38 protein-coding genes are annotated in these 44,680 nt (G+C 33.7%); 34 read left to right on the top strand and 4 right to left on the bottom strand.

What is annotated here, in order from left to right; all coding sequences use genetic code 11:
• Positions 1-358: 358 nt before the first annotated feature.
• The 12 genes from Q0E86_RS06280 to Q0E86_RS06225 all read left to right on the top strand — a co-directional run bounded on the left by Q0E86_RS06280 (position 359) and on the right by Q0E86_RS06225 (position 12,621).
• A complete protein-coding gene (locus Q0E86_RS06280; protein ID WP_295755417.1) occupies positions 359-1,177 on the top strand; it encodes an Rpn family recombination-promoting nuclease/putative transposase in 819 nt (272 codons plus the stop codon).
• A gap of 270 nt (positions 1,178-1,447) precedes the next feature.
• Positions 1,448-2,410 (top strand): type I phosphomannose isomerase catalytic subunit, encoded by a 963-nt coding sequence (locus tag Q0E86_RS06275; protein ID WP_295755415.1) that lies wholly within the window; start codon positions 1,448-1,450, stop codon positions 2,408-2,410.
• Positions 2,389-3,417, top strand: coding sequence for an A/G-specific adenine glycosylase (locus Q0E86_RS06270; protein WP_295755413.1), 1,029 nt, complete (start codon positions 2,389-2,391; stop codon positions 3,415-3,417). The genes Q0E86_RS06275 and Q0E86_RS06270 overlap by 22 nt, the downstream gene beginning before the upstream one ends.
• A complete protein-coding gene (locus tag Q0E86_RS06265) occupies positions 3,405-3,881 on the top strand; it encodes an S-ribosylhomocysteine lyase (protein ID WP_295755411.1) in 477 nt (158 codons plus the stop codon). Before Q0E86_RS06270 ends, Q0E86_RS06265 begins: the two co-directional genes overlap by 13 nt.
• Positions 3,882-3,980: 99 nt before the next feature.
• Positions 3,981-6,377: a preprotein translocase subunit SecA gene (secA, locus tag Q0E86_RS06260; protein ID WP_295755409.1), complete on the top strand. Its 2,397-nt coding sequence runs from the start codon at positions 3,981-3,983 to the stop codon at positions 6,375-6,377.
• Positions 6,377-7,478, top strand: a protein-coding gene (prfB, locus tag Q0E86_RS06255) for a peptide chain release factor 2 (protein WP_295755407.1) whose coding sequence is annotated in 2 segments (ribosomal slippage) — positions 6,377-6,448 and positions 6,450-7,478 — 1,101 coding nt in all. Because the reading frame shifts where the segments join, the coding sequence is not laid out codon by codon here. Before secA ends, prfB begins: the two co-directional genes overlap by 1 nt.
• Before the next feature lie 107 nt (positions 7,479-7,585).
• The gene (locus tag Q0E86_RS06250) at positions 7,586-8,473 is read left to right on the top strand and encodes a hypothetical protein (protein WP_295755404.1); all 888 of its coding nucleotides are present in this window, start codon (positions 7,586-7,588) and stop codon (positions 8,471-8,473) included.
• A 9-nt stretch (positions 8,474-8,482) separates the two neighbouring features.
• Positions 8,483-9,133, top strand: coding sequence for a nitroreductase family protein (locus Q0E86_RS06245; protein ID WP_295755402.1), 651 nt, complete (start codon positions 8,483-8,485; stop codon positions 9,131-9,133).
• A 1-nt stretch (position 9,134) separates the two neighbouring features.
• The gene (locus Q0E86_RS06240) at positions 9,135-9,797 is read left to right on the top strand and encodes an MmcQ/YjbR family DNA-binding protein (RefSeq protein WP_295755399.1); all 663 of its coding nucleotides are present in this window, start codon (positions 9,135-9,137) and stop codon (positions 9,795-9,797) included.
• A 14-nt stretch (positions 9,798-9,811) separates the two neighbouring features.
• Positions 9,812-10,771 carry a N(4)-(beta-N-acetylglucosaminyl)-L-asparaginase gene (locus Q0E86_RS06235; protein WP_295755397.1) on the top strand — a complete coding sequence of 320 codons (960 nt, stop codon included), beginning with the start codon at positions 9,812-9,814 and terminating at the stop codon, positions 10,769-10,771.
• Between the two features lies 1 nt (position 10,772).
• A complete protein-coding gene (locus Q0E86_RS06230; protein WP_295755395.1) occupies positions 10,773-11,894 on the top strand; it encodes a Sapep family Mn(2+)-dependent dipeptidase in 1,122 nt (373 codons plus the stop codon).
• Complete coding sequence (locus tag Q0E86_RS06225; protein ID WP_367117385.1) at positions 11,887-12,621, top strand: copper homeostasis protein CutC; 735 nt, start codon at positions 11,887-11,889, stop codon at positions 12,619-12,621. Before Q0E86_RS06230 ends, Q0E86_RS06225 begins: the two co-directional genes overlap by 8 nt.
• 27 nt (positions 12,622-12,648) lie before the next feature.
• On the opposite strand, the gene Q0E86_RS06220 is transcribed toward Q0E86_RS06225, so the two are convergent.
• Positions 12,649-13,977 (bottom strand): MATE family efflux transporter, encoded by a 1,329-nt coding sequence (locus Q0E86_RS06220; RefSeq protein ID WP_295755391.1) that lies wholly within the window; start codon positions 13,975-13,977, stop codon positions 12,649-12,651.
• Between the two features lie 73 nt (positions 13,978-14,050).
• On the opposite strand from Q0E86_RS06220, the gene Q0E86_RS06215 reads away from it, so the two are divergent.
• From Q0E86_RS06215 to Q0E86_RS06195, 5 genes are all read left to right on the top strand, one after another.
• Positions 14,051-14,659, top strand: a complete 609-nt coding sequence (locus Q0E86_RS06215) for a Crp/Fnr family transcriptional regulator (RefSeq protein ID WP_295755388.1) — start codon at positions 14,051-14,053, stop codon at positions 14,657-14,659.
• A gap of 25 nt (positions 14,660-14,684) precedes the next feature.
• The gene (pepF, locus tag Q0E86_RS06210; protein WP_295755386.1) at positions 14,685-16,457 is read left to right on the top strand and encodes an oligoendopeptidase F; all 1,773 of its coding nucleotides are present in this window, start codon (positions 14,685-14,687) and stop codon (positions 16,455-16,457) included.
• 87 nt (positions 16,458-16,544) lie between these two features.
• On the top strand, positions 16,545-17,939 hold the full coding sequence (locus Q0E86_RS06205) for an ATP-binding protein (protein WP_295755384.1): 1,395 nt from the start codon (positions 16,545-16,547) through the stop codon (positions 17,937-17,939).
• A 33-nt stretch (positions 17,940-17,972) separates the two neighbouring features.
• Complete coding sequence (locus tag Q0E86_RS06200) at positions 17,973-19,046, top strand: chorismate mutase (RefSeq protein ID WP_295755382.1); 1,074 nt, start codon at positions 17,973-17,975, stop codon at positions 19,044-19,046.
• A gap of 2 nt (positions 19,047-19,048) precedes the next feature.
• The gene (locus Q0E86_RS06195) at positions 19,049-20,278 is read left to right on the top strand and encodes a pyridoxal phosphate-dependent aminotransferase (protein ID WP_295755381.1); all 1,230 of its coding nucleotides are present in this window, start codon (positions 19,049-19,051) and stop codon (positions 20,276-20,278) included.
• On the opposite strand, the gene Q0E86_RS06190 is transcribed toward Q0E86_RS06195, so the two are convergent.
• Complete coding sequence (locus tag Q0E86_RS06190; RefSeq protein WP_295755379.1) at positions 20,275-20,691, bottom strand: GNAT family N-acetyltransferase; 417 nt, start codon at positions 20,689-20,691, stop codon at positions 20,275-20,277. The two genes, Q0E86_RS06195 and Q0E86_RS06190, sit on opposite strands and share 4 nt — an antisense overlap.
• A gap of 92 nt (positions 20,692-20,783) precedes the next feature.
• Here Q0E86_RS06190 and Q0E86_RS06185 point away from each other — a divergent pair, with 92 nt between their 5' ends.
• From Q0E86_RS06185 to Q0E86_RS06115, 15 genes are all read left to right on the top strand, one after another.
• A complete protein-coding gene (locus tag Q0E86_RS06185; protein ID WP_295755377.1) occupies positions 20,784-23,948 on the top strand; it encodes a DEAD/DEAH box helicase in 3,165 nt (1,054 codons plus the stop codon).
• A 60-nt stretch (positions 23,949-24,008) separates the two neighbouring features.
• Positions 24,009-25,505 carry a 4-alpha-glucanotransferase gene (malQ, locus tag Q0E86_RS06180; RefSeq protein ID WP_295755375.1) on the top strand — a complete coding sequence of 499 codons (1,497 nt, stop codon included), beginning with the start codon at positions 24,009-24,011 and terminating at the stop codon, positions 25,503-25,505.
• Positions 25,506-25,793: 288 nt separating this feature from the next.
• Entirely contained in the window at positions 25,794-28,544 is a 2,751-nt protein-coding gene (locus tag Q0E86_RS06175) for a PRD domain-containing protein (protein WP_295755373.1), read from the top strand.
• On the top strand, positions 28,531-29,367 hold the full coding sequence (locus Q0E86_RS06170; protein WP_295755372.1) for a sugar phosphate isomerase/epimerase: 837 nt from the start codon (positions 28,531-28,533) through the stop codon (positions 29,365-29,367). The genes Q0E86_RS06175 and Q0E86_RS06170 overlap by 14 nt, the downstream gene beginning before the upstream one ends.
• Complete coding sequence (locus Q0E86_RS06165) at positions 29,367-29,777, top strand: PTS sugar transporter subunit IIA (RefSeq protein ID WP_295755370.1); 411 nt, start codon at positions 29,367-29,369, stop codon at positions 29,775-29,777. Before Q0E86_RS06170 ends, Q0E86_RS06165 begins: the two co-directional genes overlap by 1 nt.
• An 11-nt stretch (positions 29,778-29,788) precedes the next feature.
• Positions 29,789-30,259 (top strand): PTS sugar transporter subunit IIB, encoded by a 471-nt coding sequence (locus tag Q0E86_RS06160; protein WP_288000708.1) that lies wholly within the window; start codon positions 29,789-29,791, stop codon positions 30,257-30,259.
• Positions 30,260-30,288: 29 nt separating this feature from the next.
• Entirely contained in the window at positions 30,289-31,062 is a 774-nt protein-coding gene (locus Q0E86_RS06155; protein ID WP_295755421.1) for a PTS sugar transporter subunit IIC, read from the top strand.
• Positions 31,049-31,870, top strand: coding sequence for a PTS system mannose/fructose/sorbose family transporter subunit IID (locus Q0E86_RS06150; protein WP_295755367.1), 822 nt, complete (start codon positions 31,049-31,051; stop codon positions 31,868-31,870). Before Q0E86_RS06155 ends, Q0E86_RS06150 begins: the two co-directional genes overlap by 14 nt.
• A 26-nt stretch (positions 31,871-31,896) precedes the next feature.
• On the top strand, positions 31,897-32,895 hold the full coding sequence (locus tag Q0E86_RS06145; RefSeq protein ID WP_295755365.1) for an SIS domain-containing protein: 999 nt from the start codon (positions 31,897-31,899) through the stop codon (positions 32,893-32,895).
• A gap of 89 nt (positions 32,896-32,984) precedes the next feature.
• The gene (locus Q0E86_RS06140) at positions 32,985-33,563 is read left to right on the top strand and encodes a peptidylprolyl isomerase (RefSeq protein ID WP_367117383.1); all 579 of its coding nucleotides are present in this window, start codon (positions 32,985-32,987) and stop codon (positions 33,561-33,563) included.
• An 82-nt stretch (positions 33,564-33,645) separates the two neighbouring features.
• Positions 33,646-35,310 carry an ABC transporter ATP-binding protein/permease gene (locus Q0E86_RS06135; protein WP_295755363.1) on the top strand — a complete coding sequence of 555 codons (1,665 nt, stop codon included), beginning with the start codon at positions 33,646-33,648 and terminating at the stop codon, positions 35,308-35,310.
• A gap of 1 nt (position 35,311) precedes the next feature.
• Positions 35,312-36,937: an amino acid ABC transporter ATP-binding/permease protein gene (locus Q0E86_RS06130; RefSeq protein WP_295755361.1), complete on the top strand. Its 1,626-nt coding sequence runs from the start codon at positions 35,312-35,314 to the stop codon at positions 36,935-36,937.
• Entirely contained in the window at positions 36,937-37,242 is a 306-nt protein-coding gene (locus Q0E86_RS06125; protein ID WP_295755359.1) for a nitrous oxide-stimulated promoter family protein, read from the top strand. The genes Q0E86_RS06130 and Q0E86_RS06125 overlap by 1 nt, the downstream gene beginning before the upstream one ends.
• A gap of 106 nt (positions 37,243-37,348) precedes the next feature.
• Positions 37,349-38,644 (top strand): ATP-binding protein, encoded by a 1,296-nt coding sequence (locus Q0E86_RS06120; RefSeq protein WP_295755358.1) that lies wholly within the window; start codon positions 37,349-37,351, stop codon positions 38,642-38,644.
• A 13-nt stretch (positions 38,645-38,657) separates the two neighbouring features.
• Positions 38,658-39,515 carry a YitT family protein gene (locus Q0E86_RS06115; RefSeq protein WP_295755356.1) on the top strand — a complete coding sequence of 286 codons (858 nt, stop codon included), beginning with the start codon at positions 38,658-38,660 and terminating at the stop codon, positions 39,513-39,515.
• A gap of 360 nt (positions 39,516-39,875) precedes the next feature.
• Here Q0E86_RS06115 and Q0E86_RS06110 read toward each other — a convergent pair whose 3' ends face one another.
• Both Q0E86_RS06110 and Q0E86_RS06105 read right to left on the bottom strand, forming a co-directional pair.
• The gene (locus tag Q0E86_RS06110) at positions 39,876-40,784 is read right to left on the bottom strand and encodes an FAD-dependent oxidoreductase (RefSeq protein ID WP_295755354.1); all 909 of its coding nucleotides are present in this window, start codon (positions 40,782-40,784) and stop codon (positions 39,876-39,878) included.
• 39 nt (positions 40,785-40,823) lie between these two features.
• Complete coding sequence (locus Q0E86_RS06105; RefSeq protein ID WP_295755352.1) at positions 40,824-43,322, bottom strand: translation factor GTPase family protein; 2,499 nt, start codon at positions 43,320-43,322, stop codon at positions 40,824-40,826.
• Positions 43,323-43,388: 66 nt separating this feature from the next.
• Between Q0E86_RS06105 and Q0E86_RS06100 the strand changes: the two genes are divergently transcribed.
• Both Q0E86_RS06100 and Q0E86_RS06095 read left to right on the top strand, forming a co-directional pair.
• Complete coding sequence (locus Q0E86_RS06100; RefSeq protein ID WP_295755351.1) at positions 43,389-44,006, top strand: flavodoxin family protein; 618 nt, start codon at positions 43,389-43,391, stop codon at positions 44,004-44,006.
• An 11-nt stretch (positions 44,007-44,017) separates the two neighbouring features.
• The gene (locus Q0E86_RS06095) at positions 44,018-44,608 is read left to right on the top strand and encodes a hypothetical protein (RefSeq protein ID WP_295755349.1); all 591 of its coding nucleotides are present in this window, start codon (positions 44,018-44,020) and stop codon (positions 44,606-44,608) included.
• Positions 44,609-44,680 lie beyond the last annotated feature (72 nt).

The following is a 44,680-nucleotide window of genomic DNA, read 5'->3' as shown; positions in this document are numbered from 1 at the left end:
GTGCGGTATCGAGATGCAATGAGCTCTAAGCACAGTAAATAAGCGAATAATTACCATTCATTTGCAAAAGAGGAGCTATAAAAATAAAAGAAACCATTCTAGTGTTGGCGTCTAGAATGGCTTCTTTTTGTTTATTATTATTTTTTAGGAGAGAGATATGAATATTGGTTTATTTTCTATATTCATTGCCTTATCTTTAAGGCACTTATAGAATATCATTCCATGTTGTTATAATTTTCTTATAACTTTGGTAAATGTTGTGAAATCAGATTGGATTATGTGAAATTGTTAAAATATGCATCTTTTCTCGAAAAACCTTCAAAAAAAACGTTTAAGAATATAGAGGTGATGAAATAAAATGAACAAAATCAAAGATAAAACAATAAAGGAATTTCTAGAAAACAATGCCTATTTTGTCGATTTCTTTAATGCCTACTTCTTTGATGGTAAAAAAGTTCTTAAACCAGAGAATTGTGAAGAACTTGATTCAGAGATGAATGATGCGAATATGGATCTAGAAAAACATGTGGATGTGATTCGTAAGTATAATGATGGAAGTCTTTATAGTGCATTCATTATTGAAAATCAAAGTTATGTAGATGCTTCAATGGTTGCAAGAGCTGCAACATATGAGTATGTAGCATATGACAAAACGTTAAAGAAGTTAAAGAAAAACAGGAAAAATGAGAAACTACCAATGGTGCACATTCTTGTATTTTATACAGGAGAAAGGCCTTGGAATGCAGCTAGTAAGCTTTCTGAACTTGTAGAGGTGGATGAAAGATTTAAATCATATTTCCATGACTACCAAATGAATCTGATTGAAATCACAGGAAAGAGTAATAGCTTTGGGCTTGTAAAGAGTAGTGTGTTAAAAGTAGTCAAGACATTAACGGATGTAGAATGGTTGGATTTAAAGGAATTAGAGGAAAAGGAGGAGATTGAGATGTGTGAAGCAGAAAAGAGATGGCTTGAGGTAAAATCAAAGGAATGGAAAGCTGAAGGAATTGAGTTAGGAATCAAACAAGGAATCGAACAAGGAATTGAAAGAGGTAGTGAGAAAAAAGAACTTGAGATGTATCAAAAAATGATGGACAAGGGATTTGATATTAAAGTTATCGCATCCATCTTCTCAGTGAGTGAAGAGTCGATTAAGAAGATGTTGATGAAAGCTTAGGTAAAATGAAAAACCTCTTTTTTCTTGTACAGGCAAAAGGTCTTGGAATGCAGCTTGTAGAGGTGGATCAATGGTTCAAGGCATAAGATAAATTGTTTGAAATGTTAACTTTTCTTTTCGTGTATACAAAATATAGACATATAGTCTAAATGAACTATGTATTGTAAATGTAAAGGTGTGGACATAATTCAAACAAAGTTTGCACGGGTTTAGTGAGTGGACAATTGATAACCATCTGTTTATAATGAATTTAGAAAAGAGGTATATAGAATGTCAATTATTAAGTTAAATCCAGCATTTAAAGATTATCTTTGGGGTGGAACTAAATTAAAAGAAAACTATGGTAAAAAGACTGATATGGATCCTGTTGCGGAAAGTTGGGAATTATCTGTACATCCAGATGGACCAAGTATTGTTGCGAGTGGTGAATATGAAGGTTTATCATTTCCTGAATATTTAGAAAAAAAAGGAAAAGGCGTTTTGGGAACAAAGGGAAATACATTTGAATTCTTCCCAATCTTAATCAAATTTATTGATGCCAAACAACCGTTATCAATTCAGGTGCATCCAGATAATGAATATGCGCTTCGTGTAGAGCATGAATATGGAAAAACTGAAATGTGGTATATTTTAGATTGTGAACCAGATTCATTCTTATATTTTGGAGTAAATAAAGAAATCACTAAAGAAGAATTTGAACGTCGAATTCAAGATAATACTTTATTAGACGTATTAAAGGCAGTTCCAGTACATAAGGGCGATGTTTTCTTTATTAAGTCTGGTACAATTCATGCGATTGGGGCTGGTATTCAGATTTGTGAGATTCAACAAAACTCAAATACAACATATCGTGTTTATGATTTTGGCCGTGTTGGAAAAGATGGCAAACCTCGTGAATTGCATATTCAAAAGGCAATTGATGTTTCAAATTTAAGCCCAATTGAATCTGACTTTAAACCATGTGGACCAGAAGAAAAGAATGGGGATTGTGATACTGTTCGTTTGGCAAGCTGCGAATATTTTACAACATATGAATCTACATTGGATGGTACAACAACTCTTCATGTTGATGATGAAAGCTTTGGCTCTATCTTGTTGATTGAGGGTAGTGCGACAATTGAAAATAATGGTACAACTTTAGAAGTAAATAAAGGGGATTCTGTATTTGTTGATGCGAACAGTGGTGATGTAAAAATCCAAGGAAACTGCCAATGGATCTACAGCAGGGTATAATCCCCTGCTTCTTTTTAATTATGAAGAAATTTCAAATAGATTTGATTGAATGGTATATTCAAAATCATCGACCATTAGAATTTCGCTTAAAGAAAGATCCTTATGAAATATGGATCAGTGAGATCATGGCCCAACAAACTCGTATTGAAGCTATGCTTCCCTATTTCAAAAGATGGATACAACAGTTGCCGGATATTGAGAGTGTAGCTAAGTGCGATGATGAGAAACTAAATAAGTTGTGGCAAGGATTAGGCTATTATTCGCGCTGTAAAAATATAAAGAAGTGCGCTATTGAATGTGTTGAAAAGTATAATGGTAAACTACCTTGTACAAAAGAAGAGTTATTAAAATTACCTGGAATTGGTCCATATACTGCAGGAGCTATCGCATCGATTGCGTATGGACAAAGAGTGAGTGCGATTGATGGAAATGTGATTCGTGTATTTTCTAGGTTGTATAATATTTGTGAAGATGTTACTAAAACGAATGTAAAGAAGAAAATAGAAAATTTAGTAGATGAAAGTCTTCCTTCAAAAGAAGAGATTTCCTATTATAACCAAGCGTTGATGGAACTTGGAGCACTTATTTGTATTCCCAAAAGTCCAAGGTGTGATCATTGTCCAATCCAAAAATATTGTTCGGCTTTAGACCCTGCGTCTTTGCCTTATAAACCCAAGAAAAAGGCACGCAAAATAGAATATAAACATGTATATATTTGGATGTATCAAAATAAGGTTCATGTCGTAAAAAGAGCGGATACCGGTTTGTTGGCAGGACTTTATGGCTTTGATGAAGTGAAACCAGAACATATTATAGAAAGTATTGAATTAGAACCCTATATACATATTTTTTCGCATGTAGAGTGGCATATGGATGCGACGTTGTGTATAGTAGATAGGGAAGATTCAAATTATAAGACAGTAGAAGAAATAGAAGAGCGTGTCGCATTACCAAGTGCGTTTATGCCATTTATGAATCAAGTAAAGGAGTATTTATGGAAAAAGTAGAAATTGAAAGTTTTACTTTAGATCATACTAAAGTAAAAGCACCATACGTGCGTTTGATTAGTGAAGAACAAGGACCTAATGGAGATATTGTATCAAATTTTGATGTTCGTTTATGTCAGCCAAATCGACAAGAGATTCCAACTGGAGTTATGCATACATTAGAACATTTATTCGCATTATATCTTCGTCCAAGAATTTCTGGGTATTTAGATTGTTCACCATTCGGATGTCGTACAGGCTTCCACTTATTAGCATGGGGAAAACATTCAAGCAAAGATGTTGCGATTGCCGTAAAAGAAGCTTTAGAGCTAATCACAACTACAGAATGGGAAGATGTTCCGGGTACTGAAGAAAAAGAGTGTGGTAACTATAAAGATCATTCTTTATTTGGTGCTAAGGAATGGGCCAAGGAAATTCTGGAAAAAGGAATGAGTTGCGATCCGTTCGAAAGAAAAAATGTGTAAGAGAATGTAAAAATTCTCTTTTTTTATTGGAGTTGCCCTATTTATCGTGTCGTTTCTATGTTAAAATGTAGTATAGTCTTTAAAAGGAGAACTTATATTATGGCAGGAATTTTTGGAAAATTATTTTCAGAAGAACAACGTGAATTATCTGCATTAGAAAAGATTGCAGATCAAGTATTAAAATATGAACCAGAAATGCAGGCGCTATCTGATGATGAATTGCGTGCAAAAACAGATGAATATAGAAAAAGAATTGCGGATGGAGAAACAGTAGATGATCTTCTTCCAGAGGCATTCGCAACAGCTAGAGAGGCTGCATATCGTGTAATCAACGAAAAACCTTATAAAGTTCAGATTATGGGATCTGTTGCGATGCACAAAGGTGATATTTCGGAAATGAAGACTGGTGAAGGTAAAACTTTGACAGCTACAATGTGTGTATATTTAAATGCTCTTGCAGGTCAAGGTGTTCACGTAATCACAGTCAATGAATATTTGGCTAGTCGTGATGCGGCTTGGATGGGTGAAATCTATCGTTTCTTAGGTTTAACAGTTGGTGTAAATACACGTGATTTAAAACCAAGAGAAAAACGTGATGCGTACGCATGTGATATTACTTATACAACAAACTCAGAACTAGGATTCGATTACTTGCGTGACAATATGGTTACAGAAGTTGAAGATCGTGTAATGCGTGGACTTCACATGGCTGTAATCGATGAAGTTGACTCTGTATTAATTGATGAGAGTCGTACACCATTGATTATTTCTGGTGGTAAAAAACAAACCGCAAACTTATACATTCAGTCGGATCGTTTTGTGAAGACTTTAATTGCCCCAGAATATGAAACAGATAAGTTTACACATGAAAAAACTTTGATTTCTGGAGATTATGATATTGATGAAAAGACACGTCAAATCATGTTGAGTGAAGATGGTGTTCATAAGGCAGAAAAATTCTTTAAAATTAAAAACCTTTATGATATTGAACATACACAACTTGTTCACCACATTAACCAGGCTTTAAAGGCAAACTATATCATGATGCGTGAAGTTGAATATGTCGTTAGTGATGAAAAAGAAATTGTGATCGTCGATCAATTTACAGGGCGTATGATGCCTGGACGTGCATATTCAGATGGATTACATCAAGCAATTGAAGCTAAAGAAGGAGTTCCAATTAAAGAAGAAACTTCGACTTTGGCAACAATCACATATCAGAACTTCTTCCGTCTATATGAAAAATTAGCGGGTATGACGGGTACCGCAAAAACTGAAGAAGAAGAATTCTTATCTACTTACAACATGAAGGTTGTAGTAATTCCTACTAACCGTCCAGTAGCTCGTAAAGATTTACCAGATGAAATTTATGCACATAAAAAAGACAAATATGCTGCATTGGTACGCGAAGTAAAACGTTTATATGAAACAGGACAACCGGTATTAGTTGGTACGATTGCGGTAGAAACAAGTGAAGTCATTTCACAATTGTTAAATAAGGAACACATTCCTCATGAAGTATTAAATGCGAAGAACCATGCTCGTGAAGCCGAAATCATCGCAAAAGCAGGTCGTCCAAAATCAGTTACAATTGCGACAAACATGGCTGGTCGTGGTACCGACATCAAATTAACAGAAGAATCACGTAAATTAGGTGGTTTAGCTGTATTAGGTAGTGAAAGACACGAATCTCGTCGTATTGATAACCAGTTACGTGGACGTTCTGGTCGTCAAGGAGATCCTGGATTCTCACGTTTCTATGTATCTTTAGAAGATTCATTAATGGTTCGTTTTGGTGGAGATAAACTTCAAAAACTATTTGAAAAAATGGGTGATGAACAAATTGAGTCTAAGGCAGTTACAAAGTCAATCACAATGGCTCAAAAACGTGTTGAAGGATATAACTTCGATATGCGTAAACAATTGTTAGACTATGATGATGTGTTGCGTCGTCAACGTGAAATTATTTATGCACAACGTAATCGTATCTTAGAAGCAGATGAAGTACATGATATGGTTCATGTTGTATTTGAAAAGACAATTGAACAAACTTTACAAGCGAATCTATCGGATCAAAAGAAACAAACAATTGATGTTGCAGGTGTAGTTAAATCCATCGAAATGATGGGTATGGCTGAAGATAAGGCTATTCGTGCTAGTGAACTTGAAGGAAAGTCTTATGATGAAGCTAAAGAATATTGTGTAAATAAGATTTGGAATGAATATGAAGCTGAAATCAAAGATGTTAAGCGCCAATTCTTACCTTTTGAAAAGACAGTTGTATTACGTAACATTGATCGAAACTGGATCAATCATATTGATATGATGGACAAATTGCGTAGTGGTATCTATTTGCGTTCTTATGCACAAAATAACCCTCTACAACAATATGTACAAGAAGGATTCGACATGTTTGAAGAAATGAATCAAAGAATTGATCGTGAAATCACATTCTTCTTATTAAAGGTTCGTATTCGTAAGGAGCATGCTGCCTAATGGAATTATATGAATTAAAACAAGGAGTGAGTACTCACCTAGAGAAATTGCATTCTTTAGGTGAGTCACTTTGACTTATCTAGTAAAAATAAACAAATCGAAGACTATGATAAACAAACTCTAGAACCAGATTTCTGGCAAGATCAGAAAAAAGCTCAACAAGTGATTCGTACAAAAAATGCATTAAAAGACATTGTGGATCGTTATGAAGAATTGGATTTACAATTAACTTCTTTAAATGATACGGCCGATGAATTAAAGTCTGAATTTGATGAAGAATTAATGATGATTGCCGAAGAAGAATATGCGGATATGGATAAGAAATTCGAGGATTTTGAAATCCAAGTCTTATTAAGCCATGAATATGATCAAAATAATGCCATTCTAGAAATTCACCCTGGAGCTGGTGGAACGGAGTCTTGTGATTGGGCAAGTATGCTTTATCGTATGTATACAAGATATGCAGAAAAACATGGCTTTAAAGTGAGTGTTCTCGATTATTTACCAGGCGATGAAGCTGGTATTAAAAGTGTTACTTTCCTTGTCGAAGGAGATAAAGCTTATGGCTATCTGAAATCGGAAAAGGGTGTACATCGTTTAGTTCGTATTTCACCATTTGATTCAGGAGCAAGAAGACATACTTCTTTTGCGAGCCTAGATGTTATGCCTCAATTTAATGATGAAATTGAAATTGACATCAAACCAGAAGATTTGATTGTAGAAACAAAACGTGCTTCTGGTGCTGGAGGACAACATATAAATAAAACAGATAGTGCGGTTCGTATGGTGCATAAACCTACGGGTATTGTAGCTACATGTCAAAATGGTCGTAGTCAGCATGAAAATAGAGAAGAGTGTTTGCGTGTCTTAAAATCTCGTTTATATCAATTAGAAATTGAAGAACAAGAAAAGAAGATTGCCCAAATCAAAGGCGTACAATCCGCTAATGAATGGGGAAGCCAAATTCGAAGCTATGTCATGCATCCATATAGTTTAGTCAAAGATGTTCGTACAGGATATGAAACGAGTCAAGTACAATCTGTATTAGATGGAGATCTTGATGAATTTATCTTTGCGTATTTAAAATCACAAATTCAATAAAATCCAATCGAAAGGTTGGATTTTTCTATATTCCCTCATAAAAATGTAATTATTCTGAATTATTCCCTCATAAAAGTGTAAAATACTCTTATCAAGAGGTTAAAAATATGAATGTATATTATCATTTGCCGGGCTTATTTGAATTCTATGAATTCTATAAAAAGTTTTTGCCCCTGTTAAAAAATAAACCAGAATACTTCTATGACTGGTGTAAGATTGGCTCTATTTATGGCTCGCCATCCAATTGTACATGGTCTGGTGGACGCATCAGTTATGAAGATCATGATCCAGAAAAAGTGTTCGATTTAATGAAAGAATACAACATATCAGCTCGTCTTACATTTAGTAATTCTTTGATCGAAGAAAAACACTTGTCCGATATAAAGTGCAATGAATTATGTCGATTGTTGAATTTAGGTACAAATAATGGAATTATTATTCATTCAGATATATTGATGGAATATTTGAAATCTAAATATCCAAATCTTTATTATGTATCTTCTACCACAAAGGTATTAACAGATTTTAATGATTTTAAAAAGGAAGTCGAAAATCCAGACTTTACATATGTAGTCCCTGATTTTCGATTGAATAAACAGTTTGAGAAGTTAAATTCACTTTCTGAAGTATATAAACCAAAGGTAGAATTTTTATGCAACGAATGCTGCTGGTACGGTTGTAAAGACCGTAAGGACTGTTATGAAACTGTTTCGAAACAAAATCTAGGCATTGATTGTATGGATCATATATGTAAAGCACCTTATTCGAATGAAGGCTATCGCTTTTCTAGAGTGATGGAAAGTCCTGGATTTATTAGTTTAGATGATATTTTAAATGTATATGTTCCGATGGGATATTCAAATTTTAAAATTGAAGGAAGAGATTTAGGAAATGCTCTATTATTAGAATTTATTCTTTACTACATGGTAAAACCGCAATACCAAATCCATGTTCGTGAAGAAATGTATTTAGATGCGATGCTAGACTTATTTTAGGAGGTTTACATGATAGAAAAAAGACATACGGTACGTAAATATTTAGATAAACCATTAGATGTTGATTTAGTAAGTTTATTAAATGCACGTATTGAACGAAATAATAAATTGTATGATTTGACATTTAAACTTGTTACGAATGAATCAGATGGTATTTCTAGTTTGGCTAAAATTATGTCGAATAATACAGTACAAAATTATATTATTCTTGCAGGTAAAGATAGTTCAGATTTAGATGAAAACATAGGCTATTGTGGTGCTGACTTGATTTTGTATGCTCAAAGCCTAGGCTTAAATACATGGTGGTGTGGAGGCATGTTCAATGGTAAAAATGCCTTAAAACATCTTGATGATAAAAATGTTAGAGTGAATGGTGTGATTGCGATTGGATATGGAAAAACACAAGGTGTACCACATAAATCAAAGACGGCTGATCAAGTGAGCCATTATAAAGGAAAAGCCCCAGAATGGTTTAACGCAGGTATTCAAGCTTTACTTTTAGCACCAAGTGCTCTAAATAGACAGCCGTATATAGTAAATGGTGTAGGAAATAAAGTGAGTTTTAAAGTAAAAAGCGGACCTTTATCACAAGTCGATTTAGGCATAGGAAAATATTTCTTTGAGCTTGGTGCAGGTAAATCAAATTTTGAATGGAGTTAATATGATACATATTGAGGATGAAATCTTTTTAAAGAAGAAATTTGATTTTGAAAAATTGAAAGAATTTGGTTTTTCTTTTGAGAATAACACATATGTTTATACAGAAGATTTTATGGATTCAAATTTTAAAGCTATCATTGAAATATCGGATGTTTTAAAAGGCAAAGTCATTGATAATTTCAGTGATGAAGAATATATACCGCTACGCATCGAATCCTATGATGGAGAGTATGTCTGTAAAGTTCGTGAAGCATACAAATCCATATTAAAAAGAATTGCGGATTCATGTTGTACAGATGTGTTTTTTGCGAGTGATCAGGCCAATCGCATTGCGAATTTGATTTATGAAAGGTATGGTGTAAAACCGGATTTTCCATGGAATGATGATAATGGTGTATTTCGCCATTTAGATACTCGAAAATGGTTTTCACTTATTATGTTTGTTTCAATAGATTCCCTTTTAAAAAATGGGGATCGTCATATGTTGAATATTATGAATGTAAAGATCGATACTTCAAAAAGAGATGAACTATATGAGATAAAAGGAATTTATCCGGCCTTTCATATGAACCATAAGATGTGGGTATCTATCGTATTGGATGAAACAATTAGTGACGATAAAATAATGAAACTCATACAATGTAGTTTTGATTTAACAAAATAAGAGGAGAGAATGATATGTACGGAATTATCGCAACATGGAGAATGGCTTTAGAAGGTATTTCAAAAGCAGATTCTATGTTAAAAAATAACGAAAATGCAGCAGATTCGATTGAAGAAGCAATCAAAGTTGTAGAAGATTTTGAATATTATAAAAGCGTAGGCTATGGTGGACTTCCAAATGAGGAAATGGAAGTTGAATTGGATGCCGCTTTTATGGATGGAGATACATTAGAATTTGGATGCGTTGGAGGCATTAAAGATTTTGCGAACCCTGTCAGTATTGCACGTAGTCTAATGCACTATGATGCCAATAATTTCTTAGTAGGGCAAGGAGCTGAAAAATATGCTTCAAGACATGGTTTTGAAAGAAAAACAATGCTTACAGATCGTGCTAAGATTCATTATCACAATCGCATAAAAGAAATCACAAATACAGAATTAAAACCCTATTCAGGACATGACACAGTCGGTATGGTTTGTCTAGATCATGATGGACACATGACTTGTGCAACAAGTACTTCTGGATTGTTCATGAAACATCCAGGACGTCTAGGTGATTCCCCTGTATGTGGATCTGGATTCTATGTAGATTCTTTTGTCGGAGGAGCTAGTGCTACAGGTTTAGGTGAAGATGTTATGAAAGGCTGTATCTCTTATGAAATCGTTCGCCTAATGAAAGAAGGCATGCATCCTCAACAGGCATGTGAAAAAGCTGTACACGACTTTGATTTGGAATTGAAACGAAGAAGAGGAAAAGCAGGAGACATGTCTTTGATTGCGATGAACAACAAGGGTGAATGGGGTTGTGCTACAAATATTGAAGGCTTCAGTTTTGTGGTGGCAACTGAAACACAAGAACCTACGGTATATTTAGTCAATCATGATGAGAATGGAAAATGTACATTTGAAATCGCAAGTAAAGAATGGATGGACAATTATATGGCTTTACGTACGGCTCCATTAGTTAGGAAATAATATGGAAGAAGAATTATTAAAGAAGATCGATGAAATCAGCAATGAGATGATTTCAGGAATCAAAAGAATTGTCCAAATCGATAGTGTACGAAGTGAAGCAAAGCCTGGCATGCCTTTTGGTGAAGGGGTAAATAAAGCTTTAGAAGAAGCATTGAAATTAGCTCGTGAATTAGGTTTTGAAACAGAAAACGTCGATCATATGGTAGGTATTGCCAAATATGGCACAGGTGAAGATTATATTGGTATTATGGGACATTTAGATGTTGTTCCTGTAGGAGAAGGATGGAATCACCCACCATTTTCAGCATATGAAGATGAAAATGGTAGAATTTATTCAAGAGGAATCTTAGATAATAAAGGTCCTACTTTATCTTGTTTATACGCATTATATGCCATAAAAGAATTGGGAATCCAATTAAAGCATCCTGTTTATATTTTATTTGGGACAAATGAAGAAACAGGATTTGAAGATTTAAGACATTTCCTCAAAGTTAGAAGACCACCTATTATGGGCTGGACACCCGATTGTAAATATCCAGTTGTATATGCGGAAAGAGGAAGAAGTACCTATCGTGTGAGTACAGATATTGAAAATAAGACTATATTCAATCAATTTATTAACGAATATATTTTATCGGACAATGGATTTGGAAATAAATTGGGGCTAAATATTGAGGATCTTGAATTTGGTAAAATGCAGATGAATAATAAAAAACTAGTAGATCTAGAAGGAAAACTTGGTTTTGACTTCTCTTTTAGCTACCCTGCAAGTGTTAGTAATGATACAATAGAGAAGGTAATCAAATCTAAATTAAGTGAAGAACTACAAGTAAAATGTATTCATAATTATGATCCTGTTTATTTTGATAAAAATGGATTCTTATGTCAAACATTAAAGGCGACTTATGAAAAGGTAACAGGCATGGATGGTACGCCAGTTACAACTACGGGTGGAACGTATGCGAAAATCATGCCAAATATTGTTCCTTTTGGGCCTAGTTTTCCTGGACAGAAAGGTATAGGGCACAATCCGAATGAATGGATGGATCGTAGTGATTTGATTTTAAATGCGAAAATATACGCATTAAGTATAGTGAGGTTGGCAAATGGAGAGAATGATTGAAGTATGTGCAGGGAGTTATCAAGATTGTATAGCTGCATATCAAGGTAATGCGAAGAGAGTTGAATTGAATAGTGCGTTAAGTGTTGGTGGTTTGACGCCTAGTGTTGCAAGTCTTGTTCGTGTAAAAAAAGAAACAGACTTAACTGTAATTTGCATGGTACGTGTACGCGCTGCAGGTTTCTGTTATGAAAAAGAAGATGTAGAAATTATGTTTGAGGAAGCTAAGATTCTTTTAGATCATGGAGCTGATGGAATTGCGTTTGGTTTCTTAAATGAAGATGGCACAATTTGTGAAGAAGACACAAAAAGAATGATTGATTTGATTCATTCATACAATAAAGAAGCAGTATTCCATAGAGCTTTTGATGTTACGCCAGATGCGTTTGAAGCTATTGAAACATTAATCGATTTAGGTGCAGATCGTGTATTGACAAGTGGACAAAAATCAAAAGCCATGGAAGGAATTGATTTGATTAAAGTATTGAATAATCAATATGGAGAAAAGATTCAGATTCTTCCTGGTAGTGGAATGAATGCCGAAAACGCAAAAATGATGATGAATTATACAGGTGTATATCAGGTGCATTCGTCTTGTAAAAACTACAAAATAGATACAACCACAACAAAAAACGGTGTTTCATATAGTTACTTGGCTAGTCCACATGAAAATGATTATGATGTAGTGGATGTAGAGTTGGTAAAAAAATTAGTTGATAGTATAAAATAATGTGGAAAAGACTGTAACAAAGCAAATTTATCTTGTTACAGTCTTTTGTTTTGAATAAATTAGAATCGCAATTATAGCCGTTACTACATCGGCTGTAGCCTGAGAAATCAATATTCCATGGAAGGTAAATAATTTAGACAATATGACAATGCAGATTGCGTAAATAACACCTTGTCTAGAAATGGATAAAATTAAGGCAGGAAGTGCTTTTCCTTCCGATTGAAATAGAGTTGTAAAGACTAAAATTATACCTACACACGGACTAGATAGAACAAGTAGTCTTAACATAAGGCTTCCTGTTTGAATAATGTGTGCATCATTCATAAAGGATTGGATGATATACGGAGCAAAAGCACTTAGGATAATGGCAGTAATGAGCGCAAATGTGACTTCGACAAATATGTCAAACTTAATGAATGCACGTAGGCGTTCTGTGTTTTTGGCTCCATAATTAAATCCTAAAAGTGGTTGTGCTCCAAACGCAAATCCAACCATGATCAATAAAAGGATCATATTCACTTTTAGGGCGATTCCCATTGCGGCAACATTTTCATTGCCGAACACAACTAAATAACGATTTGTCAAAGCTACACCAATACTCGACATTAAATTTGTGATAGAAGCAGGAATTCCAATGGTGAAGATATCTAAAAACTCTTTTTTTTCTACATGACAATCTTTAAAGGAAACACTTAGACGATTTGCCTTTGCCCTTGTGAAATAGATCAAAAGAAAATCAGATAGGATATATCCAATTACAGATGCCAAGGCAGCACCTTGTGCGCCCATATGGAAGCTAAAGATAAAGATGGGATCTAAAATGATGTTTAGAATCGACCCCAAGACAGTTCCAACCATAGATAGGGTTGCCAATCCTTCCGTACGAATCAAGTTACTAGGAGTTAAAGAAAGAATGATAAAGGTGGAGCCTAGCGCAATTATATTGTAGTATTGATTTGCGTATAGCCATGTTTCTTTATTAACACCTAAAAAATTTAACATGGGATCTTTTAGAATAAACATAAAAATCGTGACAACAATGCCACAGAGAATGGATGCATAGAAACAGAATCCACTCACATTCTTAGCTTCTTTATTCATTTGTTGACCAAACAATCTAGAGATGACAGAACTGCCACCAATGCCAAAGATGTCACCTAATGCGATCATGAAAGTAAAGATGGGGGCACATAAAGAGACACCGGCCACAAGATTTGTGTTCATTGTTTTAGCTACAAAATATGTATCTGCCATGTTGTATACTAAAGAAATTACCATGCTGAAGACAACGGGTAAAGCCATTGTGAAATAGGCTTTAGGGATGCTTGTATTTTCAAATAATGCATTATTGTTCATATATTACCTTCTTTCTTTGCCTAGTATATCAAAGCTATTTGAAAATGATTGTGACATATGGCACAATAAAGCTATGAAACGAGTATATGATCCAAAAAATGTAGAGAAATATGTAAATCGATATCACATACAAGACTATTTTGATTCTTCTTATCCCTTTTATTTGATGGAATATGAAAAAGAAGAAACGATGATTCATCCATTGAAAGACACAAAAGAGATTCAGTTTGTAGTAGAAGGCGAAGTGTCTATTTATTTCATTGATTCAAATGGAAAGCAGCTTTTTGTGTCACAAATCAATGCACTTTGTGTACTAGGAGATGTGGAGTTTGTTCGTCATGAAAAGCCTGTTTATTTTGCTCAAACCAACACAAAAGTTGTTACAATCGCATTATCGATTGAAGAAAATCAATTGAGATTAAACCAGGATTTGAAATTTCTTCATTTTTTGTTGAATTCGTTGGTTGATAAACTGCATAATAAGTCCACAAATGAAATTATGAATCAAAGTGTTGAAGAGAAGGTCATGAATTATATGGAGTTACATCCCACGCTAGACAATGTCAGTGTGGCTTGTCGTAATCTGCATTGTAGTCGAAGACAACTACAAAGAGTGTTAAAGAAACTTTGTGAGGATAAAAGAATCGTAAGACTTGAAAAGGGAAAATATGTGCTACAATAGACGTATTAATGGAGGTTGTTTACTCATGAAACGTAACGAACAAAAAGTAGAGAATACTTGGGAAACAGATGATATTTTTGAAGATGAAGCTGCCTTTTTAGCTTGTCTTGATACTTGTAAAGAATTAGGAAATGAGCTTTGTGCATATGATGGAAAATTGGATGATGCATCCAACTTATTATCCTTTTTAAAGGGATATGAAAAACTAACATGTCTATTAGATGATTGTTTGGGCTATGCCTCATTATTATCTGATCAAGATACGGCAGATGCACATCATCAAGAATTAAGAGGAAAGGCCAATGCGTTAGTGGTTGAAATTTTTACTAAACTATCTTTTAGTGATGTACAAATCATGCACATTGAAAATTTAGAATCATTCTATGTTTCTGAACCTATCTTAGAAAGATATCGTGTATATTTAGAAGAAGTATGTCGCTTAAAAGAGCACGTATTATCTGAAACGGAAGAAAAATTAATGGCATCTAGTTCATTAATGCAAGATACGCCTTATTCAATTTTTGGAATGTTGAATAATGCGGATTTAAAATTTGAAGATGCGATTGATTCAAAAGGAAATAAACACACTTTAACTACAGGTACATTTATCCATATGTTAGAGCAGGAAGATGAAGTATTAAGAGAAAGTGCATATCGCAATTTCTATGCAGGCTATGGGTCTATGATCCATACTTTAGCTGCTTGTTTAAATGGACAGACAAATCAGTTGAAATTTAATAGTACAGCACGTAAATATGCATCTAGTTTAGAATGTGCTGTAGATTCAAATAATGTTTCACCAAAAGTATATGAACAATTGATTGAAACAGTACATAAAAATATTCATGTTTTACATAAATATATGCGAGTGCGTAAAGAAGTTATGAAAAAAGATAAACTTCATATGTATGATCTATATGTTCCTATGGTCAATGAATGTAACGTTCCTGTATCTTTTGAACAGGCCAAAGAAGATGTCTTACATTCCATTCAATTATATGGAACTGAATATGCCAAGGTTTATGAAAGAGGATTGAATTCGCGTTGGATCGATGTATATGAAAATGAAGGAAAGCGTTCAGGAGCCTATTCAAGTGGACAAAGAGTACACCCATTTGTGTTGATGAACTTTGCGAATTCGTTAGATACAGAATTTACTTTAGCCCACGAAATGGGTCATGCGATGCATTCGTATATGTCTACAAAATATCAAGCTCCATTAGATCGTCATTATAAAATATTTGTGGCTGAAGTTGCGAGTACATGTAATGAAGCTTTATTGATGGATTATTTGCGCAAACAAAATACAGATCCTAAATTCCAGGCTTATTTGATCAATCACTTTATGGAACAATTTAGAACTACATTATTTAGACAATGTATGTTTGCGGAATTTGAAAAGATTATCAATGAAAAAACGGCAAATAATGAAGTTTTGACAAGTGACACATTAAATCAAATCTATGCGGATTTAAATAAATTCTATTATGGTGAAGATGTGATCGTGGATGATGAAATCAGTATGGAATGGGCTCGTATTCCACATTTCTATATGAATTTCTATGTATATCAATATGCGACAGGATTTAGTGCAGCTATGGCTCTATCACAAAAATTGCTTCATGGAACACAAGCCGATATTGATGCATATTTGTCATTCTTAAAGGGTGGATGTACAAAATCTCCAGTCGAATTATTACGTATGGCCGGTGTTGATATGGCAAGTCCAAAACCAGTGGAAGATGCGATTGAATTGTTTGATTCTTTAATTGATGAATTCAAGAGTATTATGAAGTAGAAAGTCGTTTGACTTTCTATTTTTTTAGTGTTATTTTTTAGTCTGATAAATATTAGTAAAAAACAAATGACTAAAAATGGAGGGCTTATGTTTATTGGTAGAGAGAATGAGCTTAAGATTTTGAATCGTGTATTTTCATCAAATCGACAAGAATCTGTATTGATATATGGACGAAGAAGAATTGGGAAAACAGAATTAATAAAGAAAGCCATCAAAGATTTTAAAGGGGAATATATTTATTACGAGGCCAAACAAACGACCGAATTATCCAATGTAGATAGTCTTTCTTCGCTTATTTCAGATATGTTGAATTTGCCACGCTTAGGCTTTCAGTCAATAGAAGAAGTGTTTGAGTTTTTGTTTTCGTATGCCAAAGACAAAACAATGGTTTTTGTGTTAGATGAATATCCATATTTACGTAGTTGCATGAAAGGACTAGACAGTGTTCTTCAAACTGTGATTGATAAACATTTACATACTTCAAATTTGAAACTTGTATTATGTGGTTCTTATGTGGATACAATGAAGTCTTTGATTGAACGAGAAAATCCTTTATATGGAAGGTTTACAAGAATTTTAGATATAAAACCGATGGATTACTATGATTCAAGTCTATTTTATCCATCTTTTTCAAGCGAAGATAAAGTAACGTTGTATAGTGTATTTGGAGGTATTCCATACTATAATCGTTTGATTGATGAATCGTTAAGCGTAAGAGAAAATATCATTGATTTAATTGCTTCGCAAAATGGATTGTTGTTGAATGAAGTGCCCATGTACTTGAAAAATGAAATCTCAAAAATAAATAATGCGAATGAAGTGTTTGAAACATTAGCTGCAGGAAATACAAAATTCACAAATATTTTAAATAAATCACATATCGCATCGAGCCCTATTCTTTCAGATGTTTTAGATAAATTGATGAAAATGGGTGTGGTTGAAAAAAGAGCGCCTATTAATGATAAGAATAATAAGAAAAAAGCTGGGTATTATATTTGCGATAATTTTACATTGTTTTACTATAAATATATCTATAAATATATTTCGCAATTAAATGTAATGAATGAAGATGCATTCTTTGATCGATTTATAAAAGATGATTTGTATAAGAGTCATGTTCCATCTGTGTTTGAAAGGATTTGTCAACAGTTTTTAATTCGAAAGAATAAATTAAATGGATTCGAAGTTCCTTTCTTTGAGATTGGAAAATATTATTATGATGATCCTGTAAATAAGATGAACGGAGAATTTGATGTAGTTACGCAAGATGAAAAGGGATATATATTTTACGAATGCAAGTACAAGAATTCTAAAGTAACACAGGATGTTGTGGATAAAGAGATCGAACAAGTAAAAAATGTGAATTTGATATGTTATAAATATGGCTTTTTTTCGAAGTCTGGTTTTGATTTAGAGGATGATTCAAATTTAATTCTTTATACATTGGATGATTTATATCATTCATTTTCAGAAAATAGATGAAAATTATGGTATGATATTCAGTGAGGTGAACCCATGAATAAATTAGAACAGGCACGTACACAAATTGATGCAATCGATCGTGAAATGGCCAAGCTGTATGAAGCCAGGTTGGATGCCGTCAAAGATGTGATTGCGTATAAAATAGAAAATGATTTACCAATTCTAGACTCGGGTAGAGAACAGGTTGTGATTGAAAAGAATCTGCAATTTATTCAGAATCCAGATTATAAAGAATATTATGAGTCTTTTATAAAGTTCATTATGAAAGAATCAAAGGCCTACCAAAGAACGTTACAGTCGCATGACAAGGTTGGTTATTGTGGCGTTGAAGGTGCCTTTGGACATATGGTCAGTGAAAAATTATTTCCTTCTAATCCAAAAGTTGGTGTTTCTAGTTTTGAAGAAGTCTTCCAAATGGTTGTACATTCGGATGTACAATATGGTGTGATTCCTTTTGAAAATACGAATTCTGGATTGGTTGGAGAAGTTTTAGATTTATTAATGGAATATCCAGTATATATTCAATCCATCTATGATCAAAAGATTGAACAATGTTTACTTGGAATTCCTGGCAGTACATTAAAAGATGTGGAGTGGGTGTATTCAAAGGATCAAGCACTTTCGCAGTCTAAAGAATTCTTGAAGGAATTAAATGTACAAACGGTGGCCTATCCGAATACGGCGATGGCTGCTCAATATATTTCAGCACAGAAGGATGTGCATAAAGCAGCTATTGGGGCTAAAGAAAATGCAGAATTGTATGGCTTAAAGGTATTGGCTACAAATATTCAAGAAAATGCGACGAATACAACGCGATTCTTGGTGATTGGATTAAAGCCACAAATGCAGGGAAATCGTTTTAGTATGGTTTTATCTGTTAAACATGAAAGTGGAGCTTTAGCTAAAATCATTGACTGCATTGCCAAGAATGGATTGAATATGGAAAGTATTCAATCTAGACCGATGAAAAATAAGCCTTTTGAGTATTTCTTCTTTGTCGAAATTGAAGGGGATATGTCAAAGGCGGATGATTGTATTGAGCAGATTCAATCAGTATGTGAAAGTGTAAAAGTATTGGGTGCATATACTTTAAAGGAGGAAAAATAAGCATGAATTTTGTGAAGGAAAGTGTCAATCAAACACCAATCGTAGATACAGTATTCTCAATTGTTGCCAAGGCAAAAGAGGCTAAAGCTAAAGTGGGAGCTGAAAATGTTGTAGATGCGACAATCGGTTCTTTATATGATGAAGAGGGAACTTTGGTTGCCTTAGATAGTGTGTTTAGTTCATTAAAGAATTTAGATAATAAAGTATTGGCAGCATATGCGGCTAGTTTTACTGGAAATCCTGATTTTAGACAAAAAGTATACGACTGGGTATTAAATGGAAATTCACACTTAGAACATGAAGTAATCGCAACACCTGGAGGAACAGGCGCTGTAGGTATGACTTTACAAGAATGTTTAGATGAAGGACAAACAGTCATCTTGCCAGAAATCGCATGGGGATCTTATGCGTTAATGGCACAGATGCATAATTTAAATGTAGAAAAGTATAGCTTGTTTGAAGGGGATCATTTTAATTTGAATTCTTTTAAAACAGCTTGTAAAAAAGTGATGGAAAAACAGAATCGATTAGTGATGGTGATTAACGATCCTTGTCACAATCCAACTGGCTATTCTTTAAGTGAAGATGAATGGAAAGAAGTGATCTCTTTCTTGAATGAATGTTCAAAAACACATGCCGTTGTATTATTGAATGATATTGCGTATATTGATTTTTCTTCAAGACAAGAAAAGGCGAAAGAATACTTTGCACAATTTGATCAAATTGAGAGAAACTTTGTCGTAATTGTCGCATTTAGTTTATCTAAATCAATGACAAGTTATGGACTTCGTTGTGGGGCTGCCATTGTGTTAGGACAAGAAAAAGAAGCAGTAAACCAAGTGAAAATTGTATTTGAAAAGGATGCGCGTGCAACTTGGTCAAACATCAACAATGGTGCGATGGCTACATTTGTGGACGTATTAGATAATCATAAAGAAGCGTATGACCAAGAAAGATTGCACTATGTCAATTTATTAAAAGAACGTGGAGATATCTTTGTCAAGGAGGCTAAGGAAGTTGGATTAAAACACTATCCTTACAAAGAAGGGTTCTTCGTAACTTTATCTATGGATAATGAAACGCGTGATAAATTCCATGAGGCATTAATGAAAAATAATATTTTTACAGTCAAAGTAAATTTGGGTATTCGTGTTGCGATTTGTTCTTTATCCGTTGAAAAGACAAAGGGACTCGCAAAAAAAATGAAGGATATTTTGGATACAGTAGCTTAATGCTGTATCCTTTTTTTCATCCACATATGTGGTACTCCTTCATCATCATCAATTTGACCAAATTGAATATAGCCTTGTTTTTCATAGAATGGACTTACACGAACTTGCGCGTGCACTACAATTAAGTCTCCATTTAATTTTTTGATTTCTTTTTCTGCACTTTCAAGTAATACATTGCCAATATGTTGATTTCGATATTCTTTTAATACGGCTACCCTTCCAATGGTGTAATGATCGTTTTCTTTAAAGAAACGACACGTTCCGATTGGTTTTTCTTCATCAAAGACAACGATATGATGACTCATATCATCTATATCATCAAATTCATTTTCAAATCCTTGTTCTTTCATGAATACTTCAATACGAATGTCTTTCGCTTCTTGTGGTAAGGCTGTATACATCTTTGTGTCCATAATCATTCTTCTTTCTTTTCTAATACATTAACAACTGAAAAATGGAAAGTCAAATATGATATAATTAAAGGAAAGTTAGGTGGTAAGGTAGTATGCACATTTTTGAAGAGTCTTTAAATCGTTTTATAAAAAATTCATGGATATATTATGAGGCTAATGATCCTTATTATGCAGGTAAAATTAAACGTATCTTAATTGAAAGGGTGCATGATAAGATTTTATATTATGAAGTAAAGGCTATTATTCAAACGCGTTGGAGCGAAGAAACTATAAATTTTAGAGTCAATGAATATGGGACTATTCTGACCACAAATTGTACATGTTCACAAGATCCACATTCAGGGTGTGTGCATTTGGTGAGTGTAGTTCGAGCTATCAATGAAATAAATCCACAGACTTTCCCGTTTCATATAGATTATCAACAATATGTAATTGAAAAAAATCGTAGGGCAGAATTAGAGCGTAAACGCCAAAGAATCGATAGTATGAATCAATTGGCTTTTTCATTTTTAAAGGAGCGTCAAGAAGAGAAAGTAAATGGATTTTTTAAAGAGAATGATCATAAGATACGTTTGATGATACAACGAACGAATTCATATTATTATGATCAGGTGGCTTTTAAATTAAAGATTCAAGTCAATCGTGCTTATACGGTAAAAAATATTCAAGATTTAATGCGTGGTTTCTTTGAGAAAAGATTAGAGTCTTTTGGAAAGAATACACAGATTTATTTAAATCCAGATGATTTGGATGAACCAAGTCAAAAAATTTATTCGTTCTTGATGAAATATACATTCTCAAAAGACTGGCAAAAAGATGGGGAAGTATATTCGGAATGTTTAGATGATTTTTATGATTTGAATGCTTCTTTGCCTAAGGATTATACGGATTTTGAATTGTCTGAAAAGAATATTAAACTAAGTTTAGATTTGTTCGAGCATAAAGATTATTTTGAATTGAATGTAAATATAGATGATAGTTTTTTAATTGGAAATAAACATTTTTATGTTGCGGAATTTAAGAATATTATGCGATTTACATTAGATCCAGATGGCTTTTTAGCTTCACTTGCGTATAATGTTTCGCAAGAAGGTGGCTGGTTGATTAAAAAGAGTGATTTTAGGGCTTTTTATTTACAATGTCTTCAGCCATATATGGATTATATTCAATTAAATACAAATGTGGATGTAGAAAAGTATACAACGCTAATTGAGGATATTCGCGTCTATTCGGATTTAGAAAATGCGAATATGGTCGTGTGGGGAACATATTTAGAGAATAAACAGAAGAAGAGTTTCTTTGCGCATACAGATTCGAATCAAATTGCGAGTATTGAAGCTATTATTTCACATTATGCCGTAAAGCTTGAAGATAATAAGGCTATTTTTAAAGGTAGAAGTGATGCACTTTATAATTTTTTGGATCATGGTATTCCTTTGATTCAAAAGCAGGCGGATGTGTACGTTTCAGAAGAGTTGAAACGATTAAAGAATCGTCGAAGTATGAATTTGAGTGTAAAAGTCTATGTGCAAAATGATTTATTGAAGATGGAATTGGATAGTGATGTCAATGCGGATGAATTGTCACATGTCTTAAATGCGTATCGAAAGAAGAAAAAGTTTTATCAATTAAAAAATGGTGAAATGATCGATTTGGAGAATGCTGGATTAGAACAACTTGACGAATTGGCTTCGACAATGAATTTAACGCCTAAAGATTTCAAAAAAGAAACGATTGAAAAACCAGCATATCAAGCTTTTCATTTAATGGATGTGGATTCAGAATTAGATGTTCGTAACGATGATTCGGTTACAGAATATACAAATCGATTAATGAAAGTAAAAGAACAACTGATTCAATTGAAGGATGCGTATAAATCTTTATTGCGTACCTATCAGCAACAAGGAATCCAATGGCTTTATGATTTAAAAAATATGGGCTTAAATGGCATTCTTGCGGATGATATGGGACTTGGAAAAACATTGCAGGTCTTGGTATTTTATGAGCAGTTTGTTTCAAAAGAGAAGCCGAGCTTGATTGTATGCCCCAGTAGTTTAATGTATAACTGGATGTCAGAAATTGAAAAATTTAAAATTGATGTGGATGCCGTATGTGTTACAGGAAGTCAAGACGTACGTAAAGATATTATTAATGAAAAACATGAGCTTTATATCACAACATATGACTACTTGCGTAGAGACGTGGAATTATACATGCCAATGGAATTTGAATATATTGTTCTAGATGAGGCGCAGTTTATTAAAAATCCAAAGACGAAGAATGCACAGAGTGTGAAGTCCTTAAAGAGTAAACATCGTTTAGCTTTAACGGGTACGCCAATTGAGAATGGTTTAAGTGAGTTGTGGAGTATCTTTGATTTTTTATTGCCGGGCTATCTATATAGTTTGAATTATTTCACAAAGAATTTTGAAAAACCGATTCAAATGGGTGATGAAAAAAGACAGGCTCAGCTACAAAAGTTGGTTTCACCATTCATTTTGCGAAGAACAAAAAAGCAGGTATTAAAAGATTTGCCGGATAAAGTGGAGAAGGATATGTGGTTGACTTTTAGTCCGGAAGAAAAACAATTGTATCTTGCGAATTTGGCTCAGGTCAATGAGCAACTTCAGCAGCAGTTAGAATTAGAACAAGTGGATTCCATTTTGATTCTTGCGATGATGACGCGTTTACGTCAGATTTGTTGCGAACCAAGAATGTTGTATGAAAACTATAAGGGTGAGAGTACAAAGTTTACGATGTGTCTGGATTTGATTGAAACTTTAAAAGAGAATGGCAAGAAGGTCTTGTTGTTTTCAAGTTTTACAAGTATTTTTGATGCCTTTATTGAAGAATTTAATCAGCGAGGCATTAAATATCATATGATTACAGGTGCGGTAGATAAAAAGAAGCGTAAAGAAGAAGTGGACGCCTTTCAAAATGATGATTCAAATGTATTCTTGATTTCTTTAAAGGCAGGAGGAACGGGTTTGAATCTAACAAAGGCGCAAGCTGTTATCCACTTTGATCCTTGGTGGAATGTGAGTGCGCAAAATCAGGCGACAGACCGTGCATATCGTATTGGACAGACAAAGAATGTTCTTGTCTACCAGTTGTTGATGAAGAATACGATCGAAGAGAAAATTTATGAAATGCAAAAGCGCAAAAAAGAGATGAGTGATATTTTTGTCGAAAATTCTAAGGGTGGAATATCAATGTTATCTAAGGAAGAGCTAAAAGATTTGTTTTCTATGGATTAGGACTATATATTTTTTGAAATATATAGTCTTTTTTTAAAAAAATGTGATAAAATAGTTGTAATGAAAGGGATTACAAAAGGTGTGAATATGAATAGAAGTGCAGGAATCTTATGTCCTGTTTTCTCTATCCCTGCAAATCAAGGGATTGGTGATTTAGGGCAAAAAACAATTCGAATGATCGATATTATTGCGGATGCAGGTTACAGTATATGGCAGATATTGCCGCTACAAATGACAGGCCCTACGCATTCTCCATATCAGACATATTCTAGTTTTGCGGGAGATCCTATCTATATCAACTTGGATCGTTTGTGTGAAATGGGGTTATTGACACAAAGTTCGATCGTGAATTGTAATAAATTTAAAGACTTTGTTGAATATGATAAGATTCGTGAATTTAAGGAACCTTATTTTCAAAAGGCCTTTAAAGTTTTTAAAAAGGAATTTGATTCGTTCAAAGAAGATTTTGAAGCATTTAAGCGTGATGCATTCTGGTTGGAAGAATGGTCTGCTTACTCATTGTTTAAGAGTTTTTATAATGGGGCTCCATGGTTTGAATGGGAAGATGAATATAAAGATTGGCCGAAAAATCGTGATATTGATTTAGATGATTATCAAAATGAAATTTTGTATATCCAGTTTTTACAGTTTATATTCTATAAACAATTAGATGAAATCCAGATGTATGCACACGCAAGAAATTTAAAAATCATGGGAGATATGCCTTTCTATGTGGATTTAGATAGTGCAGATGTATGGTGCAATCGTGAAGCTTTCTTATTAGATGAAGAAGGAAAACCAGAATATATTGCGGGTTGTCCTCCAGATTATTTCAGTGAAACAGGACAGCGTTGGGGTATGCCAATCTATGATTTTGATGCGCAAGAAGAAAATGGATATCTTTTTTGGTGCAATCGTATGAGTTGGATGAATCGTTGTTATGACATGGTAAGAATTGATCATTTCAGAGCTTTTGATACATATTGGAAGATACCAGCGTCTTGTCCAACAGCTATTGAAGGAAAATGGATCTTAGGTCCAGCCCACAAATTAATTGATGCGATTTTAAAAGCATGTCCAGATATTGTTTTAGTGGCTGAGGACTTAGGATTGATTCGTCCAGAAGTGATTGAACTTGAAGATGATTATAGTATACCGGGCATGGATGTTTTATTGTTTAGAATGGAAGCGAAACAATTAAAGAAAAAGGCAAAGAAAAATTCGGTATTATATACAGGTACACATGATAATGCGACATGTAATGAAGATTATCATACATATGATTCAAATAAGCGTATCAGTTTGCGTCGATTCTTTAAAAATCAGGGATATTCAAGTCGTTCTTTTAATGAAATGCTTTGTCAATATGCTTTAGATACAGATGCAGATACTGTTATATTGCCAATCTGGGATATTTGTGGATTTAAAGAAGAGGCTAGAATCAATACACCGGGAACTGTGTCGAATAAAAACTGGACTTGGAAATTAAAAGATTTTAAAACATTCCCAGATAAGGTTATGGGTACAAAAGAGTGGATCAAAAAGTCAAATCGTTAATTTAAAAACAAAGTTTGGAGCAGAAACATTATATTTTTGCTCCTTTTAAATCGCGTAAAAATCAATGTCGTGCAATTAGACACAATAAAGAGTTTTCGAAATTTAGTGTCGAATACGGATACGATTAAAAATGAAAGGGCTTAACAGTAATTAAAAGCGGATACCAAAAGTGTCGATTTTACTTAAAATTTACAGAATAGTGTCTTTTTTATTTGGAACTACAGACTAGAAATTGATTTCTTAATAAAATGATATCGTCAACAGGCGATATTTGTTAGGAGGTGTAAAATGAATCAGTTAACGTCAAAACAACAGATTTATAACTATCTTCAAAAAATGTCGCAGCATTTTCAATTAGATCGTTTTTCAAATTTCACAACAATAACAATTAGTAAAGAGTTAAATATTTCGCGTTCTTTAACTTCTCAATATTTAAATGAGTTAGTAAAAGACGATTTGGTTGTGAAAATAAGTTCAAGACCTGTTTATTATTTGTCAAAGAATGCACTAGAACAAATTTATCATGTTGTTCTAAAACAAAATGAATATATTTCAATTCATGAATTAATGCAGGAATTAAAATATAGTTCTCCAGATTTGAAAGATTTCCAAAAATCAGTAGGGTATGATGGCAGCTTAAGTTATCCAATCTCTCAGATAAAATCTGCATTATTATATCCAGATGGACTTCCAATTATTCTATATGGAGAGCGTGGAACAGGAAAGATGTTTTTGGTAAACTGCATGAAAGAGTTCTGCCAGAATCATTTGAATGAAAAAGGTCATATTGTTTTAGATGTAAAAAAAGTTTCTTTACATGAAGAGCGAACAGCTCAAATGGAGGACTTGTTTGGATATGAACATAATGGTGAAGTAAAGAAGGGAATCTTGGAAAATTCAGATGGGAAATTGTTGTGTATACAAGATGCACAATATTTGTCGGATCAAGCTCAAGAAAAAATTGCAGATTTCCTTCGTTATGGATACTTTTGTCGAGAGGGTAATGAATATGTTCGTGTTCAGTCAAAAGTGCGACTTGTTCTTTGTATCGAGAATGAACCAAGAATTTCATTGAATGAAAACTTGTTGATCAATATACCAGTGATTTGTCATATTCCTAGTTTACAAGAACGTAGTGAAGATGAGCGTACACGCTTGGTTGTTCATTTTTTTCAAGAGGAGCAGGAGCGTTTAAAAAGAAAAATATTGATTTCAGAGAAGTTGTGTAATTTCTTAGTTAATTATCAATTTCAAGGAAATATAAGTGATCTTCAAAAATCTATCAAGGCTATTTGTGCCAATGCGTTTAGTGAAACTATTCATGAGGAAGAAATGGAAGTGAGAATTTATCATTTACCAATACATCTTCTTGAACAGATGAGTGTAGATAAATATGAAAAAGAGGAAGCTACATTTGTGCGTATCGATTCATTTGAAAAACATGAATTAGGTGAAAAGATGATTCAAATGTGGGAACAGCTTTTGAATGCATATGTGGATTTGAAAAACAAAGTGAATTCACAAGCTCGCTTTTTGGAGATTGGTCAAGATGCAGTCCGTCATTATTATGATGTTTTAGTGTTTGAACAGTCATATCATGATGCTCGTATTGATGCGATGAATAGTTTAGTGATGGATGTGTTGAATATAGTTAAGAATGCGAAAAACATCATTCTTCCAGTAAATTGTGCGTATGTATTAACGCGTATGATTATTTCAACAGGAAGAAATACTTCTTTGTTGAATCAATGGGAATCCAATTATTCAAAGGATATTCAAGAGTGTTTACAGACAATGTCGGACATGATGATGAATGAGTCGATTATTGCTGATCAGATTATTAAGCAAATAAAAACGGCTACAAACGTTAGTTTGTCGAATATGAATAAGATCTTCTTGATGTTGAATATTCGTATGTACAACCAAGAACTTCAAGGTCAAGATACAATGGGAATTATTTTGAGTCATGGATATTCAACAGCTTCTTCCATTGCGGATGCAGCAAACTCATTGTTGAATCATTATATTTTTGAAGCGATCGACATGCCTTTAGATACGCCAGTGGAAGAAATCACTAAGAAGTTGAATGAGTATATCGACAATAACATGCATTTAAAGAACATTATCTTATTAGTAGATATGGGATCTTTAGAAGAGATTGGAGATGTAATCAGTGACACGATGAATGTGGGTGTAATCAATAACATCTCTACTTCTTTAGCATTAAATGTTGGAATGAAAATGGTTCAGCATCACGATTTAGAGACAATTCTAAGTGAGTCGTGTGAAGAAAATCAGTGTCATTACAAAATATTATCTGTCGCAAAGAAGGAGAAGGCGATTGTCATCACAAATGATGTGAGCGTTTCAGTAAGTGAAAAGTTGTCTCATTTGTTGAAGAATAGTCTTCCTAAAAAGGTTGATATTAAGTTTATAGAATATGATTATGATTGTTTACAGAAAAATAAGCATGATGATCCATTATTTGAAAAATATGACGTTGTTTTAATGGTAAAACCGTTGGGCTTGAAATTAAAAGGTGTTCGAAGTGTATCTTTAGAAGATATTATGAATTTTAAAGATATTGATATTTTGAATTCAATCTTTAAACCATATTTAGAGGAAGATGAAATTGAAGAATTCAATCAAAATTTATTAAAGAATTTCTCAATTCAATCTGTCATGGAAAATCTAACAATCTTAAATCCACAGAAATTATTGGATTTTGTTAGTGAATCCGTACAAAACTTACAGTTGGTTATGCAGAAGAAATTTCAAAGTCGCACAATCATTGGTATTTATATCCATATTTGTTTCCTTGTTGAACGTTTGGTGACAAAGACAGCGATTGAAATATATGAGAATTTAGATGATTTTGCGAATAACCATAGTGATTTTATTCAGCAGGTGAATCAAAGTTTTGATTCCATGTTGAAAAATTATCATGTAAAGATGCCAATTTCTGAAATTGCATACTTATATGAATATATAGCTGATGATGAAGATGAAAGAAAGGTAGCGAGCGATGACGAATTTTAAAGATCGATTATGTGGAATGAATAGTCATTATAGATTTTATTCTTTTGAACGTTTTTTTAAGGAAATGAATCGTTTAGGTATTAAGAACGTAGAGATTTGGACGGGTCCTATGCATTTCTATGTGGACTACAACAAAAATCAGAGTGTAGAACAGCTTAAGGAATACGCAAAAAAATATGATGTAAAAATCATTGGTATTTGTCCAGAACAAACAAATCCAAAGCCAAACAATGTGGCAAGTCCAACACGTCAAGAAGATGTATATGCATATTATTGTCGAATGGTGGATATCGCAAAAGAAGTCAATGCCCAACATATATTGATCACAACAGGCTGGGCTTATTATGATGAGTCGAAAGAAGAGGCTTGGAATCGTTCAGTAAAAATGATGCGCAAGGTTTGTGATTATGCGATGGCTAACGATATTTTGGTGGCAATCGAAGCTTTACAACCAGATGAATCAGTTCTTGCAAATAGTGTGGAACAATTAAAGACATATTTGGATGCAGTCAATCATCCACAGTTAAAGGTATGTATTGATTTTGGTGCTATGGCACGCGTCAATAATACGATTCAAGATTATTTTGATGCGTTTGGAAAAGATGTGATCCATACACACTTTGTGGATGGAAAGCCAACGGGTCACTTGGCATGGTCAGATGGAACAAGAGATCTAAAACAAGATCTTCTTGATTTAGAGGCCAATGGATACCATGGATATCTGTCACTGGAAACAGCGACTTCTAGATATTATGAAAAGCCTTGGGTTGCAGAACAGACAACTTTAAAAGCTTTAGAAAATTTAGGAAAGGAGGAGAAGTAATGAGACACTTTATTTTGGCAAGTCATGGGACATTCTCACGCGGCATTTACAACTCTGTTCAAATTATTTTGGGAGAACAGCCAAACACACATATAATTACAGCCTATGTTGAAGAAGGACAAGATGTAAATGATTTGATTGAAGAATCACTAAAAGACATTCCAGATACAGATTCAGTCATTGTATGTACAGATGTATTTGGTGGTAGCGTAAATAATGAATGGATGAAGCGTTTAAGTCGTCCAAATACACATTTAATTACAGGTATGAATCTTGGATTATTGATGAATGTATTTATGCGTCAAGATGATGATATTGAAAACATGATTCGCCAAAGTGTACAAGAAGCCAAAGATGGCTTGATTTATTGTAACGATCTTCTTTCAACCGACAATGAAGAAGAATTTTAGGAGGAGAAAAAATGATTAAGTTATGTCGTGTAGATCATCGACTACTACATGGTCAGGTAGCATTCTCTTGGACAAATGCAGTACAAGCAGACTGTATCTTGGTTGCGAGCGATGCGGTAGTAAATGATGAAATGTGGAAAACAACTTTGAAATTAGGTAAACCAGCAGGTGTTAAGTTGGTTATCAAAGACATTGAAAATGCTGTAAAAGCATTAAATAGTGGTGTTACAGATAAGTACAAATTACTAATCGTAGTTCAAACAATTCACGATGCATATCGATTAGTACAAGAAGTTCCAGCCATTAAGAGTATTAACTTAGGTGGAGCAAAAAAACAAGACGGATATCGGCAAATTAGCAAAGCTATATTTGTAGGCCCTCAAGATGAAGAGGATATAAAAGCAATGTTGGATAAAGGCGTTGAAGTAGAAATCCGACAATTGGCCAGCGAAAGTAGCGTGCCGGTACAAAGCGTTCTTTAATAACATAGCAAGGAGGAGAGCAAAATATGTTGTTACAAGCAATCTTGATTGGTTTGGTTGCAGCACTTGGTGTTTTAGGGGATCAAATGGGTTCTCTTTATATCAACCGTCCAATCATCTTAGCTCCATTAGTAGGGCTAATAGTTGGTAATTTGGAGCAATCCATCGTAATTGGTGCAAGCCTAGAATTATTCTTTATGGGGGCAGTTAGTGTTGGTGCCTATATACCGCCTGATACAATCGTTGGTGGTGTTTTGGCTACAGCATTTGCCTTATCGACTGGTAGAGGAATTGAAACAGCTGTAACTTTGGCGATGCCTATCGCATTAGTTTCTCAAGCAATTGGTAACTTATGTAATGTATTTAACTCAATCATCTTACGTTGGACAGATGATTATGCAGCAAAAGGAAATTATAATGGTGTAGTATTTACGCACTGGTTAATTGGTATGATCACAGTAGTACGTCGTTTCTTATTAGTATTATTTGCTTACTATTTAGGTGGCGATGCAGTTGGCAATTTGATCAATGCAATTCCAGAATTCGTTACTAGTGGTATGGCGGCAGCTGCCGGATTATTACCTGCATTAGGTTTCGCAATGTTGATGCGTATGACAATTAATAAACAAAATATTCCTTATTACTTCTTAGGATTTATTCTATCTGCTTATATGGGCGTTCCAGTATTAGGTGTAGCAATGATCGGTGTTATCTTAGTATTGGTAAAATATAACTTCTTAGATAAACAAGCAGTAACAGAAACAGAAGCTGTACAGGGGGTGTCTGACGATGATGACTTCTAAGATTACTAAAAAAGATATTACAGATTTAGCATTTAACCAAGGTTCTCTAGGAATGGAATTCTCATGGAACTATGAACGTCAGATGCACATTGCCTTTGCGATGATGATGAATCACAACTTGAAAAAGATTTATGAAGGTGATGAAGAAGGATATCGTGATGCATTAGTAAGACACGTTGAATTCTTTAACATTACTCCACAGTTGGCTCCATTTGTTGGTGGTGTAGTTACTTCAATGGAAGAAATGAAGGCTAGAGGCGAAGTTGATGGAGAAGCAATTGCTAGTATCAAAACTGCATTAATGGGTCCATTATCAGGTATTGGTGACTCAATCTTTGTTGGATGTTTACGTGTTATCGCTGTTGGTATCGGTATTTCTTTAGCACAAGCTGGAAATATCATGGGACCAATCTTATATTTCTTACTTTATAACATTCCATGTTTCATCGTGCGTTACTTCGGTGCTCACTTTGGATACAATTTAGGTTTCAACTACTTACAAAAGATGCAAGAAAATGGAATGATGGACAAATTGTTATCTGCTGCAAGTATCCTTGGAGTTATGGTAGTTGGTTGTATGTCTAAAGATATGGTTTGGACAACATTAAATGTTGAATTATCTAGAATTGGTGATGAAGTTACAACACTTCAATCAATTTTAGACGGAATTATGCCAGGATTAATTGGTTTAGGTGGTACTTGGTTGTATTACTTCTTATTGAAAAAGAAAGTCAATCCAGTAATTTTAATTTTCGGAACAATGATCATTGGCGTAATCGGTGCTTATTTTGGCGTATTAGCAGGTTAATTCATTAGATGAGGAGGAACAATAAAATGATTAATTTTAATGAACAAGCAAAAATCGACAGCGTGAATGGCGCATTGGCTCTTCGCCCTCAAATCAACGAAATCGTTGATGAAATTTGTGAACGTGGATATTCAAATATCTGCTGGTTAGGTGTTGGTGGTACTTGGGCAAGTGCTATGCAGGCAACTGTACACATGAAAGAAATGTCAGCTATTGAAACTTGGGCAGAAAATGCAGCTGAATATTTAACTACAGGAAACAAACGTATTACTAAAGATACAGTAGTTATCATTTCTTCTGTAACTGGAAATACTAAAGAAGTTGTTGACGCAATCAAAAAAATCAAAGCAGAAGTTGGCGCTACAGTTATTTCATTCGTTGATGCTAAAGAAGCTATCTTATTAGACTTAGCAGACTACAAGATTTCTTATCCAATTAACGAACAATTAAAATTCTTCATGGTTGCTGACCGTTTCATGTTCAACAATGGTGAATTCGAAGACTACGAAGATATGTATGCAGAATTCGACAAATACTTAGCACAAGATTTAGTAGAAGTTGAAAAGCAAGCTGAACCATTCGCAATTGAATTTGCTAAAAAACACTGGAATGATGAAATGCACTATTTCGTAGGTGCTGGTAACCAATGGGGAGCTACTTACTCATACGCAATGTGCTACTGGGAAGAACAATTATGGTTAAAAACTAAATCAATCACATCTAATGAATTCTTCCACGGTATGTTCGAAATCGTAACTAAAGAAACTCCAGTTACAATTTATATTGGTGAAGATGCTCAACGTCCATTATCTGAACGTGTTGCTAACTTCATTCCGAGAATTTGTGCAAACTACACAATTATCGATTCTAAAGATTACGAATTAAAGGGTATTAGCGAAAAATATCGTAAACACTTGTCTCACCATGTAATGCACGCTGTAAACAACAGAATTGACGTTCACATGGAAATCGAAACTCGTCACCCAATGGAAATTCGTCGTTACTACAGAAGATTAGAATACTAAGATCTAATTAGGATGTTTTACCTGTCTTTTGATGGGGAACATCCTTTTTTTCTTTGACTTGTCCTGTTAAAATAAGGAGGAGGTGGAAAATGATGAAAAGACTATTAACGATTCTATGTTCGTTTGTTCTATGTATATCTTTATTTGGGTGTCAAAAAGAGACAAAGAATTATATCGCTAAAATTGAAGTAAAGGATTATGGAACAATTACACTAAAGTTGGATGGTAAAACAGCTCCTATTACGGTACAGAACTTTGTAGATTTAGCTGAATCAGGATTCTATGATGGATTGACATTCCATCGCATTATTAAAGGATTTATGATTCAGGGAGGAGATCCTAATGCGAATGGTACAGGTGGATCGGATAAGACAATCAAGGGTGAATTTAAGGATAATGGTGTAAAGAATAATATCAAGCATAAGCGTGGTGTTATTTCTATGGCAAGAAGTTCAGATTATGATTCGGCAAGTTCACAATTCTTTATTATGCAAGAAGATAATGATTCATTAGATGGACAATATGCAGCTTTTGGACATGTTACTAAGGGAATGAAGATCGTAGATCAAATTTGTGAGGATGCTGATCCCATGGATGATAATGGTACAATTGCTGAAAGTAAGCAGCCTGTCATAAAAACAATTAAGGTATCTGAAATTAACGACTAGAGAAATCTAGTTGTTTTTTTGGGTTTGACATTTATTGTTAGTTATTGTAAACTCGATTTGTTTCAACTAACTGAGGTGGATTATGATCAATAAAAAATTATTATTTTCGGTAAAAGAAAGTATTCCTTATATTCAAAAGAATGTGTTGTATCAATGGATTGGATTGATTTGTAACGTATGTTCTACGGCATGTTTATGCTTAATTATCACAAAACATAGAAATATTTTATGTATTGGAATTATCTTTATATGTTTAATACTTCGCTATATTGTAAATCAAAAGGCAATTGAGATGTCGTATCAATCCAGTCATATTGTAAAGGAAACGCTTCGTTCGCGTTTGTATGAGAAGTTATCTAAAATTGGAATTGGATATACAAATAAATGGAGTACGGCAGAAATTGTACAATTATCTAGTGAAGGTATTGAACAATTAGAAACCTATTTTGCCAATTATATTCCGCAATTCTTTTATTCTTTAATTGCACCAATTACTTTATTTATTGTCATTTCTTTTATGAATTTTAAAGCTGCTTTGGTTTTACTTATATGTGTCCCTTTGATTCCTATGTCGATTGTGTTTGTACAAAAATTTGCGAAAAAACTATTAAATCGATACTGGGGGCAATATACAAAGTTGGGGGATAGTTTTCTAGAAAATCTTCAAGGACTAACGACGCTCAAGATTTATGAGGCGGATGGTCATTATCACGAAAAGATGAATGTGGAAAGTGAAAACTTTCGTAAGATTACAATGCGGGTTTTGACAATGCAGCTAAATTCGATAACAGTCATGGATCTAGTTGCCTATGGAGGAAGTGCATTGGGAATTGTTTTTGCGTTAACAAGCACAACGGATTTATTTCAAACATTATTTATTATTTTAATTTCAGCAGAATTTTTTATTCCTATGCGCCAATTGGGGTCTTATTTTCATATTGCGATGAATGGTATGGCCGCAAGTGATAAATTGTTTGGAATATTAGAAATGGAAACAGATGAGAAACAAGAAGTAGATTTAAAGGATTGTTCTATATCTGCATCCAATCTTTGTTTTGGATATACCGATAAAGAAGTCTTGCACGATATTTGTTTTGAAGCCAACAAAGGATTAATAGGCTTTGTTGGTGAGAGTGGTAGTGGAAAAAGTACGATTGCTTCTTTATTGATGGGACAATATACAAATTATAGTGGTGAACTAAAATTATCAAATTATGAAATCAAAGATATTGATATCTATCCATATATGACTTTAGTTTCTTTAGAAAGCTACTTATTTAGTGGAAGTCTTAGAGATAATTTAGCTATGGCTAAAAAAGTATCAGAACAAGAAATGAATATGGCTTTAGAAAAAGTAGGTATCCTTGATTTTGTGAAAGAACAAGGTGGACTTAACATGCGTATTTTAGAGGGTGGCAAAAACTTATCAGGAGGACAAAGACAACGTTTAGTTTTGGCCAGGGCCTTATTGAAGGATTCACCAATTTATATTATGGATGAAGCTACGAGCAATATTGATGTAGAGAGTGAAAATAAAATTATGGAAGTTTTATATGAGTTATCAAAAGAGAAACTTGTGCTTTGTATCTCGCATCGTTTGGCAAATCTAATTCATGCAGATCAAATCTATTGTTTGAAAGATGGAAATATTGTGGAGAGTGGAAGTCATGAAGAACTGATCCAACAAAAGGGTGTGTATTGTGAGTTGTTTAATACACAAAAAGAATTAGAAAGATATGGTGCCTAATATGAGTACAATTCAAATATTTTCACGTTTAATTCAGCTTGTATTTCCTTTAACAGGATTTATGATTTGTGCCATTTTTATGGATGTGGCAGGCTTTTTATGCGCTATTTTTATTCCTGTACTTTCAAGTATGGCATTAGTAAACAACTCTTTATTTAGCTTTAACACGATTGTGATCTTGTTGTTTGTATGTGCAGTATTGAGAGGAATCTTACGCTATGCAGAACAGGCATGTAATCATTATATTGCCTTTAAATTGTTGGCTCGAATTCGGAATCAAGTATTTGGTGCATTAAGAAGGTTGTGTCCTGCAAAGCTAGAAGTAAAAGATAAAGGAAGCTTAATTTCTTTGATTACTTCTGATATTGAATTGTTAGAAGTGTTCTATGCACATACCATTTCACCAATTTGTATTGCGTTTGTTACAAGCTTAGTTTGTGTGATGATTCAAATACAGTTTGGATGGATCTATGGACTATATTCACTTTTCGCTTATGTTGTAGTGGGCGTTGCTTTGCCGATTTATATTTCAAAAAAATCAAGACATATTGGGATAGAATATCGAAAAGAAGCTGGCAATTTAAATAATTATGTATTAGAGAGCATGCGTGGCTTAAAGGAAAGTATGCAGTATATGGATACAAATCGTCGCTTGTCGGGTTTAAATCATCAAACGGCTTTATTGGCAAATCGCGAAAAGGACTTAAAACATTTTCAGGCAAAGACAATTTCATTAACGAATCTATGTGTTGTCTTATTATCTTTAGGCTTATGTCTGATTCATGTATCTTTGAATAGTTCAATTCAATCCACGATTGTATCAAGTGTTCTACAAGTTTCTTCTTTTGGTCCTGTCATCGCGTTGGCCAATTTAGGTTCAACACTATCGCAGACAATTGGGGCTGGACAAAGAGTTATATCACTTTTGGATGAAACACCTGTGGTTGAAGAGGTAGTAAATGGTAATGAAGCTAAATTTAATAATTTAGATATTTTAGATGTAGATTTTGCGTATGACGAAGAACAAATCTTGAAAGATATGAATTTGAATATTCAAGAAGATGAAGTGATTGGAATTCAAGGAAAGAGTGGCAGTGGTAAGAGTACTTTATTAAAATTGTTGATGCGTTTTTGGAATGTTTCAAAAGGAAAAATCTTAGTGGATAGGATTGATATTAAGGGTTTAAATACTTCCAATTTAAGAAAGAATGAAGGGTATGTTACACAGGAAACGATTCTTTTCCATGATACGATTGAGAATAATTTAAAAGTAGCTAAACAAGATGCGACAGTAGAAGAAATTGAAGTGGCTTGTAAGAAGGCGAATATTCATGAGTATATTCAGTCTTTGCCAAATGGCTATAAGACAATGGTAGAAGAGTTAGGTAGTTCTTTATCGGGTGGAGAAAGGCAAAGAATAGGTCTTGCACGTATGTTTTTACATGATTCAAAACTTGTTTTATTGGATGAGCCTACGAGTAACTTGGATAGTTTGAATGAGGGGGCTATCTTAAAATCAATCTATGAAGAAAGGAAAGATAAAACCATTGTTTTTGTTTCACATCGTGAATCGACTTTATCGTATTGTGATCGTGTAATTCATATGGAATCTGAAAGAGTCAGCTAATGGATAAGCGAGAAAAAGAAATGCGTACAGTGTATGAAATGATACATTTGTATTGTAGAAAGAAGCATAAAGAAAAAGAATTGTGTGAAAAATGTTTAGCTTTGTATGAATACGCAAAGATGCGTATTGAAAAGTGTCCGTTTATGGAAACGAAAACGTTTTGTTCACAATGTAAGGTACATTGTTACAAGAAGGATCAAAGAGAACAGATACGTAATGTGATGCGCTTTTCTGGACCTAGAATGTTGTTGTATCATCCTGTCATGGCAATTCGTCATTTGTACTATCAAACCACAGATAAATAAGAAAAATATGCATATTGATCGAAAATAACTTCGAAAAATATGCATAAAGGCAAAAAATAACCTCGAAAAATATGCAAAAATGATATAATAGAGCTAGGAGGTATCTATGTTAAGAAGAAAGTTTTATGATACGTTATTGAAGTGGTCAAAAGAAAAAAATCAAGAATGTCTATTGGTTCGTGGCGCAAGGCAAATTGGTAAGACATATATTATTGATTATTTTGGAAAGAATAATTATAAGAGTTATATCTACATAAATTTCATTGAGAATCCACAATTAAAGACTATATTCGAAAACTCATTATCGGCAGAAGAGATTTTTTCGAGAATGACATTGGTGATGCCTCATATACGATTTATTGAAGGGGATACATTGATTTTCTTGGATGAAATTCAAGAATGCCCGAATGCGCGTACGGCATTGAAATTCTTGGCGTTAGATAATAGATATGATGTAGTCGCAAGTGGATCTTTATTAGGCATTAGCTATAAGGAAGTAACGAGTATACCTGTTGGCTATGAGTTGTCGGTTACAATGTATGGCTTAGATTTTGAAGAATTTTTGTGGGCAAAAGGATATAGTGAAAATACGTTGGAGATATTAAAAAAATATTATGATTCAAAAGAAAGAATTCCTGAGGAAATACATAATCAATTCATGCGATTGATTCGTGAATACATTGTCGTAGGTGGAATGCCTGCTGTTGTACAAACATATTTAGATTCAAATCATTTTGGACAAGTACAAAAAGTTCAGGAACAAATTATTTCAAGCTATATGGATGATATTTCAAAATATGCTTCATCATCTGAAAAACCAAAGGTAAAGAATTGTTACATGTCGGTTACGAAGCAACTCGCAAAAGAGAATAAAAAATTTCAATTTTCGGTTGTGGAATCTAAGGCTACCGCAAGAAAATATGAAAATAGTATTGAGTGGTTAAGAGATGCTGGGCTTGTATGGCTTTGTAAAAATGTATCTGCTTGTCAATTTCCTTTAGTTGGATATGAAAATGATAAATTCTACAAGATGTATTTAACAGATTTAGGCTTGTTGGTCGCAATGTATGGTTTTGAAATGAAACAGGCTATATTGGATGATACTTTAACGGGTCCAGTAAAGGGTGGTATATATGAAAATCTAATAGCGGATATTTTAATGAAAAGCCATCATTCGCTTCACTACTACCAAAATAAGAATTTAGGAATAGAATTTTTGGTTGAACAAAACGCAAAAGTAATTCCAGTCGAAGTAAAGGCAGGAAATAATCGTTCGCAATCAATGGATCAATTGTTGAAGGATGCAAATATTCCTTATGGATACAAATTTGTGAACGGAAATTGTGGAATGAATGGTAAAAAAATAACTCTTCCATTATACTTAGCTATGTATGTAGATTAGGTTGGGGTAAAAAATGAGAGAAAATGTTGAAAAGTATATTGAGTTGGTTGTAGGAAGTATCTTACTTTCTTTAGGGATTTATTTGTTTGTAACACCTAATGGAATTAACTTTGGTGGTGCCATTGGTATTGCACAGATCATTGAGTATTTTATTGTGAAGATGGTGCCAAATCTTGGCCATATGAATTTGGTGGGTATCATCAACTTTATGATCAATATTCCTTTATTTATTATGGGATTTAAAATCATGAATAAAGAGTTTTGTATCAAGACTGTTCTTAGTTTAGTGGTACAAACAATAACTCTATCAATTTTGCCAAAACAATCTTTTGTGATTATGCCAGACATGCTTTCAAATTGTATTTTTGGAGCTTTGATGTGTGGTATTGGAGTAGGACTTGCCTTACAGAGTAGTGGATGTTGTGGAGGTATGGATATTGCCGGCGTTTGTTTATCGAAGACAAAGCCAGGCTTTTCTGTAGGTAAGCTATCGATTATTATTAATTCAATCTTATTTACAATTTGTGCCTTTATTTTTGATTTACAAACATCACTCTATTCCATTATCTTTGTGGCAATTCTTTACTTTATTAGTGATCGCATCCACTATCAAAATATCAACATGACTGTATTGATTTTCACAAAGAAAGAAAATATGAAGAATGTGATCATGGAAAGAACAGGTCGTGGAGTAACATACTGGATGGGTAAGGGCGCTTATACAGATACAGAACAGTATATTTTATTCTGTGCTGTTAATAAGTATGAGATTCGTAACTTCAAAAAAATTGTCAATGAAATTGATCCAAAAGCTTTTGTGACAATTAGCGAGGATCAGGAAATTGATGGTGGATTTGAAAAGCGTTTATGATATAATAGACATGCAAAAAGGAACATACAAATATGTTTCTGGGAATAGTTGTAGTAAAAACTACCTACAAACTTTGGAAGAGTTGGCGTAGGTAGTTTTTATATTGTTTATTCATTTTCGTTTGATTAATTCAACCAAAAGCTGAATCACAAAGCCAATTAGAGTCGTATAGATGCCTAATACAGATACAATTAGGACTAACGATTCGTAATTGTTCACGACTACCACCAGAGGTTCTTATACGCGCCCTGGGATTGTCATTAAAATGCAATGATAAATCCATTCCCAGAAGTAGACATATGCTTGCTGCTTGTAAAGGTTCAATATGAAAAAAACATTAAAACACAAAAAAAGGAACGATTATTTCGCTCCTATGATTTCTTTGGCAATCTTTTTACCTTCCATTACAGCACTACCAATTGTTTTTGGTCCCGTAAAGGCATCTCCAATAATGAATACATTATCTAAAGTCGATGCGTGTGTTTCTGTTGTTTTTAAATCATTATTTAATGGTGTAAAATCTACTTTTTGACCAATCGCCATCGCAACTAGATCGCAATCCATTGTAAATAATGAGTCTTTTACTTCATGGCAGCTAGCTCTTCCAGATTCATCCATCTCTCCAAGTTCCATTTTCGCAACTTGAACACCACAAACATTTCCATTTTCATCTTTTAAAATGTCTTTTATGTTGTTTAAGAAGGCAATCTTGACACCTTCTTTTTCACAAGCTTTGATTTCTGCAGGGCTTGCAGGCATTTCCTGTAAAGATCTACGATATACGATCGTTACATCATCAATAATACGAACTAAAGATCTTGCACAATCCATCGCTACGTTTCCTCCACCCCAAACAATGGCCTTTTTATATTTTTTAAAGTATTCTTGTTTGTGGTTGATATTTAAATCATAAAGTAATGTTAATCCGGCAACGACACCATTACCTGTTTCAAAACCAAACGTATTTTCGATTTGAGCTCCGATGGCTACAACTACATAATCATAGTCTGCTTGTAGTTCTTTAAACATAGTTTGATCTACAAAAGTATTAAAATGGAATTTAACACCCGCTTCAACTAGTCCGTTATATGCTTTTTCTAAGAATGCTTTTGGCATACGATATCCAGGAATACCTGTGTAAATGGCTCCACCAATTTCAGCTTCCTTATCGAAAATATCGATTTGATACTCATTTTCTGCTTTAACAAGCTCTTGAGCTAATGTATAGCCAGCAGGACCGGCTCCAATAATGGCAATCTTTCTTGTCATAATTAAATTCCTCCATCTTTTTCGCTATTATATCATAAACTATTTCTTTAAGTATGAAAGTGCACGTTTATTTACGTTTTTTACGGCAATCTCAAGTTCGCGAGCTGAGATTCTTTTTGCGCCGTTAGCAAGAATCGCATTTTGTATCAAACCATCACTTGTTGCAACCGATAATTCATATTTCTTCTTTAAATCATGTACAGCCTTTTCAATATAACTATCTGCTGTCTGATTGTATTTTGTATAAATAATATCTAGATTTCCTTGGTTAAAATGAGAACCCGCATTATTTTTTACGCGATAACCATCAAATACTAAAATTACTTTGATTCGTTTGTAGCCTTGATAGTTTGAGATTCGATTGATCAATTCATCGCGAGCCGATTCAATATTGACTTTGGCAATATCTTTTAAATCTTGCCAATCATAAATCATGTTGTATCCATCAATCATTAAGCATTCTGGCTTTTTATCTTCAATATGGATCTGATTTAAATTTAAATCTACTTTTGCCTTTTTCTTGATTGGTTTTTCGGCTTTTTTATTGTTTCCACCAAGCGCATTAAATACTTTCTTTAACTCCTCTTCGTGAACTGTATGTTTTACATAAGAAGCATAGGAAGTAGAGCTAGCCTCCTTGATTTGAATATGCATATGTTCTTTGACTTCATCCCAAGACACAAAATATCCAGCTCCATGTTCACAGAAAATAGATCCGGTTGGATTGCTTAAGTCGGATTCACTGTCATAATTAAATTCTTCGATGACTTTATCTTGATCAAAACACTCGTGATAGTCTTCTAATTCACAAATAAATTGTCCTTTACCTTTTGTATACGCAATGACATCTTTTTGATAATCCATCAATTCGCGTACAGGCCCATTTCCTTGGATATGCACAAGATTGTTCATATCTTCCTCAATTTTAAAAGTACAATGTTTATTTTCTAAATCAAACAATGCCTTTGAAACATATTGATTTTCAATAATCAATTCAAAACTATAATATGGTTCTAGTACTATAGAATCAGCTTCTTTTAAACCTTGTCTTACAGCACGATAGGTGGCTTGTCGAAAATCTCCACCTTCTGTATGTTTTAGATGGGCTTTACCGGCCACTAAAGTGATCTTCATATCTGTAATAGGTGATCCAGTTAAAACGCCTTTATGTTGTCTTTCTTTTAAATGCGTTAAGATTAGGTTTTGCCAATTTAAAGCCAAATCATCATTTGAACAATTTGATTCAAATACAAGGCCTTTACCTCTAGGTAGTGGTTCAAGTTTTAAATGGACTTCGGCATAGTGTCTTAAAGGCTCAAAATGCCCAACACCAATTACACTATTTTGAATGGTTTCTTTAAATAAAACTTTTCCTGTTGTAAAACCAACCTTCACTTTAGATCGTTTCTCTATTTCCTTTTGAAGAATCTCCATTTGAATGGATCCCATCAATCTTAAGAAAATTTGTTTCGTTTGTTCATCATATTCGATTTGAAGTTGTGGATCTTCTTGAGCTAATACGCTACAATAGCGCATCATAGTAAGCGCATCTACACCTTCTGGAAGTAATAATTGATAGTTCATATAGGCATTTAATAGTGGCTTTGTCGTGTCAGACTCGAAACCTAAGCCTTGGCCTACTTCATAGTTGTTTAATCCTTTTAGAGCACAAATCATGCCAGGGTAGGCAGTTTGAACCATTTCGAATTGTTTTCCATTATACAAACGAATTTGATCCACTTTTTCATCTGCACCAATTTTATCTTTGGCATTTAATACACCACCCGTAATCTTTACATGGGTTAAGCGATTGCCTTGATCATCACTTGATATTTTATATATGCGAGCACCAAATTCTTGTGGATATTCTTTAATAAATGATAAATCAGTAATCGCATCCATTAGATTTTCAATGCCTTGAACCTTTAAGGCGGAGCCAAAGAATACGGGGAAGCATTCTCTTTTAAAGATGGCTTGTTGAAGAAGAGAAGAATCGATTTCTTCCGTTTCTAGATAGTGATTCATAATATCTTCATTCAACATGGACAATTCGTCTTCTACATCTTCTGATTTAAAATCAATGCAGTTGGATGAGAAATGTGTTTTTAAATCATTCATGAGCTCTTCTTTTGTCTTATAACTAATATCCATCTTATTGACAAAAATCAATGTTGGAATGTTGTAGTGTTTTAAACATTTCCAAATCGTAGAAGTGTGAGATTGAATGCCATCTTGCCCATTAATCAAAAGAATGGCTAAATCCAATACTTGAAGACTTCTTTCCATTTCACTTGAAAAATCAACATGGCCTGGTGTATCAATCAAATAGATTTCACTATCTTTCCAATGAAAATGAGCTTCTTTTGAATAAATTGTGATACCTCTTTCTCGTTCTTGATTATCATAATCTAGATAAGCATCTTGATGATCAACACGACCTAATTTTCGAATTGTTTTTGATGTATAAAGCATGCTTTCGATGCACGTAGTTTTTCCCGCATCGACATGTGCTAATATTCCAGTTACTATATGTTTCATAAGAACTATTCTATCATGTTGACGCAAATGATAAAATAGAGTTAGGTTTTTTCGGAGGAAAAAAGAATGAAAGTCTTAATGTTGAATGGAAGTCCACATCCTAGTGGAGTGAATGATTTGGCTTTACGTGAAATGGAAGCTGTATTTAAAGAAAATGGAATTGAAACAGAAATTATACAAGTTGGAAATGTAGCTGTTCGAGGATGTATGGCATGTGGTGCATGTGTGAATTTAGGTAAATGTGTATATGATGATATTGTCAATGAAATAGCACCAAAATTTGAACAGGCTGATGGACTTGTTGTATCTAGCCCTGTTTATTATGCCAGTGCCAATGCGACATTAGTTGTGGTGTTAGATCGTTTGTTCTATAGCACTCGCTTTGATAAGACAATGAAGGTTGGTGCAAGCGTTGTATCTTGTCGAAGAGGAGGGGCTAGTGCTACTTTTGATGAATTAAATAAATATTTTACGATTAGTGGTATGCCAATTGTATCGAGTCAATATTGGAATTCGATTCATGGAAATAATGCGCTTGAAGCCAATCAAGATGAAGAGGGTAAACAAACAATGCGTGCTTTAGCTCGTAATATGACATTTTTAATGAGAAGTATTGCCTTAGGTAAAGAGGCGTATGGTTTGCCTGAAAAAGAAGTAAGAAAGGGTACGAATTTTATTCGTTAAAAGGTGATGGTATGGTGAATTTAAGACATCCAGATAATATATTTTATGATCGTGAAGGGGATTTATTCGTAATCACAACTGATCTAGATGGAAGGCAAGAAGTGGTTTGTAAGACCAATCTAGAGTGTGTGAGTGATGTGATTGCCCGTTTATTAGATATCAATTTTAAAAAGGTTTGTGACAGTGAGAATCGTTTAAGTATGTTAGGCGATTTGGAACAATTTGCGTGTGTATACGCGTTAAAATTAATGACATATAAAACAGTAAAAGGCTTGTATTTAGAGTTTCCTACTTTAGCTAAGTATCAAGGTACAGCTCTAATTAGTCCACATACAGTGATTGATAATCGTAATGATGGTTATAATAATAAATATCATTTAATGTTAGTGAATGTCATTTATACATCTTTGATTCATGCGACAGTTAAATATGCGGGTTCAAATATGGAAGCTGAGCATATGAAAGATGTATTTGAAACGGTTTTACCAGATGATAAAGGATTGATTGAAACTTTGAATGATTTCTATGATGGAGCTATCAATGAAGCGGATTTAACGGATATTATCAAGAATATTCAAAAGGACAATGCGGCAATGGCTTAAAAATTGTTTTCATCGACCGATTTATAAAAAATGGGCGAGTACAAATAATTTAAACATCTCTATGTTTAACAT

The organism is uncultured Holdemanella sp., from assembly GCF_934754935.1.
In the GTDB taxonomy this organism is placed as follows: Bacteria; Bacillota_I; Bacilli_A; order Erysipelotrichales; family Erysipelotrichaceae; genus Holdemanella.
This window is presented reverse-complemented; position numbering and strand designations above follow the sequence as displayed.

Coding starts and splice junctions, on each gene's coding strand:
- Q0E86_RS06280 (WP_295755417.1), top strand. CDS start 359: ATGAACAAAATCAAAGATAAAACAATAAAGGAATTTCTAGAAAACAAT.
- Q0E86_RS06275 (WP_295755415.1), top strand. CDS start 1,448: ATGTCAATTATTAAGTTAAATCCAGCATTTAAAGATTATCTTTGGGGT.
- Q0E86_RS06270 (WP_295755413.1), top strand. CDS start 2,389: ATGGATCTACAGCAGGGTATAATCCCCTGCTTCTTTTTAATTATGAAG.
- Q0E86_RS06265 (WP_295755411.1), top strand. CDS start 3,405: ATGGAAAAAGTAGAAATTGAAAGTTTTACTTTAGATCATACTAAAGTA.
- secA (WP_295755409.1), top strand. CDS start 3,981: ATGGCAGGAATTTTTGGAAAATTATTTTCAGAAGAACAACGTGAATTA.
- Q0E86_RS06250 (WP_295755404.1), top strand. CDS start 7,586: ATGAATGTATATTATCATTTGCCGGGCTTATTTGAATTCTATGAATTC.
- Q0E86_RS06245 (WP_295755402.1), top strand. CDS start 8,483: ATGATAGAAAAAAGACATACGGTACGTAAATATTTAGATAAACCATTA.
- Q0E86_RS06240 (WP_295755399.1), top strand. CDS start 9,135: ATGATACATATTGAGGATGAAATCTTTTTAAAGAAGAAATTTGATTTT.
- Q0E86_RS06235 (WP_295755397.1), top strand. CDS start 9,812: ATGTACGGAATTATCGCAACATGGAGAATGGCTTTAGAAGGTATTTCA.
- Q0E86_RS06230 (WP_295755395.1), top strand. CDS start 10,773: ATGGAAGAAGAATTATTAAAGAAGATCGATGAAATCAGCAATGAGATG.
- Q0E86_RS06225 (WP_367117385.1), top strand. CDS start 11,887: ATGATTGAAGTATGTGCAGGGAGTTATCAAGATTGTATAGCTGCATAT.
- Q0E86_RS06220 (WP_295755391.1), bottom strand. CDS start 13,977: ATGAACAATAATGCATTATTTGAAAATACAAGCATCCCTAAAGCCTAT.
- Q0E86_RS06215 (WP_295755388.1), top strand. CDS start 14,051: ATGAAACGAGTATATGATCCAAAAAATGTAGAGAAATATGTAAATCGA.
- pepF (WP_295755386.1), top strand. CDS start 14,685: ATGAAACGTAACGAACAAAAAGTAGAGAATACTTGGGAAACAGATGAT.
- Q0E86_RS06205 (WP_295755384.1), top strand. CDS start 16,545: ATGTTTATTGGTAGAGAGAATGAGCTTAAGATTTTGAATCGTGTATTT.
- Q0E86_RS06200 (WP_295755382.1), top strand. CDS start 17,973: ATGAATAAATTAGAACAGGCACGTACACAAATTGATGCAATCGATCGT.
- Q0E86_RS06195 (WP_295755381.1), top strand. CDS start 19,049: ATGAATTTTGTGAAGGAAAGTGTCAATCAAACACCAATCGTAGATACA.
- Q0E86_RS06190 (WP_295755379.1), bottom strand. CDS start 20,691: ATGGACACAAAGATGTATACAGCCTTACCACAAGAAGCGAAAGACATT.
- Q0E86_RS06185 (WP_295755377.1), top strand. CDS start 20,784: ATGCACATTTTTGAAGAGTCTTTAAATCGTTTTATAAAAAATTCATGG.
- malQ (WP_295755375.1), top strand. CDS start 24,009: ATGAAAGGGATTACAAAAGGTGTGAATATGAATAGAAGTGCAGGAATC.
- Q0E86_RS06175 (WP_295755373.1), top strand. CDS start 25,794: ATGAATCAGTTAACGTCAAAACAACAGATTTATAACTATCTTCAAAAA.
- Q0E86_RS06170 (WP_295755372.1), top strand. CDS start 28,531: ATGACGAATTTTAAAGATCGATTATGTGGAATGAATAGTCATTATAGA.
- Q0E86_RS06165 (WP_295755370.1), top strand. CDS start 29,367: ATGAGACACTTTATTTTGGCAAGTCATGGGACATTCTCACGCGGCATT.
- Q0E86_RS06160 (WP_288000708.1), top strand. CDS start 29,789: ATGATTAAGTTATGTCGTGTAGATCATCGACTACTACATGGTCAGGTA.
- Q0E86_RS06150 (WP_295755367.1), top strand. CDS start 31,049: ATGATGACTTCTAAGATTACTAAAAAAGATATTACAGATTTAGCATTT.
- Q0E86_RS06145 (WP_295755365.1), top strand. CDS start 31,897: ATGATTAATTTTAATGAACAAGCAAAAATCGACAGCGTGAATGGCGCA.
- Q0E86_RS06140 (WP_367117383.1), top strand. CDS start 32,985: ATGATGAAAAGACTATTAACGATTCTATGTTCGTTTGTTCTATGTATA.
- Q0E86_RS06135 (WP_295755363.1), top strand. CDS start 33,646: ATGATCAATAAAAAATTATTATTTTCGGTAAAAGAAAGTATTCCTTAT.
- Q0E86_RS06130 (WP_295755361.1), top strand. CDS start 35,312: ATGAGTACAATTCAAATATTTTCACGTTTAATTCAGCTTGTATTTCCT.
- Q0E86_RS06125 (WP_295755359.1), top strand. CDS start 36,937: ATGGATAAGCGAGAAAAAGAAATGCGTACAGTGTATGAAATGATACAT.
- Q0E86_RS06120 (WP_295755358.1), top strand. CDS start 37,349: ATGTTAAGAAGAAAGTTTTATGATACGTTATTGAAGTGGTCAAAAGAA.
- Q0E86_RS06115 (WP_295755356.1), top strand. CDS start 38,658: ATGAGAGAAAATGTTGAAAAGTATATTGAGTTGGTTGTAGGAAGTATC.
- Q0E86_RS06110 (WP_295755354.1), bottom strand. CDS start 40,784: ATGACAAGAAAGATTGCCATTATTGGAGCCGGTCCTGCTGGCTATACA.
- Q0E86_RS06105 (WP_295755352.1), bottom strand. CDS start 43,322: ATGAAACATATAGTAACTGGAATATTAGCACATGTCGATGCGGGAAAA.
- Q0E86_RS06100 (WP_295755351.1), top strand. CDS start 43,389: ATGAAAGTCTTAATGTTGAATGGAAGTCCACATCCTAGTGGAGTGAAT.
- Q0E86_RS06095 (WP_295755349.1), top strand. CDS start 44,018: ATGGTGAATTTAAGACATCCAGATAATATATTTTATGATCGTGAAGGG.